The 57014-nt window shown below is 72.7% G+C and carries 48 protein-coding genes and 2 pseudogenes (1 of these 50 running past the window's edge); 36 read left to right on the top strand and 14 right to left on the bottom strand.

All coding sequences use genetic code 11. The annotated features are described in order from the left end of the window. The 3 genes in view from ABZ312_RS27855 to ABZ312_RS27845 are tightly spaced (each overlapping or abutting the next) and all read left to right on the top strand, a layout consistent with a single transcriptional unit that may run on beyond the window. On the top strand, positions 1-2328 hold the 3' portion of the coding sequence (locus ABZ312_RS27855) for a cation-translocating P-type ATPase (RefSeq protein WP_500438996.1). Its footprint begins 501 nt before the window's first position; only the last 2328 of its 2829 coding nucleotides appear in the window; the start codon falls outside the window, past its left edge; it ends in the stop codon at positions 2326-2328. Then, on the top strand, positions 2325-2984 hold the full coding sequence (locus ABZ312_RS27850) for an NAD-binding protein (RefSeq protein WP_500438995.1): 660 nt from the start codon (positions 2325-2327) through the stop codon (positions 2982-2984). Before ABZ312_RS27855 ends, ABZ312_RS27850 begins: the two co-directional genes overlap by 4 nt. Continuing rightward, complete coding sequence (locus ABZ312_RS27845) at positions 2981-3637, top strand: potassium channel family protein (protein ID WP_500438994.1); 657 nt, start codon at positions 2981-2983, stop codon at positions 3635-3637. Before ABZ312_RS27850 ends, ABZ312_RS27845 begins: the two co-directional genes overlap by 4 nt. Before the next feature lie 28 nt (positions 3638-3665). Here ABZ312_RS27845 and ABZ312_RS27840 read toward each other — a convergent pair whose 3' ends face one another. Together ABZ312_RS27840 and ABZ312_RS27835 are read right to left on the bottom strand one after the other, a co-directional pair. Then, the gene (locus tag ABZ312_RS27840) at positions 3666-5099 is read right to left on the bottom strand and encodes a sensor histidine kinase (protein ID WP_500438993.1); all 1434 of its coding nucleotides are present in this window, start codon (positions 5097-5099) and stop codon (positions 3666-3668) included. After that, positions 5096-5833, bottom strand: a complete 738-nt coding sequence (locus tag ABZ312_RS27835; RefSeq protein WP_500438992.1) for a response regulator transcription factor — start codon at positions 5831-5833, stop codon at positions 5096-5098. Before ABZ312_RS27835 ends, ABZ312_RS27840 begins: the two co-directional genes overlap by 4 nt. 156 nt (positions 5834-5989) lie before the next feature. On the opposite strand from ABZ312_RS27835, the gene ABZ312_RS27830 reads away from it, so the two are divergent. From ABZ312_RS27830 to ABZ312_RS27790, 9 genes are all read left to right on the top strand, one after another. After that, positions 5990-7351 (top strand): ferredoxin reductase family protein, encoded by a 1362-nt coding sequence (locus tag ABZ312_RS27830; RefSeq protein ID WP_500357989.1) that lies wholly within the window; start codon positions 5990-5992, stop codon positions 7349-7351. Positions 7352-7364: 13 nt separating this feature from the next. Then, positions 7365-7808 (top strand): FMN-binding protein, encoded by a 444-nt coding sequence (locus ABZ312_RS27825; protein WP_499508988.1) that lies wholly within the window; start codon positions 7365-7367, stop codon positions 7806-7808. 34 nt (positions 7809-7842) lie between these two features. Further along, positions 7843-8568 carry an FAD:protein FMN transferase gene (locus tag ABZ312_RS27820; protein ID WP_500327691.1) on the top strand — a complete coding sequence of 242 codons (726 nt, stop codon included), beginning with the start codon at positions 7843-7845 and terminating at the stop codon, positions 8566-8568. A 150-nt stretch (positions 8569-8718) separates the two neighbouring features. Further along, positions 8719-9360 carry a CBS domain-containing protein gene (locus tag ABZ312_RS27815; protein ID WP_500327475.1) on the top strand — a complete coding sequence of 214 codons (642 nt, stop codon included), beginning with the start codon at positions 8719-8721 and terminating at the stop codon, positions 9358-9360. Between the two features lie 115 nt (positions 9361-9475). Next, positions 9476-10543 (top strand): zinc-dependent alcohol dehydrogenase family protein, encoded by a 1068-nt coding sequence (locus ABZ312_RS27810; RefSeq protein ID WP_500357987.1) that lies wholly within the window; start codon positions 9476-9478, stop codon positions 10541-10543. 24 nt (positions 10544-10567) lie between these two features. Next, positions 10568-11230, top strand: a complete 663-nt coding sequence (locus ABZ312_RS27805) for a helix-turn-helix domain-containing protein (protein WP_500327479.1) — start codon at positions 10568-10570, stop codon at positions 11228-11230. Between the two features lie 24 nt (positions 11231-11254). Further along, positions 11255-12175: a universal stress protein gene (locus ABZ312_RS27800; protein WP_500357985.1), complete on the top strand. Its 921-nt coding sequence runs from the start codon at positions 11255-11257 to the stop codon at positions 12173-12175. Between the two features lie 195 nt (positions 12176-12370). Continuing rightward, positions 12371-12835: a Crp/Fnr family transcriptional regulator gene (locus ABZ312_RS27795; RefSeq protein ID WP_500327693.1), complete on the top strand. Its 465-nt coding sequence runs from the start codon at positions 12371-12373 to the stop codon at positions 12833-12835. A gap of 32 nt (positions 12836-12867) precedes the next feature. Next, positions 12868-13500 (top strand): CBS domain-containing protein, encoded by a 633-nt coding sequence (locus ABZ312_RS27790; RefSeq protein WP_500357984.1) that lies wholly within the window; start codon positions 12868-12870, stop codon positions 13498-13500. Positions 13501-13534: 34 nt separating this feature from the next. Here ABZ312_RS27790 and ABZ312_RS27785 read toward each other — a convergent pair whose 3' ends face one another. Beyond that, a complete protein-coding gene (locus tag ABZ312_RS27785; protein ID WP_500357982.1) occupies positions 13535-14107 on the bottom strand; it encodes an Rv1733c family protein in 573 nt (190 codons plus the stop codon). A 220-nt stretch (positions 14108-14327) separates the two neighbouring features. Here ABZ312_RS27785 and ABZ312_RS27780 point away from each other — a divergent pair, with 220 nt between their 5' ends. The 3 genes from ABZ312_RS27780 (at position 14328) to ABZ312_RS27770 (ending at position 16962) form a co-directional block, all read left to right on the top strand. Continuing rightward, positions 14328-14996, top strand: coding sequence for a helix-turn-helix domain-containing protein (locus tag ABZ312_RS27780; protein ID WP_500327487.1), 669 nt, complete (start codon positions 14328-14330; stop codon positions 14994-14996). 112 nt (positions 14997-15108) lie between these two features. Further along, positions 15109-15813 (top strand): response regulator, encoded by a 705-nt coding sequence (locus ABZ312_RS27775; RefSeq protein WP_500327489.1) that lies wholly within the window; start codon positions 15109-15111, stop codon positions 15811-15813. Positions 15814-15915: 102 nt separating this feature from the next. After that, entirely contained in the window at positions 15916-16962 is a 1047-nt protein-coding gene (locus tag ABZ312_RS27770) for an Acg family FMN-binding oxidoreductase (RefSeq protein ID WP_500438991.1), read from the top strand. Here ABZ312_RS27770 and ABZ312_RS27765 read toward each other — a convergent pair. Then, entirely contained in the window at positions 16874-18607 is a 1734-nt protein-coding gene (locus tag ABZ312_RS27765; protein WP_500438990.1) for a sensor histidine kinase, read from the bottom strand. The two genes, ABZ312_RS27770 and ABZ312_RS27765, sit on opposite strands and share 89 nt — an antisense overlap. 530 nt (positions 18608-19137) lie before the next feature. Between ABZ312_RS27765 and ABZ312_RS27760 the strand changes: the two genes are divergently transcribed. Beyond that, positions 19138-19773 carry a hypothetical protein gene (locus ABZ312_RS27760; RefSeq protein ID WP_500438989.1) on the top strand — a complete coding sequence of 212 codons (636 nt, stop codon included), beginning with the start codon at positions 19138-19140 and terminating at the stop codon, positions 19771-19773. Positions 19774-20190: 417 nt separating this feature from the next. Further along, positions 20191-21090: a universal stress protein gene (locus tag ABZ312_RS27755; protein ID WP_500438988.1), complete on the top strand. Its 900-nt coding sequence runs from the start codon at positions 20191-20193 to the stop codon at positions 21088-21090. A gap of 15 nt (positions 21091-21105) precedes the next feature. Here the strand turns inward: ABZ312_RS27755 and ABZ312_RS27750 are convergent, their stop codons facing one another. Next, positions 21106-21897, bottom strand: coding sequence for an SAM-dependent methyltransferase (locus ABZ312_RS27750; RefSeq protein WP_500327504.1), 792 nt, complete (start codon positions 21895-21897; stop codon positions 21106-21108). A gap of 641 nt (positions 21898-22538) precedes the next feature. Here ABZ312_RS27750 and ABZ312_RS27745 point away from each other — a divergent pair. Beyond that, a complete protein-coding gene (locus tag ABZ312_RS27745) occupies positions 22539-26117 on the top strand; it encodes a S8 family serine peptidase (RefSeq protein ID WP_500438987.1) in 3579 nt (1192 codons plus the stop codon). A gap of 465 nt (positions 26118-26582) precedes the next feature. Continuing rightward, positions 26583-30014 (top strand): CARDB domain-containing protein, encoded by a 3432-nt coding sequence (locus ABZ312_RS27740; protein ID WP_500438986.1) that lies wholly within the window; start codon positions 26583-26585, stop codon positions 30012-30014. A 48-nt stretch (positions 30015-30062) separates the two neighbouring features. Here the strand turns inward: ABZ312_RS27740 and ABZ312_RS27735 are convergent, their stop codons facing one another. Then, complete coding sequence (locus ABZ312_RS27735) at positions 30063-30785, bottom strand: class I SAM-dependent methyltransferase (RefSeq protein WP_500327508.1); 723 nt, start codon at positions 30783-30785, stop codon at positions 30063-30065. A 221-nt stretch (positions 30786-31006) separates the two neighbouring features. Here ABZ312_RS27735 and ABZ312_RS27730 point away from each other — a divergent pair, with 221 nt between their 5' ends. Then, positions 31007-32221 (top strand): lycopene cyclase family protein, encoded by a 1215-nt coding sequence (locus tag ABZ312_RS27730; protein ID WP_500357972.1) that lies wholly within the window; start codon positions 31007-31009, stop codon positions 32219-32221. Beyond that, on the top strand, positions 32212-33780 hold the full coding sequence (locus tag ABZ312_RS27725) for an FAD-dependent oxidoreductase (RefSeq protein ID WP_500438985.1): 1569 nt from the start codon (positions 32212-32214) through the stop codon (positions 33778-33780). Before ABZ312_RS27730 ends, ABZ312_RS27725 begins: the two co-directional genes overlap by 10 nt. Positions 33781-33851: 71 nt before the next feature. On the opposite strand, the gene ABZ312_RS27720 is transcribed toward ABZ312_RS27725, so the two are convergent. The 5 genes from ABZ312_RS27720 to ABZ312_RS27700 all read right to left on the bottom strand — a co-directional run bounded on the left by ABZ312_RS27720 (position 33852) and on the right by ABZ312_RS27700 (position 40427). Beyond that, entirely contained in the window at positions 33852-34868 is a 1017-nt protein-coding gene (locus tag ABZ312_RS27720) for a Rieske (2Fe-2S) protein (protein WP_500438984.1), read from the bottom strand. Then, positions 34865-35866, bottom strand: coding sequence for a phytoene/squalene synthase family protein (locus tag ABZ312_RS27715; protein ID WP_500327513.1), 1002 nt, complete (start codon positions 35864-35866; stop codon positions 34865-34867). The genes ABZ312_RS27720 and ABZ312_RS27715 overlap by 4 nt, the downstream gene beginning before the upstream one ends. After that, the gene (crtI, locus tag ABZ312_RS27710) at positions 35863-37380 is read right to left on the bottom strand and encodes a phytoene desaturase family protein (RefSeq protein ID WP_500327515.1); all 1518 of its coding nucleotides are present in this window, start codon (positions 37378-37380) and stop codon (positions 35863-35865) included. Before crtI ends, ABZ312_RS27715 begins: the two co-directional genes overlap by 4 nt. 42 nt (positions 37381-37422) lie before the next feature. Then, positions 37423-38523, bottom strand: coding sequence for a polyprenyl synthetase family protein (locus ABZ312_RS27705; protein ID WP_500327516.1), 1101 nt, complete (start codon positions 38521-38523; stop codon positions 37423-37425). 449 nt (positions 38524-38972) lie between these two features. Next, the gene (locus ABZ312_RS27700; protein ID WP_500327518.1) at positions 38973-40427 is read right to left on the bottom strand and encodes an MFS transporter; all 1455 of its coding nucleotides are present in this window, start codon (positions 40425-40427) and stop codon (positions 38973-38975) included. 165 nt (positions 40428-40592) lie between these two features. On the opposite strand from ABZ312_RS27700, the gene ABZ312_RS27695 reads away from it, so the two are divergent. From ABZ312_RS27695 to ABZ312_RS27640, 12 genes and pseudogenes are all read left to right on the top strand, one after another. Next, complete coding sequence (locus ABZ312_RS27695) at positions 40593-41033, top strand: MarR family winged helix-turn-helix transcriptional regulator (protein ID WP_499509010.1); 441 nt, start codon at positions 40593-40595, stop codon at positions 41031-41033. 166 nt (positions 41034-41199) lie between these two features. Next, a complete protein-coding gene (locus tag ABZ312_RS27690; protein ID WP_500327519.1) occupies positions 41200-41952 on the top strand; it encodes an SDR family NAD(P)-dependent oxidoreductase in 753 nt (250 codons plus the stop codon). Between the two features lie 206 nt (positions 41953-42158). Further along, entirely contained in the window at positions 42159-42857 is a 699-nt protein-coding gene (locus tag ABZ312_RS27685) for an SDR family oxidoreductase (protein ID WP_500327520.1), read from the top strand. A 169-nt stretch (positions 42858-43026) separates the two neighbouring features. Next, positions 43027-43398, top strand: a complete 372-nt coding sequence (locus ABZ312_RS27680; RefSeq protein ID WP_500327522.1) for a ClpX C4-type zinc finger protein — start codon at positions 43027-43029, stop codon at positions 43396-43398. Between the two features lie 146 nt (positions 43399-43544). Next, positions 43545-44053: pseudogene (locus tag ABZ312_RS27675) on the top strand (cation:proton antiporter regulatory subunit). A 2-nt stretch (positions 44054-44055) separates the two neighbouring features. Then, positions 44056-45294, top strand: coding sequence for a cation:proton antiporter (locus ABZ312_RS27670; protein ID WP_500327526.1), 1239 nt, complete (start codon positions 44056-44058; stop codon positions 45292-45294). A 171-nt stretch (positions 45295-45465) separates the two neighbouring features. Beyond that, the gene (locus ABZ312_RS27665) at positions 45466-46719 is read left to right on the top strand and encodes an MFS transporter (protein WP_500327527.1); all 1254 of its coding nucleotides are present in this window, start codon (positions 45466-45468) and stop codon (positions 46717-46719) included. Between the two features lie 183 nt (positions 46720-46902). After that, positions 46903-47901 carry an RNA polymerase subunit sigma-70 gene (locus tag ABZ312_RS27660; protein WP_500438983.1) on the top strand — a complete coding sequence of 333 codons (999 nt, stop codon included), beginning with the start codon at positions 46903-46905 and terminating at the stop codon, positions 47899-47901. A gap of 220 nt (positions 47902-48121) precedes the next feature. Then, on the top strand, positions 48122-48577 hold the full coding sequence (locus ABZ312_RS27655) for a DUF6069 family protein (protein ID WP_500438982.1): 456 nt from the start codon (positions 48122-48124) through the stop codon (positions 48575-48577). A gap of 126 nt (positions 48578-48703) precedes the next feature. After that, the gene (locus ABZ312_RS27650; protein WP_499509019.1) at positions 48704-49240 is read left to right on the top strand and encodes an NUDIX hydrolase family protein; all 537 of its coding nucleotides are present in this window, start codon (positions 48704-48706) and stop codon (positions 49238-49240) included. A gap of 190 nt (positions 49241-49430) precedes the next feature. Continuing rightward, positions 49431-50456: a baeRF2 domain-containing protein gene (locus tag ABZ312_RS27645; protein WP_500438981.1), complete on the top strand. Its 1026-nt coding sequence runs from the start codon at positions 49431-49433 to the stop codon at positions 50454-50456. Positions 50457-50523: 67 nt separating this feature from the next. Then, positions 50524-50961, top strand: coding sequence for an ATP-binding protein (locus ABZ312_RS27640; protein WP_500438980.1), 438 nt, complete (start codon positions 50524-50526; stop codon positions 50959-50961). Positions 50962-51042: 81 nt separating this feature from the next. Here ABZ312_RS27640 and ABZ312_RS27635 read toward each other — a convergent pair whose 3' ends face one another. After that, entirely contained in the window at positions 51043-51774 is a 732-nt protein-coding gene (locus tag ABZ312_RS27635) for an SDR family oxidoreductase (RefSeq protein ID WP_500438979.1), read from the bottom strand. A 179-nt stretch (positions 51775-51953) separates the two neighbouring features. Here ABZ312_RS27635 and ABZ312_RS27630 point away from each other — a divergent pair, with 179 nt between their 5' ends. After that, positions 51954-52784, top strand: coding sequence for a helix-turn-helix transcriptional regulator (locus ABZ312_RS27630; protein ID WP_500438978.1), 831 nt, complete (start codon positions 51954-51956; stop codon positions 52782-52784). Between the two features lie 90 nt (positions 52785-52874). On the opposite strand, the gene ABZ312_RS27625 is transcribed toward ABZ312_RS27630, so the two are convergent. Beyond that, entirely contained in the window at positions 52875-55355 is a 2481-nt protein-coding gene (locus tag ABZ312_RS27625; RefSeq protein ID WP_500438977.1) for a helix-turn-helix domain-containing protein, read from the bottom strand. Positions 55356-55533: 178 nt separating this feature from the next. Here ABZ312_RS27625 and ABZ312_RS27620 point away from each other — a divergent pair, with 178 nt between their 5' ends. Both ABZ312_RS27620 and ABZ312_RS27615 read left to right on the top strand, forming a co-directional pair. Next, the gene (locus ABZ312_RS27620) at positions 55534-55989 is read left to right on the top strand and encodes a carboxymuconolactone decarboxylase family protein (protein ID WP_500327697.1); all 456 of its coding nucleotides are present in this window, start codon (positions 55534-55536) and stop codon (positions 55987-55989) included. A gap of 528 nt (positions 55990-56517) precedes the next feature. Beyond that, positions 56518-56865, top strand: a complete 348-nt coding sequence (locus ABZ312_RS27615) for a hypothetical protein (protein WP_500327545.1) — start codon at positions 56518-56520, stop codon at positions 56863-56865. Between the two features lie 55 nt (positions 56866-56920). Here ABZ312_RS27615 and ABZ312_RS27610 read toward each other — a convergent pair. Further along, a pseudogene (locus tag ABZ312_RS27610) lies at positions 56921-57013 on the bottom strand (ATP-binding protein); the annotation flags it as partial. Position 57014 lies beyond the last annotated feature (1 nt).

The raw sequence follows: 57014 nt of genomic DNA, 5'->3' as shown, positions 1-57014 counted from the left end.
CTGGTCCTGGAGGCGGGCGATGCGGTGCCCGCCGACTGCCGGCTCGTCGAGGCACGGGCGGTCGAGCTGAACAACGCCGCACTCACCGGGGAGAGCGAGCCCGTGCGGCGGACCGCGGAGGCGGTACCGGCCGGCCCGCTGCTGCAGGCGCGTGACTGCCTGTTCATGGGTACCGACGTGGTGGCCGGCTCGGGCAAGGCCGTTGTCTTGGCGACCGGCGCGGCGACCGAGTTCGGCCGGATCTTCCGGCTGACGGCACGGGCGCCCCGTCAGCGGACCCCGTTGCAGGTACAGGTCGCGGCGATGGCCCGGCGGGTCGCGCTGGCGGCCCTGGTCATCGGAGCCCTGCTGTTCGCGATCCGGATCCCGTCGGGGCAGCCGGTGGTGGCCTCGTTCGTCTTCGCGCTCGGCGTCATGGTCGCCCTGGTCCCGGAGGGACTCCCGGCGACCTTGTCGGTGTCGCTGGCCATCGGCGTGCGGAGGATGGCCCGGCGCAACGCGCTGGTGAAGAAGCTGCTGGCGGTGGAGGCGCTCGGGTCGACGACGGTGATCTGCACCGACAAGACCGGCACCCTCACCCAGGCCGAGATGACCGTGACCCGGCTGTGGGCACGCGGGGCCTGGCACGAGGTGTCCGGTGTCGGATACGAGCCCGTCGGCACGCTCACCGATCCCGGCCCGGTACGGGAACTCCTGCGGGTGGCCGCCCTGTGCTGCGACGCACGCCTGTTGCCCCCGAGTGAGCGGGGCGGTACGCGCATCCTGGGCGACACCACGGAAGGCGCCCTGCTGGTGGCGGCCGCCAAGGCCGGAGTGGACACCGCCGGCGAGGAGCAGCGCACACCGCGGGTGACGGAGTTCCCCTTCGACTCCGACCGAAAAGTCATGAGCACGGTGAACGCGCTCCCGGACGGCGGCAGCCAGATCTGCGTGAAGGGTGCGGCGCAGGAACTGCTCGCGCGCTGCACGCATGCCGTCGGCGAGTCGGGGCCCGAGCCGCTGACCGCCCGGGCACGGGAAGCGATCACCGAGGCGAACGACGCGATGGCCGCGCAAGGACTGCGGGTACTGGGCGTGGCACAGCGGACGCTGCCGCCCGGGCAGCCGTCAGGATCACAGGAGGAAGCCGAGTCCCACCTGGTGTTCCTGGGGCTGGCCGGAATGCAGGATCCGCCGCGCCCGGAGGTCACCGACGCCGTCACGGCTTGCCGTCGGGCGGGGATCCGCATCGTGATGGTCACCGGCGACCATCCGCTGACCGCCGAGGCGGTCGCGCGGCGGGTGGGGATCGTCCGCGGGGCGGCACCCTTGGTGATGACGGGCGCGGACCTGGACTCCATGGACAGCGAGGCACTGCGCGAACTGCTGGGGCGCCCTGCCGAGCTGCTGCTGTGCCGGGTCAGCCCCGAGCACAAGATGCGGGCTGTCGCAGCCCTGCAGGGGACCGGCCACGTGGTGGCGGTCACCGGGGACGGCGCCAACGACGCTCCCGCGCTCAAACACGCCGACATCGGGGTGGCCATGGGAGCCGGGGGCACCGACGTGGCCCGCGAGGCCGCCGAGATGGTACTGCTGGACGACTCCTTCGCGTCGATCGCGGCGGCCGTCCGTCTGGGCCGCTCGGTCTACCGCAACATCCGCAAGTTCCTGGTCTACCTGTTCAGCCACAACGTCGCCGAGCTGGTCCCGATCCTCGTCGCGACCTTCGTGGGGTTCCCACTCGTGCCGATCACCGCCGTGCAGATCCTCGCCATCGACCTGGGATCGGACGTGCTGCCCGCGCTCGCGCTCGGCGCCGAGCCCCCCGAGCCCGATGTGATGGACCGACCGCCGCGTTCCCGGCGCGAACCGCTGTTCTCCGCGGCAGTGGTCCGCCGCTTCCTGTTCCTCGGCAGCATCCAGGCGCTGGGGGTGTGCGCGGTCTTCTTCTGGCACGTCAACTCCGCGGGCGTCCCCTACGCGGACTTCACCGCCGGCAACCCCGTCTACCGGGAGGCGATCACCATGGTCCAGGCGGGCATCGTCGTCAGCCAGTTCTTCAACGCCCAGGCGGTACGCACCGACCGCGAGAGCGTCTTCCGCATCGGCCTGTGGTCCAACCCCGCGCTCATCGCCGCGGGCTTGCTGGGGGTCGCCATCATGGCGGCGATCTCCTATCTGCCCTTCCTGCAGGCCGTGTTCCACACCGCGCCGCTGGACGCCGCCGACTGGGCCGTGCTCGCCGCGTTCGGCGCACTGCCGCTGGCCGCCGAGGAACTGCGCAAGTGGTGGCTGCGGCGTTTCCGGCCACTGCCCGGCGCGGGGCGACGGGAAGGGGCGGGGGCATGAAGGTGATCATCGTGGGCTGCGGGCGGGTGGGTTCCGCGCTGGCCCTGCGCCTCACCGCCGAGGGCCACGACATCTGGGTGGTCGACCGTCGTCCGCAGGCCCGGAAAGCCCTTCGTGAAGGTTTCGCCGGGCACTTCCTCGAGGGCAACGGCTACAGCCGCGCGGTGCTGGACGCGGCGGGCGTCGGACACGCCGACGCGCTGCTGGCGGTGACCGGCCGGGACAACGGCAACATCGTCACCGCGCGAGTGGCGAGGCAGACGTACCGGGTGCCTGTCGTCCTTGCCAGGGTCGACGACCCGCGCAGGGCCGAGGTCCACCGGGGCCTGGGCATCCGCACCATCAGCAGCGTCAGCTGGACCGTCGACCGGCTGCACCGCCTTCTGCTGCACCGGCACCTCGCGCCGGAACTGGGGTTCGGCGACGGCGAGACACTGCTCGTCCGTTCCAGCCTGCCCGACTACCTCACCGGCCGCCCACTGTCGGTGTTCGAGGTCGACGGCGAGATCCGTGTCGCGGAGGTCACCCGCGGCGGGCACTCGCTCGTTCCCTCGCGCCACACGCTGGCCGAGCCCGGGGACGTGGTCACCTTCACCGTCGCCACCACGGCCCTCGGTCGCCTGCGCGGTTTCCTCGGCAAGGAGCTCGGGACATGAGAGCGATCGTCGCGGGCGCCGGACGGCTCGGCGCCCAGGTGGCCCAAGTGCTCGCCGCCGCACGGTACGACGTGACCGTCCTCGAACGGGACGAGGCACGCGCCGCCGAACTCGGCCCGCGACTCGCCGTCCGGATGCTGACCGGCGACGCGTGCGACCCGGACCTGCTCGAACACGCGGGCGCGCTCAACACCGATCTGGTCATCGCCACCACCGGGGAGGACGAGGACAACCTGATCGTCAGCCTCCTGGCCAAACGCCACTTCGGCGTCCCGCGCGTGGCCGCCCGCGTCAACGACGAGGAGAACGCCTGGCTGTTCGACGGCACGTGGGGGGTGGACAGCGCGGTACCCGCCGCCACGCCGCTGATCTCGCTGATCGAGGAGGCGACGGGAGCCACCGACACCGTGGCCCTGCTGCGGCTGAGCAAGGCAGGGGTCAACGTCATCGAGACCGCCATCAGTGCCGCGTCCCGGGCCGCCGGCCGCCCGCTGGCCGAGGTGGTCCTGCCGGAGGGCAGCGTGATCGCCACCGTGGTCCGCGAGGGCCGGCCCAACGTGCCGACGCCGCAGATGGTGCTGCGGCCCGGCGACGAACTGCTCGTGGTCTCCCACTCCGCGACCGAACAGGAGATCCACGCGGCCGTCCAGTGAGACGGGCGGCTCGTCGGCCGGCACGTGGTCAGCCGGAGCGAGCGGGGAGCGACACCCGGAACTCGGTGTGCCCGGGGCGGCTGGTGACCTCGACGGCGCCGTGGTGGGCGGTGACGATCGCGTGGACGATCGCAAGTCCGAGGCCGGTACTGCCCGTACTGCGCGAACGGGCCTGGTCGGCACGGACGAAGCGGGTGAAGACCTCGGGCTGGAGTTCCGCCGGGATCCCGGGCCCGTCGTCGCTGACGGTGAGCCGTGCGCCGTCCGCGTCCGAGGAGAGGGCGACCGTCACTTCCGTACCGGCCGGGGTGTGCGTGCGGGCGTTGGCCATGAGGTTCCCGAGGGCCTGCTGTAGACGTTGGCCGTCTCCGGACACCACGACGGGCTCCTCGGGAAGGTCCAGGAACCAGCGGTGGCCCGGTCCCGCGGCGCGGGCGTCGTCGACGGCGTCGAGGACGAGCCGGGTCAGGTCGACCTCCTCGTGCTCGAGCGGGCGACCCGCATCGAGACGGGCCAGGAGCAGGAGGTCGTCGACGAGGTGCGTCATGCGCTGCGACTCGGACTGGATGCGATCGAGGGCGTGGCGGATCTCGGCGGGGACAGGGCCCCGGTGGCGAAGGGCGAGTTCGGCGTGGCCCCTGATGTTCGCGACGGGGGTCCGCAGTTCGTGGCTGGCGTCGGCGGCGAAGTGCCGGAGTCGCTCCTCGCCGGCCTGACGCCGGACCAGGGCGTCCTCCACGTGCCCGAGCATGTGGTTGAGCGCGGCGGCGACCTGGCCGACCTCGGTGCGGGGGTCGGTGTCCGGCAGGGGCCGCGGCATGGCGACCTCGCCGGTGGCCAGGGGCAGGCGTGCGACACCGGACGCGTGCTCGGTGACCTGGTGCAGGGGTCGCAGGCTCACCCGCACCCACAGCGTCCCCGCGACTCCGGTGGCGAGGAGGGCCGCGCCGAAGACCACGGCCTCCACGGCTTCGAGGCGGTGCAGCGTCGCTTCGACGGGGTGCAGCGGAAGTCCGGTGAGCAGGACGTCGCCGTCGTCGCCGCGGACCGCCGTGACGCGGTAGGCGCCGAGCGAGGCGATGCGGATGCTGTGCCCCCTCCCGTCGACCGGGACACCTCCCAGGGCGCGTCGGTCTCCGGCGGAGAGCGCCAGGGGGCGGTCGGCCGCGTCGTCGACCACGGCGGCGTGGGTGACGTCGCCGCCCAGCAGTCGGGCGCCGAAGGTCGCGTCGGCCTGCCCCCTGGTGTCGGGGCGGTTGTCCGCGTCGGGCGTCCTCTCGTGCTCCAGACTGGCCGCGAAGCGCCCCCCGGTCGCCGTCAACTGCTCGTCCAGTCGTCCCAGCAGGAATCCCTTGAGCGCGAGGACGGTGGTGACGCCCACGGCCGCGCAGGCCACCGCCAGCAGGACGAGGAGGCCGGCGGTGAGCTGACCCCGCAGGGTGCGGGGAGGGAGTCGTCTCATGGGGCCTCGGACCTCAGGACGTATCCGACGCCGCGGACCGTGTGGATCATCGGGGAACGTCCCGCGTCGATCTTCTTGCGGAGATAACTGATGTAGAGCTCGACGACATGGGCCTGGCCGCCGAAGTCGTACGCCCAGACCCGGTCGAGGATCTGGCTCTTGGACAGCACCCGGCGCGGGTTGCGCATGAGGAACCGCAGCAGCTCGAACTCCGTCCGGGACAGCTCGATCAGGGTCCCGGCACGGCGGACCTCCCGGGCCTCCTCGTCCATCGTGAGGTCGCCGACGACCAGCCGGTCCACGTCGGTGGCGGCGGTCATCCCGGCCCTGCGGAGCAGACCGCGCAGCCGCGCGATGACCTCCTCCAGGCTGTACGGCTTGGTCACGTAGTCGTCGCCGCCCGCCGTGATGCCGGCGACGCGGTCCTCGACCGCGTCGCGAGCCGTCAGGAACAGCACGCACACGCGGTCGGCGTCGCGCCGCAGCTCGCGCAGGACGTGCAGGCCGTCGACGTCGGGCAGCATCCAGTCCAGGACGACCGCGTCGGGGCGGAAGTCGCGGGCGGTCGCGAGCGCGGACGCCCCGTCTGCGGCCGTCCGTACCCGGCAGCCCTCTCCGACCAGGGCGGCGGAGAGCACGTCGGTGACATCGGGCTCGTCGTCGACGACCAGGATGCGCACCGGGCTCCCGTCGGGACGGTGCATGCCGGGGGATGGTGTGCGGCTCTCTTCCATGGTGAGTACAGCATCCCTCGCACACGTCCCCACGGCGGCCCCGGAAACCTCTGCGTTTCCTCTGAGTTCCCGCTGGGCTGCCCGGATCAGAGGAAACGCAGAGGTTCGATGCCGATGCTGGGGGCGCCCGACGACGATCACGCTCCTGGGAGCCTCATGGCCGCCACCTCCACCACCGCCCACGCCGGTCGCGGACTGCGCCACCGGCGGCCGCGCCGCAGCCTCGTCCCGGTGCTCGCGCCGCTCGCGATCTGGGCGGGCGCCGCGGGAGTGCTGGCGTTGTGGTGGTCTGACACCACCTCCGTCGTCGGTCCGGCGGGGTGGCTGACCGGTGCGGGCCGCATCACGGGCCTCCTCGCCGGATACGCCTGCGCGGTCCTGCTCGTGCTGATGGCTCGCGTGCCCCTCCTCGACCACAGTGTCGGAACCGACCGGCTCGCCCGCTGGCACGCCTGGGGCGGGCGCTGCACCGTCTCCCTGGCCCTGGCCCACACGCTGCTGATCATCTGGGGTTACGCCGCCGCCTCGCACGCCTCCTTCGTGGGACAGACCACGACACTCGTCCTGGACTATCCGGACCTCCTCAAGGGCACCGCCGGATTCCTGCTGTTCGTCGCCACGGGTGCGGTCTCCGCGCGTGCGGCCCGCCGGAAGATGAGCTACGAGACCTGGCACTACCTGCACTTCGCCACCTACCTCGCGGTCTTCCTCGCCTTCGGGCACCAGCTGTCCAACGGAGCGGACTTCGTCGGGAACCGGGCAGCCCAGACCGCCTGGTACGCCCTCTACCTCGGCGCCGCCGTCCTGGTCGCCTGGTACCGATTCGCCGTCCCGCTCCGGCGCGGCCTCCGCCACGGGCTCACGGTCGTCGCCGTCCACCCGGAGGCACCCGGGATCGTGTCCGTCCACCTCACCGGTGAGCACCTGGACGAGCTGGCGGGTGCGCCGGGACAGTTCCTGCGCTGGCGCTTCCTCACCCGCGGGCTGTGGTGGACCGCCAACCCATACTCCCTGTCCGCCCCGGCCCACCCTCGGCACCTGCGCATCACCGTGAAGTCCGCGGGCGGCCACAGCGGCGCCCTGGCCCGGCTGACCCCGGGCACCCGCGTGTGGGCGGAAGGCCCCTACGGCGCGTTCACCGCGGACCGACGCACCGCGTCGAAGGTCCTCCTGCTGGCGGGCGGTGTCGGCATCACCCCGCTGCGGACTCTCTTCGAGACCCTGCCCGGCCCGGTGACCCTCGTCTACCGGGCACGCCGTCCGGAAGACCTCGCCCTGCGCGGCGAACTCGACGCGATAGCGCACAGGCGCGGCGCCACGGTCCACTACGTGGTGGACGACCCCGCTCGCCACCACTCCCCCCTGACCGCGCAGGCACTGTCCGCCCTCGTCCCCGGGCTGGCCGGTCACGACGTCTACCTCTGCGGCCCGCCGCCCATGACGGAAGCCGCGGTGCGGGCCTTGCGCGAGGCGGGAGTGCCCGCCCGCCGCATCCACCACGAGTCGTTCGCGTTCTGAGGAGAACCACCGCATGCGTCGCGCCGTGCTCACCACCACCGGGACCAGTGCCCTCATCGCCGGGATGCTCTTCCTCAAACCCCACCAGCCGTCCGTCGTGGCGGGCGGTCCGGATCCCTCGGCTGCCTCGCCCACGCCCCAACGGTCGGAGCAGGCGTCCCCAGGCGGCCACGGCGCCGCCAACGGCACCTTCACCGGTGCGCCCGTCGACACTCCCTACGGGACGGTGCAGGTGGCGGCCACGCTCGCCGACGGAAGGATCACCGCCGTCCGGGTCCTCCAGGCGCCGGACGAGAACGGCAGGGACCGGCAGATCGCCGCCTACGCCCTGCCCCGCCTGACGCAGGAGGCCCTCGGCGCCCAGAGCGCCCGCATCGACGCCGTGTCCGGGGCGAGCTACACCAGCCAGGGGTACGTCCGGTCCCTGCAGAGCGCTCTGGACCAGGCCCGTGCGTGACCCCGCCCGCGGGCTGCACCACGTCGAACACGTGATGGGCACCGTCTTCTCCTTCGACGTCCGGGACCGGGCCACCTGCGCCGTCCGCGATGCCCTCGACCGTGCCGTCCGCCATCTGCACACCGTGGACGCCGTGTTCTCCACGTACCGTCCCGACAGCGCCGTCAGCAGGCTCGGCCGCGGCGAGATCGGCCTCGCCGACTGTCCGGGCGAGGTGCGCGACGTGCTGGAGCTGTGCGCCCGGGCGAGCCACGAGACGGACGGCTGGTTCAGCATCACGGCCGGCGGCACCCTCGACCCCTCGGGTCTCGTCAAAGGGTGGGCCACCGAGAACGCCTCCCGGATGCTCCACGAGGCCGGGGCACACCACACCTGCGTGAACGGGGGCGGCGACGTCCGCCTCCGGGGCCAGGCGGCCCCGGGCACACCTTGGCGCATCGGCATCGCCGACCCGCTTCTCCCTGGAGCGCCGGCCGCCGTCGTGTCCGCGAGCGGCGACCTGGCCATCGCGACCTCGGGCACCGCGGAACGCGGCGCCCACATCCTCGACCCGCACGGCGGCACCCCCGCCGCCGCCCTGGCGTCCGTCACCGTCATCGGGCCGGCCCTGACGATGACCGACGCCTACGCCACCGCGGCCTTCGCACGTGGCAACGGATCCCGCGCCTGGCTGGAGGCGCTGGACGGGTACGAGGCGCTGGCCATCCTGCCCGACGGCCGCACGTGGCGAACGTCCGGATTCGGCAACCACGTCCCCTGAGCGGCGACCGCGCTGATCCACGCGCCAGATGGCCGGGAGGCGGGGGGCTTTGGGCCCGTCCACGGGGCCGGGTGGCCCAATGGCGGCGGTTACCGGCGGGTCCCAGACTGGGTGCGGGAGGTTTTCCGTCCCTCGTCGAAGGAGGCGGCCATGAACGCCAACCTGCAACCGGCGACGGTGAGCGACGTGATGACACGCAAGGTCGTCGCGGTGGCCCTGGGCACGTCCTTCAAGGAGATCGTGCGGACCCTGGAACAGTGGAAGGTCAGCGCGCTGCCCGTGGTGGCCGACGGCACCCGGGTCGTCGGCGTGGTCTCCGAGGCGGATCTGCTGCGCAAGGAGGAACACCGCGAGGACGTCGCCCCGCCGATCGGCGCGGGCCCGGACAAGGCGGCCGCGGTCACCTCCGAGCAGCTGATGACGGCCCCGGCGGTCACCGTGCGCGAGGACGCCCCCCTGGCGCAGGCGGCACGGACGATGGCGCTGCACCACGTGAAACGGCTGCCCGTGGTCGACGCCGACGGAACGCTGCGCGGCGTGGTGAGCCGCGGCGACCTGCTCAAGGTGTTCCTCCGGACGGACGAGTACATCGCCCGTGACGTGCGGGACGTCCTCGCGGGCGAAGTCCTGCCGGGCGCGTGGCAGTTGGTGGACGTCGAAGTCACCGACGGAATCGTGACGGTGAGCGGCCTGCTCGCCGACCGGTCGCTGGTCCCGGTCGTGGCACGGATGGTGCGCTCCGTCGAGGGTGTCGTGGACGTGCGCTTCGACCTCACGCCGAGCCGCGTGTGAGGCCCCTAAGGCGACCGGTCGGCCCCTTCGACGGGCCCGGCCGGCCCAAGCGGACGCCTGGCGCCGCACAACACCCTGACGGCAGGACACGACTCCGTCCGAAGGAGGGAAGGCCGTGAAGGCGTGGGTTTTCCAGGGGTCCGGGCAGGCCCGCTGGCAGGAGGTGCCGGATCCGCAGGTCAAGGACCCCGGCGACGCGATCGTGCGCGTCGGCGCGGTCACCGTCTGCGGAACCGATCCGCACATCCTCAAGGGTGACGTGCCCGACGTGCGCCCCGGCACCGTCTTGGGTCACGAAGCGGTGGGCGAAGTCGTCGAAACCGGTTCCGCCGTCACGACGGTGCGTCCCGGCGACCGGGTGCTGATCTCCTGCATCTGCGGGTGCGGCCGGTGCCGCTTCTGCCGCGAGGGCGCCTACGGGCAGTGCGTCGGCGGCGGAGGCTGGGTACTGGGGCACCTGATCGACGGGACCCAGGCCGAGTACGTGCGCGTGCCGTTCGCCGACGTCTGCCTGCACCCGCTGCCCGCCTCGGTGAGCAGTCAGGACGCGGTGCTGCTCGCCGACATCTTCCCCACGGCCTACGAGGTGGGCGTCCTCAACGGCCGCGTCCGGCCCGGCGACACGGTCGCCGTCGTCGGCAGCGGGCCGATCGGACTGGCCGCGATCGCCACGGCGCGCCTGTACTCCCCCGACCGGATCATCGCTGTCGACCTGGCGGAGACCCGTCTGGACGCGGCCAAGCGCCTGGGCGCGGAGGCGGTCGCCAACGCCGGTGAGCAGCCCGAGCGGCTGGTCCTCGACCTGACCGAGGGACTCGGCGCCGACGTGGTGATCGAGGCGGTGGGTGTTCCCGAGAGCTTCGAACTGTGCGCGCACATCGTCCGGCCGGGCGGCCATCTGGCCAACGTCGGCGTCCACGGCGCGCCGGCCACCCTTCACCTGGAGGACCTGTGGAGGAGGAACGTGACCATCACCACGGGGCTGGTGGACACGTACTCGACCCCGGTGCTGTTGCGCATGATGGCTTCCGGACGCCTTCCGGCCGCTTCCCTCGTCACCCACACGTTCGAACTCGACGACATGGAGGAGGCCTACGGCGTGTTCGGCCGGGCGGCCGACACCGCGGCGCTCAAGGTCGTGCTCGGCGGCCCGCACCACTCGGCGGTGGCGCTCACCGACTGAGCTCTGAGGAAAGGACCGACGGTCATGACGAAGCACTCCCCAGCCACCGCGCCCGGGGACATCGGCCGGCGCATCACGATGCGCCGTGAGGAATTGGGCCTGTCGCGGGAGGAAGTGGGGGCCCGTACGGGCATCGCCCCTGGCTACCTGCGGTACGTGGAGGAGGATTCCACCGCAGCTCCCGGCATCGCGACATTGCGTGGCCTGGCCATGGCGCTGGACACCAGCGTCTCCGCGCTCAGCGGAGGCGAGGCCGATCTGCCGCCGGGCCGCGGGCAGGCCGCAGGCCGCGCCGAACTGGTGGAACTGGGCGGTGAGGAGTGCTGGAGACTGCTGTCCTCTCACGGCGTGGGCAGGCTCGCCCTGTCCATGCCCGAGGGACTCACCGTCGTACCGGTCAACTACAGCGTCGACCAGGGCACGATCGCCTTCCGCACCTCGCCGGCCGCCACCCCCGCGGAGGCCTCCGACACCAAGTGCGCCTTCGAGGTCGACGAGGTGGACGACGCCCTGAGCCAGGGCTGGAGCGTCCTCGTCCGTGGGATGGCGCACACCGTCACCGACCCCGCGGGCGTCCGGCGGCTCAACGAACAGGCGTACACCGGGCCGTGGGCCGGCGGGGACCGCGACCTGTGGGTGCGCATCACACCGGCGAACGTGACGGGCCGCCGCATCGTGGTGGGCTGACATGACGACCAAGGGAGGCAGGGCATGACGGGCAGCGGATACGCAGCGGGGCCGCCCCGCGCACCGCACGGGGAGGTCGTCGTGGGGGTCGACGGATCGGACCCTGCCGTGCGCGCCCTGGACCGGGCGGCCGACGAGGCACACCGGCGGGACGCCGCCCTGCGGATCGTGCTCGGTCTGCCGTGGCCCGATCCGGGCGAGGTCGGATTCGGCCTGGAGGCCGATGGCGAGCGCCCGCCGGGCGAAGCGGCCCGTACGGTCCTGGACTTGGCCGCCAGACGCGTGGAGGACCGGCACCCGGGGCTGTCCGTCGCACTGGAGCAGGCCGCCGAGCCGGCGGCCTCGGCGCTGGTGCGCGTGGGCCGGACCGCGACCCTGACCGTGGTCGGCACCAGAGGCCGTGGCGGTTTCGCCGGCCTGCTCCTGGGCTCCGTCAGCCTGCGGGTGGCCGCCCACACCGCTGGTCCGCTGATGGTCGTCCGCGGCGAGGACGCGGCCGTCCGACGGGGGCTGCTGCACGACAAGGTGCTGCTGGGCCTGGAGGACGAAAGCGACGCCGAGGCCGCCCTGTTCGCGTTCGAGGAGGCCGAACGACGCGCCGCACGGCTGAGGGTCCTCCATGCCTGGACCCACCCGCACATCTCCATGGGAGAGTGGCCCACGTCCCACCGCCAGGACCTGGCCTCCCAGGCACGGCAGCACAGGGAACTGGCCCGGTTCGCCGTGTCAAAGCTGACCGAACGCTTTCCGGATGTCGCCGTGCGGGTGGACTCCGTTCCGGGACACGCCGCCGCCGCACTTGTGGAGGCGAGCCGCGCGGCGGACGTGGTGGTGGTCGGCGCCCATCGCCGCGAGGACCGCCCGCTCGGCATGCGCCTGGGACCGGTCACCCACGCGGTGCTCCAGCACGCGCACTGCCCCGTCGTCCTGGTCCCCATCGGCTGAGCGCCGGACCCCCTGGTCAGCGGTGGCCCTGACGTGCACCCGCCTTCGGTACCGGGCGGGCCAGGACAAGGGGCCGGTAGGCCCCTGCGGGCGGAGGGTGCCGGGGTGCAGGCTGAGGACGAGGGCCGCCGCCAGGGCCGCCCGGTCGTCCCCCGTCACATCGTGTGGACGGTCCTCAGGACGGAGGTGCCGGTGATGACCACCGCCACGACGAACGGCCTGCTCGACGTACTGCCGGCCCAGGCGCGACAGCGCCTGACGGAACTCGGCCGCGAGGTGTCCTTCCCGGCCGGGACCCGGATCTTCGAGGAGGGGCAACGAGCCGACAGGTTCTGGATCATCCACACCGGATCTGTCGCACTCGACCTCCACGTCCCCGGGCGGCGCCCCGCCGTGCTGGAGGCTCTCGGACACGGCGACCTTCTCGGCTGGTCGTGGCTGTTCCCTCCGTACAGCTGGCATCTGGGCGCCCAGGCGCAGAGCCCGGTGCGGGCGACGGAGTACGACGCCACGATCGTGCGGGCGCTGTGCGAGGCCGACCCTGCCTTCGGCCGGGCCGTGTCCCGCCGGGTGGCGGAGATCGTCGCCCACCGCCTGCTGCAGACCCGCACCCGTCTGCTGGACCTCTACGGTCCTGCCGGCAGCGGAACCGCGCACTGACCGGCTTCCGCCCGCCAGGAGGAGAGGGACCGATGCACGGCAGCCCGCACATCGTCAGCGACGTGATGACCCGTTCCGTCGTCGCCGTCGGCCGGGACGCCTCGTTCAAGGAGATCGTCACGACCATGGAGCGGTGGAAGGTCAGTGCACTCCCCGTGCTGGAGGGCGAGGGTCGGGTAGTCGGCCTGGTGTCCGAGGCCGACCTGCTGCCCAAGGAGGAGTACCGCGACAGCGCTCCCTCCCGCAACGAGCAGATGCGGCGCCTGCCGGATCTGTGCAAGGCCGGCGCCACCACCGCCGACGAGCTGATGAGCGCCCCCGCCGTGTGCGTGCACGCCGACGCCACACTGGCCCAGGCGGCGCGCGCCATGGCGTTCCGGAACGTCAAGCGGCTGCCGGTCATCGACGCCGAGGGCATGCTGTGCGGCATCGTCAGCCGTGGCGACCTGCTGAAGGTCTTCCTGCGTCCGGACGAGGAGATCGCCGAGGAGGTCAACCGCGAGATCGCCGGGTACCTCTTCCCCGGCGAGCCCTCACCGGTACGGGCACGCGTCGAGGGGGGCGTCGTCCACTTCTCCGGCGCGCCGGGAGACCCGTCGCTGGTCCCTGTGGCGTCACGGTTCGCCCGAGCCGTGGAGGGCGTCGTCGACGCCGTGTGGGACTGAAGCACACCGGAAGCACCCCGGGCGTTGGGGGTGATCATGCCCGCCGGTGGCCCCACGAGGGTTCCACTTCTGCCCACTCCCGCTCCCATGCCGCCGCCCGATGACGGTCGATCCGCAGCCGGACGGCCCAGCGTCCTGCCAGGACCAGCCCGCACGCGCCGGTGGCGGCGAAGACACCGAACACCTGGCCCTGCACCTGCGCCTGCACCGGTGTGAGCGGTGGTTCCCTGATCTCGTCGTGCCGGTCCACCCGGACGGGTGTGGTGGACCCCGTCCGGCTGTTCGGCTCCACGCGAGCGCTGCCGACGTGCGCGACACCGTCCGGTGCGGTCCACCGCACGGTGGCCCGCACCGTACCGGGGGACCCCGTGTAGGAGTTCTCCACCGCGTCCGCCGCGTCCTCGGTGAGGACTGCCGTCACCTGGCGCATGCCGTCACCTTGGTGCAGCGCGTCGTGCTCCACGGCGACCGCGGAGGCGACCCCCGCGGCGGGACCACCGACGGCCATCAGGACCGCCGCCGCCACTCCCGTCCACGCCTCCGCGACATCCGTTCCGCGTCGCATCGAATTGCGCCGCCACCGCCAGAACATCACCCGACCGCTCATGGCCACGCCCCTTTCCCTGCGGCGACGGTCGCACGGAGGCGGGGTTGAGGAGCAGGGGCCGAAGAGGCCGCCCGGGTGGGCCGGGCAGGCCGTTCTCACCGGCTGCCGGGTCCGTTCGGCCCTGTCTCAGGAGCCGCCGGTGGGCGACGATCGTAAGGGTCCGACCCGCACGCGGCAGTGCGCGGTCTCTCAGATCCTCGGGACCAAGGACGTGAGCAGCATGGCACCGAATCCGTATCCGGCCGCCCCTGGTGACATGGGGCGCCGTGTGGCGAAGCGGCGTGACGAGTTGGGTCTGACCCGTGAGGAAGTCGCGGCCCGGGCCGGCATGGCCACCAGTTACCTGCGGTTCATCGAGGAGCAGTCCACGGCCGCTCCCGGTCCGGGAACGCTGGGAACGCTCGCGGCCGCCCTGGACACCACGGTCGTGGCGCTCAACGGAGGGGAGGCCGACCTTCCGCCCGGCCGCCTCGGGCGCGCCTCATCGCACGCACGCCTGGTGGAGCTCTCCCCCGAGGAATGCTGGTCGCGCCTGGACGGCCACGGCGTGGGCCGGATCGCAGTGACCGCTCCCGGCCGCGAGGCCATCCTGCCCGTGAACTACAGCGTGGTCGACGGTTCCGTCGTCTTCAGGACCGCCCCCGGTTCCGGGCCGGCCGAGGTCACCGGAACGGAGGTCGTCTTCGAGGTGGACCACGTGGACGAGGCGCTCAGCCAGGGCTGGAGCGTCCTGGTACGGGGCCCGGCCAGGCGCGTCGAGGACCCGGAGGCCGTGCGGCACCTCGCCCGGCGGGCGTACAGCGGCCCGTGGCCGGGCGACGACGACCGCAGCGAGTGGGTGCGGATCGACGCGGCCGCGATCACCGGCCGGCGCATCGACGTCCCCTGACGGGCCCGCCCCGTTCCGATGGGTCCGTTCGGCCCTGGCGCGCCCGGCCCTGGTGGGTGAGGATCACCGGGACACGGGACGTCAGGGCAGCGACACACGGCAGGGGGCCGGCATGACCGGTGCAGAGGAGTTCTCACCGCGGGCGCCGATCAGGGTGTTCCTGGTCGACGACCACGAGGTGGTACGGCGGGGCGTGCACGACCTCCTCGACGCCGAACCCGACATCGAGGTCGTCGGGGAGGCCGGCACGGTCGGCCACGCACTGGCGCGGGGACCGGCCCTGCGGCCGGACGTGGCGATCCTCGACGTGCGTCTCCCGGACGGCGACGGCATCGGTGTCTGCCGGGAGCTGCGCTCGCGCATGCCGGAACTGGCCTGTCTGATGCTGACGTCCTTTGACGACGACGACGCCCTGCTGGACGCGATCATGGCGGGCGCCGCCGGCTACGTGTTGAAGCAGATCAAGGGCTCCGACCTGGTCTCCGCCGTCAGGACCGTGGCCTCGGGCCAGTCGATGCTCGACCCGGCGACCACCGCCCGGTTGATGAGCAGCCTGCGCCACCAGGAAGAACCGGCGAGTCCGCAGGACGAGACCCTCGCCACGCTCACTCCGCGCGAGCGGGAGATCCTGGAACTGATCGGCGAGGGCCTGACGAACCGGCAGATCGGCAAGCGGCTGTTCCTGTCGGAGAAGACGGTCAAGAACCACATCTCCCGGATGCTGGCCAAGCTCGGCGTCGAGCGCCGCATCCAGGCCGCCGTGCTCGCCACCCAGCACCAGACCGGGGGCGGCGGGGACGCCGAGTCACGACGCTGAGATGGTGCCGCGTGGCTCGTGCCTCAGGGACGAGCGGCCCCTCCCCCGCGAGCACGGCGGGGCGGAACCTGGAGCCAGGTTCCGGGCCGGGAGGAGACCACCATGATGCCGACGACCCTCGACGGCGCGACGTTGGAGAAGCTCATTTCCGCCGCCGTCGCCGCGCCGTCCTTCCACAACAGCCAGCCGTGGCGATTCCGCCTGGAGCCGGACACCGCCACGGTCCTGGTCCGTGCCGCGGGTGAGCGCGGGCTGCGTGAGGCCGACCCGCTGGGCCGGGCGCTGCACGTGTCCGTCGGTGCGGCGGTGTTCAACCTGCGGGTCGCGGTGGCCCACTTCGGCTGGGAGCCCGTCGTCAGGCTGCTGCCGGCCCCGGCGCAGCCGGACCTGCTGGCTTCGGTACGGCTGGCCGGACCGTCCCGCAGCGGTGGGGAGCACCGTGCGGACCTGTACCAGGCGTTGTGGCGCCGGCACAGCAGCCGCGCTCCCTTCTCGGCGCACCGGCCCCCGGGGCCGGTCCTCGCCGAACTGGCGGACGCCGCCCACTCGGAGGGGGCGAAACTGTACGTGCCGGACGCCGGCGAGACCCAGCGAATACTGCGGCTGACCTCGGAGGCGGAGCAGCGGGGTGTGACCGACCCCGCGCGCCGTACCGAGAGCCGGGGCTGGATCAGCGAAGGTGCTCGGGACGGCCTGACGCCGGTGGCCCTGGGCCCGCGGGACGCCGCAGGGCGGCTGCCGATGCGGGACTTCTCCGCGCTGGGTCCGCAGAATCAGCTGCCGGCCGCGGTATTCGAGCAGCAGCCGCTGATCGCGGTGCTGTCCACCGCCCACGACCGGCGTGCGGACTGGCTGCGGGCAGGCCAGGCGTTGGAGCACGTCCTTCTGGTGGCCACCGCGCACCGGGTGCGGGCGTCGCTGCTGCACCAGGCACTGGAGTGGCCCGACCTGCGTTGGGCGCTGCGCAGCGCGGAAAGCGGGCCGGGACACGTCCAGATGCTCGTCCGGCTCGGGTACGGCCCTCAGGACCCGGCAAGCCCGCGCATGTCGGCGACGGAGGTCATGGAGGGACATCACGCGCCGGCTCCGGGCCGAGCGGCACCTTCCACTCCAGGTGCGTCCCCCCGGACGGCCTCGTCCGGACGGTGAACGACCCGCCGAGCTTCTCGGCCCGCCTGGCGAGATTCGTCAGACCGCTGCGGCGGCCGCCTTCGGGCAGCCCCACCCCGTCGTCGGTCACGGCAAGTGCCAGGATGCCGGAGCCGACCACCAGGGCGACCTCAGCCGAACCGGCGTGTGCGTGCCGTGCCACATTCGACAGTGCCTCACCCAGCACCGCGACGACCTCGTCGGCCACTGGGGCCGGAACATCGGTGTCGATGAGGCCCTCCATCCGCAGTGCCGGGGTGAACCCGAGCGCGGGCACGGCCTCCTCGACCCCCTTCGCAGTGCGCACCCGCAGACCATGCCGGGTCGAGGTCGTTTCGTGGACACGGAGGCCGAAGATCGTCGAGCGGATGATCTTGATGGTTTCGTCCAGGTCGTCCACTGCGCGCAGCAGGCGCTCGCTCGCCTGGGGGTGGTCGACGAAACGCGCCGCGCTCTGCAGGGTCATGCCGGTGGCGAACAACCGCTGGATGGCCAGGTCGTGCAGGTCCCGGGCGATACGGTCGCGGTCCTCGAGCTGTGCCATCTGCTCTGCGGCACGGCGTCGCTCGGCCAGTTCCATGGCGAGGGCGGCCGATCCGGCGAACGCCAGCAGCAACTCCGTCTCGGTCTCGGTGAACACCGGCTGCCCTTCTGCGCGGGCCAGCAACAGCGCGCCGCGCACCCCCTGCGGGGCGCTCATCGGGACGGCCACCGCAGGGCCGAGCCCGGCGAACCGGGGCGGGCCGGCCGTGATGCGCGGATCGTGCTCCACGTCCGGGCTGGTGATCGGTTCGGTGGCCTCCATGGCGGCGCCCGCGAAGGACCCCTGCCGGGGGAGGGTGAGTCCACGGTGGAGGTCCGCGTCGGTGCCGGTGGCGATCGCCACCTCCACGTCCGTCGTGCCGTCGACCGGCAGCGCGACCACCCCGAGATCCGCGCCGGTGATGCTGCGTGCGCGCTCCACGATCAGCTCCAGGATGCGGGACTCGTCCACCCCCGACAGGAGACTGGCGGTGACCTCCGCGTTCGCCTCCAGCCACCGCTGCTTCGACCGGGCTTCCTGGTAGAGCCGTGCGTTGTCGACGGCGACGCCCGCGGCGACGGCGAGGGTGGACAACACGGTCTCGTCCTCGTCGTCGAACTCCTTGGCGCCGCGCTTCTCCGTCAGGTACAGGTTGCCGAACACTTCGTCACGGACGCGGATCGGCACCCCGAGGAACGAGTGCATCGGCGGGTGGTCGACCGGGAATCCGTACGAGGCCGGATGGTGGGAGAGCTCGCGCAGGCGCAGCGGTTCGGGGTGCCGGATCAGTTCGCCGAGGATGCCGTGGCCCGACGGCAGGGGACCGATCGCCTCGATCTGCTCGTCCGAGACCCCGACGGTCAGGAACTGCGCGAGCTTCGCGTCGTCGCCGATCACGCCCAGCGCCCCGTACTCGGCGTCCACCAGCACCACTGCCGCCTCCACGATCCGCCGCAGCACCTGCGGCAGGTCCAGCTCCCGCCCGACCGACAGCACCGCCTCCAGCAGGCTGTGCACGCGGTCCCGCGTCCCCCGGACCGCGTCGATGCGTGTCTGCAGTTCGTCCAGCAGCTCGTCGAGCCTCAGCCGGGGCAGGCGCTCCGCGCCCTCGCTGCCGTCCATCCCCACGGATCCTCCATCCGGCACAGCAGGCAGGTGACCAGCTTCAAGATAGCCGGATCGGGGCGACTTCGAACGTCCCTCCACCGGCGTTCCGCCGTTGCGACCGGCGCGGTGGCCGGGGGGCGTCGCCCACGGCCCCGGCTCCCGCAGGGGACCTGTCGCGCCCACTCGGTCCTCGACCGACGAGCCGGCCGCCGTCGACGGCTCGGCCGCCTCGCCGCGGGGCCCGGCACGTCAAGCGCGTGGGCGTGCTGCGCCTCCATGATCCGGGGGCGGCCAACACTGAGGCGCTCGGCATCCGTTTCCCGCTGCGCGGCATTCGCGCGCCGGCCCCGCCGCTGACTGCCCATGTCCGCGAACCGTTCAGCGCACACGGTCTGGTGCACCAACTGGTCGCTGCAGAAGGGACGTTCGGCCCCATGCCCACGGGCCTTCGGCCCACGGCGCCGCACCTCCGCCACGCAGGACAGTGAACACGCAACGAAATCCACCAGGTTCACGCTCCGCCCGGATCGGAAGGGATCAGCACCATGGCCATCCAAGGACACCCCCAGCGGCACACGGGGTTCCGCCTCCCCGCACGGCGCAGGACCGGCACAGGCACCGCCCCGTCCGGCGAGGCTGCTGCCACGTCGGCAACGTCCGCCACGTCCGCGCGCGTGTACGTCCTCGCCGGACTGCGCGTCCTGACCGGGTTCGTCTTCCTGTGGGCCTTCCTCGACAAGACCTTCGGTCTCGGCTACGCCACCGGCTCCGGCAAGGGCTGGATCGACGGCGGCTCGCCGACCAAGGGGTTCCTCAGCGGCGTCGCCGCGGGTCCCTTGCAGTCCACCTTCCACGCCTGGGCCGGCGCCGCCTGGGCGGACTGGCTGTTCATGCTGGGCCTGCTGGGCGTCGGCGTCGCGGTCATGAGCGGTGTGGCGCTGCGGATCTCCGCCGTGGCCGGCACCGCGATGATGGCCCTGATGTGGGTCGCCGAGTGGCCTCCGGCCCGGCACCTGGCCGACGGGTCGCCCAGCATGTCGACCAACCCCTTCGCCGACTACCACCTCGTGTACGCGGTCGTGCTGATCGCCCTTGCCGCCGCCTCCGCGGGCACCACCTGGGGCCTGGGCCGCGTCTGGGCCCGGCTGCCCGTCGTCCGCGACCACGCCTGGCTGCGCTGACGCCCGGCGCGACGCTCAGCACCGGCCCGGGGAGCTCGGCTCCCCGGGCCCCGACGGCTTGCGCGAGAGATCAGGAGAAGCGCCATGGCCGGACGCGCTGCGCGGCACCCTGGGCGTCAGCACCGCCCCGATCGTCCCGCGACGTCATCGGCGGGCCCCGCCTCCTGCATCGTCGACGCCCCTTCGACGCAGGTCCGCGGCGACCTGGTGAAGGTCCTCGGCCGGAACGACAACAAGTTGGGTCCACTGCAACCGACTGCCGACCTCACCGAATGCGTCGCCACCCGCCCGTGACCCACGGCCTCGCACTGTGGGCCGACCGGTCCCCCGCGGGGACCACCGGCCGGGCATCGCGGGGACGGTAGGAGCACAGGCCCAGCAGCAACCTCGTCCCTTTTGCGGCAAGGAGGTCACGTCATGGCGCGTTGTGTCATCGCAGGTGTGGACGGCTCCCCCGAGAGCCTGGCGGCCGCCGACTGGGCGGCCAGGGAGGCGGAAATGCGCGACCTGCCGCTGCGGCTGCTCCACGCCTGGGAGTGGCAGCCCTACGCCAACGCACCCCTGACCGGGCCGGTCGCCATGCGCTCCTGGGCCGCAGGCGTTCCCAGGGACGCGGCCCGGGCCCTGCGGGAGCGGTATCCGACGCTGGAGGTCATCTCCGAGGAGTCCGCCGGGCAGCCGGTGGCGGTCCTCGCGGCCGCCGCCGGTGAATCCGAGGTGCTCGTGCTCGGTTCCCGCGGCCTGCACGGCATCACCGGCTTCCTCGTCGGCTCTGTGGCGCTCGCGGTCATCGCCACGGTGCGCCGCCCCGTCGTCCTGGTCAGGGCCGCCAAGACGGTGGAGGACGAGCACCTTCCGGACGCCGACGGACTGGCATCGGCCGACACCCCGTACCGGGACGTCGTCCTCGGACTCGACCTGGACCGGCCCCACGACGACCTGCTCGCCTTCGCCTTCGAGGCCGCAGCCCGCCGGGCCGCGCCCCTGCGGGTCATCCACGGCTGGACCCTGCCGGCCAACATCCACGGCTCGGGCGTCGTGCTGCCCGACCTGATCAAGGCCTCGGCAGCCGAACGCGACACCGCGCTGACCGAGGCCCTACGTCCCTGGCAGTCGAAGTACCCGGAAGTGGACGTCCACGCCCACCAGGTCATCGGCCGGCCCGCCGACCACTTGGTGGACGCCTCCGGCCAAGCCTGCCTGGTCGTGGTCGGTCGCCGCATCCGCCGGTCCACGGTCGGCAGCCACATCGGCCCGGTCACCCACGCCGTCCTGCACCACAGCGCCGCGCCCGTGGCCGTCGTCGCCCACCCCTGACCCCGCGCTCGGACGTCACCGGACCCGCGCTACTCCTGCGTAGATCCCACTGTCCTCGGGGGACGGCGCCGGGGACGTTCTGAACCACTCCGGGGCCGTCACCAGGCCGGGGGCGACCAGGTCCAGGCCGTCGAAGAATCGGGCGACTTCCGGGTGCGAACGGAAGCCGAGGCGGATGCCGCCCTTGGCGTACTCGGCGGTGACCTGTTCGGCGAGCTCCGGGAAGAGATCGGACGCGGCGTGGGACAGGACGAGGTAACTGCCCGGCGGCAGCGCGGCCAGCAGGGGGCGCACGATGCCGTGGGCGTCCTGCTCGCCGGGGACGAAGTGCAGCAGGGCGATGAGCGAGAGCGCGACGGGGCGTGTGAAGTCCAGGACGCCCCGCGCGTGCTCGACGATCTCCTCCGGCCGCCGGACGTCGGCCTCAAAAAAGTCCGTGACGCCCTCGGGACGGCCCGCCAGCAGCGCCTGCGCGTGGTGCAGCACGAGGGGGTCGTTGTCCGTGTAGACGACCTTCGCCGCCGGTGTCACGCGCTGGACGATCTGGTGCAGGTTGGGTTCGGTGGGGATGCCCGAGCCGATGTCGAGGAACTGGTCGACGCCCTGGGCGGCGAGCCAGGCGGCGGCCCGTTGCATGAACTGCCGGTTCTGCCGGGCCGCGTCACGCGCCTCGGGCGGCAGCTTCTCGCCGACGGCCTCGTCGACGGGGTAGTTGTCCTTGCCGCCCAGCAGCCAGTCGTACACGCGCGCCGGGTGGGCCCTGCTGGTGTCGATCCGCGGTGAGTGGGGGGTGGTGCCGGTCGTCATGACGGACTCCATCGCCGAGGGGGGGTCGGACGTGCTGTCGATCACGGCAGTCTCGCACACCATGTCCCAGGCCAGCATGGGGAGTTGGCTGAGGTCACGGCCGCGTCCCCACGGCTTTGGTGTCACAAATGGCGACATCTTCGGGCGCTCCCGAATTCACGGCAAAACGGTGGGAGCATTCATTCCCGCCCTCGAAACTTTCGGGGAAAGCGGGGCCCCGGCCGCACCGCCGCTCGAGTTCTTTTGTTTCCGGTCGGTAAATTTCGCGGACCCTCCCCCGGGCTCTTAACCCGCAGGTCACCGGGGTCTCCTGAGGGCACCTCACCCGGCCGCCATGACCAGGTCCATCCGACCCGAAAACAGAGAACGCTACATTCCGATAGCCTCAGGTTCAAGCTCTTTACACGCCCTCTTCAGTGGTGATCGAATTCGTGCAATCATCCACGCTGGAGGGCAATGTGAGACCCCCTTCTACCCGAAGATATGCGGCGGCCGTGGCTGCTGCCGTTGTCGTCGCTCTCGTCACCCCTGGAGCGGCGAACAGCGTTCCTCCCTCCCCGTCGGCCCCGGCGACACCCGCAACCGCCGAGGCACAACGCACGTCCGCACGGGTCACGTTGGTCACCGGTGACAAGGTGACGGTGACCCAGGGGCCGAAAGGCACCGCGCCCGCGGTGGAGGTCGAGCGCGCGCCGGGGGCCACGGGCTCGGTGCGCGTCGCGACCGAGGGCGGGGACACCTACGTGTTCCCCGACGAGGCGGTGGCGTACATCGCGAAGGGGCTGCTCGACAAGCAACTCTTCAACGTCACGCAGCTGATCGCCCAGGGTTACGACGACGCGCACCTCAGCGCGCTCCCCCTGATCGTCACCCGCACCGAGGGCTCCGCCACCCTCACGTCCCGCTCCTCGGCGCTGCCGGGGGCCGAGACCACGCGCAGCCTTCCCTCGGTCCGCGGCGAGGCGGTCCGCACCCGGCGGTCGAAGACGGCGGCTTTCTGGTCGGCCCTCACCGGCACCGCGCGGGCCGACGCCGAACGGGCCGCGGCCGCACCGCGGTTCACCGCCGGCGTCGACAAGGTGTGGCTCGACGGCAAGGCGAAGGCGACGCTCGCCGACACCACGGCGCAGGTCGGGGCGCCCGCCGCCTGGGCCGCGGGAGGCACGGGAGCCGGGGTGCGGGTGGCCGTCCTCGACACCGGGGTGGACGCCACCCATCCGGACCTGGTGGACCGCGTCGTGGCGTCCCGCAGCTTCGTCCCGGACGGGAACGTCGTCGACCGGAACGGGCACGGCACCCACACGGCGTCCACCGTCGCCGGGACGGGCGCCGCCTCCGGCGGCAAGGAGCAGGGGGTCGCCCCCGGCGCCGACCTGTTGGTGGGCAAGGTCCTGGACGACACCGGATCCGGGACCATTTCGGGGATCATCGCCGGTATGGAGTGGGCGGCGCGGACCGAGCACGCCAAGGTGGTCAGCATGAGCCTGGGCGTCAGCGGCTGGCACACCCAGGACGATCCGCTGAGTCAGGCCGTCAACCGGCTGAGCGCCGAGACGGGTGCGCTCTTCGTCATCGCCGCGGGCAACGACGGGCCCGGCGCCTACAGCGTGGCAGCGCCCGGGACGGCGGACGCCGCGCTCACCGTCGGCGCGGTGGACGCGTCCGACCACGTCGCCGAGTTCTCCAGCGCGGGACCCCGGATGAACGACGACGCCATCAAGCCCGACATGACCGCCCCCGGCGTGGACGTGCTGGCGGCGCGCTCGCAGTACATGGAGTGGGGCGAGGGCTTCTACCGGGTCGACAGCGGCACTTCCATGGCCACGCCCCATGTGGCCGGGGCGGCGGTCCTCCTGGCGCAGAAGCACCCGCGGTGGACGGGCCGGCAGATCAAGGACGCCCTGATGGGCACCACCGTGCCGACCCCCGACTACAGCCCCTACCGGGCGGGCACCGGCCGGCTGAACGTGGCCGCCGCCTACAACCAGGACCAGGTCATCGCGACCGGATCGGTCGAGGCGGGGCTGGTGCGGTGGTCGCCCGGTGCGCCGCGGCAGCCGGTCAAGCGGCAGATCACCTACACCAACACCACCGACCGCCCGATCACCTTGCAGCTCTCCGTCGACCGCGGCGACTCCCCGGCGCAGGTGTTCGCGTTGTCCGGCGACCGGGTGACGGTTCCGGCGAACGGCACCGCCACCGCCGAGGTCGTGGTGAATCCGAAGGGCCTCGCGGCGGGCCAGTACGGCGCCCGGGTCACGGCACGCCACGCGGGCGGTGACGTCCACACGGCGGTCGGGGTCTCCGTGGAGTCCGAGAAGTACGACCTCACCATCCGCCTGAAGGACCGCTCGGGCCGGCCCGCGAGCGGCGAGGTCGAGGTCCGGAGCGCGGACGGCGGTTCCACCTACCTGTGGGTTCCCGACGGGTCGCTGACCAGCCGCTGGGCGCCCGGTTCCTACATGGTCGCGTCGCTGGCGGACGTGCAGGGACTCCACGGGCCCCACTCCCTCGGGCTCGCGGTGCTGACGGCACCCGAGATCGAGCTCACCGGCGACCGCTCCGTGGTGCTCGACGCCTCCCGGGCCCGCCAGGTCAAGGTGGCGACACCGCAGCCGACCAGCGTGGTGAGCAGCAGGATCGACCTGTACCGCTCCTTCACCTCCGGCACTCCGACCCCCGGCGACGGGAGCGCCCTGCGCGAGCGGATCTGGCCCTCGGCGACGTACGACAGCCTGTGGGCGCTGCCGACCAAGGACAAGGTGCGCAAGGGAAGCTTCGTCTTCACCACCAGGATCCGTGCCGAGCAGCGGCCCCTGGAGATCACCTACCGTGGCCACCGCCTCGACGACCCGCTCGTGCAGCCCGGTTCCCGGCCACTGCGGGACGGCACCTCGCGCCTGGACGCCGTCTTCGCCGGTACCGGCACGCGGGCCGCGTACGCCGGCGTGTCCGCCCGCGGCAGGGCCGTGGTGGTCCGCGACAGCGACGCCGTGACGCCGGCCGATCAGGCCGCGGCGGCGCGCGCCGCCGGTGCGGCACTGCTGCTGGTGGTCAACGACCGCGAGGGCCGCGGCAGCGACTGGTACGGCGACCCCGACAAGGTGACGACCGGGCAGCTCCCGGTCGCCTCGCTGTCCCTGGACGAAGGGGAGGCGCTGATCAAGGAGGCCACCGCGGCGGGCAGGAAGGGCGTGCGGCTGGCGGTCGAGGCGCATCCCGCGCCGACGTACCTGTACGACCTGGTCGACCAGCACCTCGGTGGGATTCCCGTGGATCCCTCCGCCAGGACGGACGCCCGCAGCCTCGCGCGCGTCGACGTCGACTTCACCCCGCCTCCCGGACGGCAGGTCACCGAGTCGCGGCTGGACTTCCCGTCGTACGACTATCCGCCGTACAACGGGTTCTCGCCCAACGCGCTCCCCGCCGAGGTGGTCGCCCCCGGGCGGCGCACCGACTGGGTCACCGCCGGCGTCACGTGGCAGCAGAACGCGGCGCTGGACGGCTGGGGCGGCTCGTCGACGGACCTGATGACCTACCGGGCGGGCAGTGTGCACAAGGACCGCTGGTTCGGGCCGATCACCCGGCCGCGCATGGTCACCTCCGACCTCCCCTACCGGGGCGAGAACGCGATGAGCGCCTACATCCAGGGGTTCGGCGACGCGGGGTCGGCGCACAGCGGCGGGTCGCGCATGTACCAGGCGATCTCCTTCTACCAGGGCGACCGGCAACTGACCCACATGGAGGGCTTCCCCTGGTTCGGCGTCGGTGACCTGGCGCCCGAGAAGCTCCCGTACCGGCTGGTCGTCGACACCAAGGGCGACACCGGGCTCAGCCCCTACTCCACCGCCACCCGCACCGAGTGGCGCTTCAGCTCCGGTGCCCCGGAGGGTGTGCAGGCCGTCCCGTTGGTGCAGTTGGACTACGGCACGGCACTGGACGCCGAGGGCCGGGCGCAGCGCAGGACGGAACTCTCGGTCTCTCCGGTGGTGCTCGGCAGCTCGGCCGCGGGGGACGCGGTCTCCTCGGTCCGGCTGGAGGTCTCCTACGACGACGGCGCGACCTGGCTGCGCCAGGGACTCAAGCAGAAGAAGGGCACCTGGCAGGCGGCTCTGAACGCGCCGCACCGGGCCGGCTACGTGTCGATCCGCGTCACCGCCGAGCAGCGCAACGGCGGCGGAGTCACCCAGACCGTCACCCGGGCCTTCGGCCTGAAGTGACACCGTGAGGGGCCGGTGCCCGGCACGACATCGTGCCGGGCACCGGCCCTTTCGCATGCCCGCCAGCGATCTTGCGTAGGGCACTCAATAAATTGCATCCCCTTCGAGCGCTCGCCACACCGACGCCGGCTCATCCGGACGCCGTTCGTAGGGCCTAACAGGGTCTATGCCGCCATGGCCCACAGACCCACGCGCGCAAACGATCCGCAAGTGACGCAAGCACGGCTCGGCCTCAACTACCCCTGAATTACAAGCTGTTGACAAACCCGAGACGTACGAGAAACCTAATGACGCAGTTTCCGCAAGAAGTTGACTGGCTGACTCAATTGGCGTGCATGGCCGGCTCTCACGTCGGGACGCTCCCCTTCGGTCCCCGCTTCTCCTGCTCCCCCTGCTCCCCCTGCTCCTCCTGGTTCCTCCTCGCCCGGCTGCCGCGCTCCCCGCCCCCACGGAATAGAGGACCCTATGCATTGGAGACCCCTCGGCCGACGGTCGCTGTCCGCCGCCGTCCTGGCCGGGCTCATGACGGTCGGGCTGTTACCCATCTCCGCCACCGCACAGGCAGCCCCCACGGCCTCGGACGCTGCCGCCGCCGACGTCAACCTCGCCCTCGGCCGCCCTGCCACCGCCGGCGGTTCCCTCGGCACGTACCCGGCCGGGAACACCACCGACGGCGCCCAGGCCTCCTACTGGGAGGGCCCGGCCGGCTCCTTCCCCCAGTGGGTGCAGGTCGACCTCGGCGCCACCCGTGCCGTCGACCGGATCGTGCTCAAACTGCCCTCCGGCTGGGAGACCCGGACCGAGACGCTCTCCCTGCAGAGCAGCACCGACGGATCCTCGTTCACCACGCTCTCCGCCTCCGCCGGCCGGGTGTTCAACCCGGCCCAGGCCAACACCGTCGCCGTGGACCTGAGCTCGCCCGTCAACGGCCGGTACGTCCGCGTCAACGTCACCGGCAACACCGGCTGGAACGCCGCGCAGCTGTCCGAACTGGAGGTGTACGGAGAGGACGGCGGCAGCACCGACCCGCCGCCCACCGGCACCAACCTGGCGCGCAACAAGCCGGTCGAGGCCACGTCGTCGACGCAGACCTACGTCGCCGCAAACGCCACCGACGACTCCACCTCCACCTACTGGGAGGCGGCCGGCCACCCGGCGGACCTCACCGTGAAGCTCGGCTCCGCCGCGGACGTCACCGCCGTGGTGGTCAAGCTCAACCCGGACCCGGTGTGGGGCGCCAGGACCCAGGGCATCCAGGTGCTGGGCCGCGGGGCGTCCGACACCGGCTTCACCTCGCTGCGCGACCGCGCGGACTACGCCTTCAGCCCGGGAACGGGCAACGCGGTGACCATCCCGGTCAGCGGCCGCTGGGCCGACGTGCGCCTGCGGTTCTTCTCCAACACCGGCGCGCCCGGCGGGCAGGTCGCCGAGTTCCAGGTCGTCGGCACCGCGGCGCCCGCGCCCGACCTCACCGTCACCGGCCTGACCTGGTCACCGGCCGCCCCGTCGGAGCGGGACGCGGTCACCGTGAACGCCGGGGTGCGCAACGCCGGCACCGCGCGCTCGGCCGCGACGACCGTGGACGTCAGCGTGGAGGGCACGGTCGCCGGCAGCGCCGACGTGCCCGCCCTCGACCCGGGTGCGTCCGCCACCGTCGCCGTCTCCACCGGCACCCGCGCGGCCGGCAGCTACGCCGTCTCCGCGGTGGTCGACCCGCGCAACACGGTCGCCGAGCTGGACGACACCAACAACAGCCGGAACGCCGCGGACCGGCTGGTCGTCAGCCAGGCCCCCGGCCCCGACCTCGAGGTGACCTCCATCGCCACGAACCCGGCGAATCCGGCCGTGGGCGCGTCCGTCTCCTTCACCGTCGCCGTGCACAACCGCGGCATCACCGCCGCCGCGGCGGGTTCGGTGACCCGGCTCCAGGCCGGCACCACCACGCTGAACGGCACGACCGGTCAGGTCGCGGCCGGTGCCACGGTCAACGTGGCGATCGGCGGGACCTGGACGGCGACCGCCGGCGGGGCCACGCTCACCGCCACCGCGGACGCCACCGGGGTCGTCACCGAGACCAACGAGAACAACAACGTGCTCACCAAGTCCCTCGTCGTCGGACGCGGCGCCGCCCTGCCGTACACCGAGTACGAGGCCGAGGACGGCCGTTACCAGGGCACCCTGCTCACCGCCGACGCCAAGCGGACCTTCGGGCACACGAACTTCGCCACCGAGTCCTCGGGCCGCAAGTCCGTCCGCCTCGACTCCGGCGGTCAGTACGTCGAGTTCACCTCCACCACGTCCACCAACTCCATCGTGGTGCGCAACTCCATCCCCGACGCCTCCGCCGGCGGCGGAGCCGACGCCACCATCAGCCTGTACGCCGACGGCACGTTCGTGCAGAAGCTGAACCTCTCCTCCAAGCACAGCTGGCTGTACGGCAGCACCGACGACCCGGAGGGGCTGACCAACCGGCCGGGCGGCGACGCGCGGCGGCTGTTCGACGAGGCGCACGCGCTGCTGTCGCGCACGTACCCGCAGGGCACCACGTTCCGTCTGCAGCGCGACGCGGGCGACTCGGCGGCCTACTACGTCATCGACCTGATCGACCTGGAGCAGGTGGCTCCCGCGCTGAGCAAGCCGGCCAACTGCACCTCGATCACCGAGTACGGGGCCGTCCCCGGCGACGGGCTCGACGACACCGACGCCATCCAGCGGGCGGTCACCGCCGACCAGAACGGCCAGATCTCCTGCGTGTGGATCCCGGCCGGGCAGTGGCGGCAGGAGCAGAAGATCCTCACCGACGACCCGCTCAACCGCGGCCAGTACAACCAGGTGGGCATCAAGGACGTCACCATCCGCGGCGCGGGCATGTGGCACTCCCAGCTCTACACCCTGACCCCGCCGCAGAACGCCGGCGGCATCAACCACCCGCACGAGGGCAACTTCGGCTTCGACATCGACGGCAACACCCAGATCTCCGACATCGCCATCTTCGGCTCGGGCACCATCCGCGGCGGCGACGGCAACGCCGAGGGCGGTGTCGGCCTCAACGGGCGCTTCGGCAAGGACACGAAGATCACCAACGTGTGGATCGAGCACGCCAACGTCGGCGTCTGGGTGGGCCGTGACTACTCCAACATCCCCGAGCTGTGGGGCCCCGGCGACGGGCTGGAGTTCACCGGCGTCCGGATCCGCGACACCTACGCCGACGGCATCAACTTCGCCAACGGCACCCGCAACTCCACCGTCTACAACTCCTCGTTCCGCAACACCGGCGACGACGCGCTGGCGGTGTGGGCCAGCAAGTACGTCAAGGACACCTCCGTCGACGTCGGCCACGACAACCACTTCCGCAACAACACCATCCAGCTGCCCTGGCGGGCCAACGGCATCGCGGTCTACGGCGGCTACGGCAACACCATCGAGAACAACATCGTCTCCGACACGATGAACTACCCGGGCATCATGCTCGCCACCGACCACGACCCGATCCCCTTCTCCGGTCAGACCACCATCTCGGGCAACGCCCTGTACCGGACGGGCGGCGCGTTCTGGGGCGAGGCGCAGGAGTTCGGCGCCATCACGCTCTTCGCCCAGGGCACGGACATCCCGGGCGTGACCATCCGGGACACCGAGATCCACGACTCGACCTACGACGGCATCCAGTTCAAGACGGGCGGCGGCTCCATGCCCGGCGTCAAGGTCACCGACGTCCGCATCGACAACTCCGTCAACGGCTCCGGCATCCTCGCGATGAGCGGCGCCCGCGGCAGTGCCACCCTGACCAACGTCACGATCACGAACTCGGCCCAGGGCAACGTACTGATCGAGCCCGGCTCCCAGTTCACCATCACCGGATCGCCGAACGGCGCATCCGCAGCGCGCAGGTCCGTCTGAAACCGGCGGGGTCCCCGGCTCACCGCGAGCCGGGGACCCCGCACGGTGTCACGTCCGGCCGCCGACCGGCGCTCGTGCCACGAAGGTGTGCGCGACGCCGGTCTGCCAGCCGGGCAAGGGCAGGACCCGCACCTGCCGGAAGCCCGCCCGTCGCATCCGTGCGGCGAAGACGTCGGCGGTGTCGAACGCGAGGACGCTGCGCCACAAATGCTCGTACAGGGGGCGGTCCCCGGTCAGGCGCGCGACGGGCAGGAGCAGTCCCCGGCACACCGCGGTCCATACCGCGCGATGGCGAGGCCGCCCGCTGAGGGTGTACTCGTGGACCGCGATGCGCCCGCCGGGGGCCATCGTGTCCAGCACCCGGGCGAGGACCAGATCAGGGTCGGCCACGTTGCGGAAGAGGTAGGCGGCGAACACCGCGTCGAACGGTCCGGCCGCCCCCGCTTCGGCAAGGCCCTCGGCCGGGGCGTGGTGGAAGGTGACACCAGGGCCCCATCGCTTGCCGGCCGCGACATGGAGCATGCCCTCGGAGGAGTCGACCGCGGTGATCCGCGCACGCGGGGCCGCCGTGAGCAGGGCGACGGTGGACGCACCGGTGCCGCACCCCAGGTCCAGCAGCCGCATGCCCGAACCACCGGCAGGCAGCCGCAGCCGCCGTGCCGACCGTCGCAGATGGGCGTGGTAGCCCGGATTGACGGCGACCATCCGGTCGTACAGCGTGGCGGCGTGGTCGAACGCGGACGCGAGTTCGCCACCGTGCATCAGGGTCATGCCGTGCTCCTCTGCCGCCGGAAAGGTACGGGGACGGCGAACGCCGGCCATGTCCGGCCAGTGCCCATCCCACCCTCGGTCCCGTCGAGGCGCACCTCGGCGGGCACGTCCACGGACGGATCAAGAAGCGCGTGTCCGGGTCGACCGTGGTCCCTCCCGGCCGCGGAAGCGGCGATCATCGCCACAACCGCTCCGCACGCGTCACCGTTCGGGAGGATCCGTTGACCGAGGCCGACCACCTGGATGCCGTCGACGTCGTGATCGTCGGGGCGGGCGCCGCCGGGCTGTCGCTGGCCCACCGTCTGACAGCCTCGCCGGGTCCGCGCGGCCTGCCCGCATCGGTCGTGCTCGTCGAGCCCCCGGCGGGGTCGCCCCTCCGCTCCCCCGCCCGGACATGGTGCTCCTGGGAGCACGAGCAGGACGAGTACGACAGCCTGGTGGCCGCCCGCTGGCACCGGATGCGGATCACGGCCAGGGACGGCCGCCACATCTCGTTCACGTCCCCTCGCGCCTACCGGATGATCCGCTCGGCCGACTTCCTCCACGGAGTCGGTGCCGTGCTCGAGCGCCGGCCCGGAGTACGAAGGGTCGCGGCGACCGTGACCCAGGTGCGCGACGTGCCGGGAGGCGCCGAAGTGACCGGCCACGACGTGGCAGGACGTGCGATCCGGCTGAACGCCCGCTGGGTCTTCGACTCACGGCCCCCGAGCGACCTGCCGGCCGCCCGCACCACGCTCCTGCAGCACTTCCGGGGCTGGTTCGTCACCACCCGGGACGACCGCTTCGACCCCGAAGTCGCCGACCTGATGGACTTCCGCACCCGCCAGCCCGAACACGGCCTGTCCTTCGCCTACGTGCTGCCCTTCACCCCTCGCGAGGCACTGGTCGAGTACACGGAGTTCTCCGCCGAACCGATGACGGGGTCCGCTTACGACGCGGCACTGGAGGAGTACGTCCGCGGGAGGCGCATCTCGCACTACTCCGTGACAGCTGTCGAACAGGGGGTCATCCCCATGACGGACGGGCGCTTCCCCCGTCGCGCGGGGCACAGCGTGTTCCGGATCGGCGTGGCAGGGGGCGCCACCCGCCCGTCGACGGGGTACTCCTTCGCCGGGATCCAGCGGCAGTCGGCCGCGGTGGCCGCCGCCTGGCAGGCCGGCCGGACCCCCCGGCCACCCGTACCGCACGCCGCACGTCACCGCTTCATGGACGCCGTCATGCTGCGTGCGCTGGCGACCGGCCGGGCCGGTGGGGCGGGCTTCTTCGAAGCTCTGTTCAGCCGCAACCCCCCGGACCGGATCCTGCGTTTCCTCGACGGCACGTCAACCCTGCACGAGGAGTGGGCGATCGGTCTCACCACACCGGTGCCGGCCATGCTGCGCTCATTGCTGGAGCTCCCTCTGGTTCCACGACGAAAGGCCACCGCATGCCCGTGAATCCCCCCTTCCGGCCGGTCCGTCCCGGCCGCGATCGCAGGGCCGGCCTGTGGCCGGCGCGGGACGGCGCCGATCGTGTTCCGGCACCTGGGCCCCGCGTCGCCGTGGTGGGTGGAGGCATCGCCGGGATCGCCGCGACCGCCGCACTCGCCGAGCGCGGCGTCCGGGTCGACCTGCTGGAGCGGGAGGAGGTGCTCGGCGGCAGGGCCGCCGGATGGCGGACCACTCTGGCCGACGGCCGCCCGGTCACGATGAGCCGGGGTTTCCACGCCTTCTTCCGCCAGTACTACAACCTGCGCGCACTGTTCCGTCGGGTCGACCCTGGTCTCGACTCGCTGCGACCGCTGGCCGACTACCCGCTCCAGCGCGGCACCGGCGCCCGTGACAGCTTCCGCAACGTGCCGCGCACACCGCCGTGGAGCGTGCTGGGCTTCGTCGCGCTCAGCCCCAGCTTCCGCTGGTCGAGCCTGGCCCGGATGAACCCGCGGGCCGCCCTGCCGCTGCTGGACGTGCGCGTCCCTGAGGTGTACGAGCGGCTCGACGGGATCAGCGCGAGCGCCTTCCTGGACGACATCCGTTTCCCGGAAGAGGCCCGGGACCTGGCCTTCGAGGTGTTCTCGCGCAGCTTCTTCGCCGACCCGAAGGAGCTGTCCGCCGCCGAGCTGGTGCTGATGTTCCACATCTACTTCCTCGGTTCGTCGGAGGGGCTGCTGTTCGACGTTCCCCGCGAGCCGTATCCGCAGGCGTTGTGGGAGCCGCTGTCCGACCACCTGTCCGGGATGGGGACCGCCATCCGTACCGGTCGCACGGTGCTGGCCGTGCACCCCGACGGGGACGGCTTCCGGCTCACGGTCACCGCGACCGGTTCACCTCACGCGCCGCAGGAGCACGGGTACGACGCGGTGGTCCTCGCCCTCGACACGGCCGGGCTTCAGGCCGTGGTCGCGGCGTCACCCGGCCTGGAGAGGGGCGGTTGGCGCGCGGGCGTCGAACGCCTACGGCAGGCGCCGCCCTTCCTGGTCTCGCGCTGCTGGCTGGACCGGCCCGTGCGGCCCGACCGGCCCGGCTTCCTGGGGACCAGCGGCTTCGGCCCGGTGGACAACGTCAGTGTCCTGAGCCACTGGGAGGGAGAGGCGGCCCGGTGGGCTCGGGAAACCGGGGGTTCGGTGGTGGAGCTTCACGCGTACGCCGTCGACCCAGCCGCCGACCGGACCGTCGTCGCGGACTCGATGCTGCGCGAACTGCACCGGATCTACCCCGAGTGCGCCGGGGCGACCCTGGTCGACAGCCGCCACGAGTGGCGGCAGGACTGCCCGCTCTTCTCCGTCGGCGGCTACCAGGACCGGCCCGGCGTGCTCACCTCCCACCCCCACCTGGTGCTCGCCGGAGACCTGGTGCGCACCGCGCTGCCGGTGGCCTTGATGGAGCGCGCGGCGACCACGGGCATGCAGGCGGCGAACGCGCTCCTGGCGACCTGGGGCGTACGCGGCCACCCGTTGTGGTCGGTCCCTCTGGGTGGGCGGAACCACGTCATGCGCGCCCTGTCCCGGTGCGGCTGAATCCGCCGAGGCCCTACGGCACCCCGTCGAACGGGGCCGCTCCCCACGGCCGCTCACCGCACGGCAGGGCGTCAGCCGGGGAACCGGCCCTGGCTGCGCAGGGCGTAGCGGCGCTCGGCGTAGGCGAGGTCCTCGCGCCACAGCCGGCCGGCACCGCGCCGCATCAGCGACCGCATCAGCGGCGCCGCCCGGCGCGCGAGGGTGAAGCCCCGGCGCGGCGAGTGGGCGACGACGGCTTCGATCACGGCGGTGCGCGGTCGTCCGTCGCTGCCGGGGCCGAGGGGTGTGGCGTGGGTTTCCACAACACTGGTGGCGCCCTCCCCGGAGACGATCCGCATCACCACGGTGCGCGGCCCGGGCGCGGTGAACTCCGCCCGCACCGGAACGCCGAGGCGCCCACGGACGCGGAAGGAGACGTCGACCAGGAACCGGTCCACGGCGACGTCTGCCGGACCCGAGTCATGGGCGGCAGGGGCCTCGGCGACACTCAGGTCGGCGAAGGAGTGAGGGTGGAACCAGGCGCCATGCCAGGGGTCGAGCCGGTTGGCGACGACGTCCTCGGGTTCGCAACGTCCGGCGACGGTCATGACGGCCGTCAGTGACGAAGCGAGGGCGGGCCGCGTGGGGACGGGCGGCGCCGCCGAGGGCTCCTCACCGCCGACGGCGTCCAGACGCGCCCACACCAAGAGGCCGTCGTCGTGGGCGGGGTAGGGCTCCCAGCCGGGAAACCCCGAGGGCTTCAGCGCGAGGCCGTGCCAGTGGCAGACGATCGTGCCGTCCCGCACGAAGCTTTCGCACAGCGGAGCGCCCAGGTGGGGGCAGGCGCCGGGGGCGGCCCGGACTCGCCCCTGACGGTCCCGCCACAGCACCAGTTCGACGCCGGCCACGCACCTCCCGGTGATGCGCCCGCTGCCGACCTCCGAGCTGGCCGCCACCACGTACCAGTTCCCGGACGGCCGGGCCTGGGCGCGCTTCAGCGCGGCCGCGACGAGGGCCGGTTTGGCCTCGTGCCAGGTGGGCGGCTGGTCCTGCCACTTGCCACCGCTGAGCAGGGCCAGCGGATGGAACGGACGGCGGGAGCGGCTCATACCGGCGACCCCTCGGGAGTGTCGGATGCGGCACCGGACGGCGCCGGGCGCGGGCAGGCCCGATGGACGGCGCGGCTCGAGGCGACGGCGATCAGACCACGGGCGGCTTCGCGCGCACGGCGGTGGCGGGGCACGGCCACGCGGCGGTGGAGCACCGGGTAGCCGGCGGCCTCGATCTCGTCGAGGATGCCCCGGTAGAGCACCAGTGCCGTTCGGACGCAGGGGCGCGAGACAGGTGCGAGCAGGCCGATGCCGGTGGCGGCCCGCCGGTACACACCGCGGGTGAGAGCGGCGGTCTCGTGAAGGGCGGCGCGGACCCGTGGGTCGGTGGTGCCCCGCTGCCGGCACCACGTCAGGAGGGCCTGGTCGGCCCCGTGGGCGCCCAGGATGTCGCCGGGGATGTAGACGCGACCGCGGTCGAGATCCTCCCCGACGTCGCGCAGGAAATTGGTGAGCTGGAAGGCGACGCCGAGTGCGGCCGCCGCAGGAGCGGCCTCCTCACGCGACGTCACGGTGCCGAGGACCGGCAGGACCTGGAGGCCGATCACCGCGGCCGAACCGTGCATGTAGCCGGCCAGGTCGCCGTAGGTGGGGTAGGCGGTGACCGTCAGGTCCATCTGCATCGAGGCCATGAAGTCGGTGAACAGCGTGTGGTCGAGTCGGTGCCGGCGGACGGTGTCGGCGAGCGCGGTGACCACGGGATGGTCCGCGTGGCCCGTGCGCAGTCCGTCCAGCAGCACCGTCTCCAACTCGGCGAGCGCCTGCTTCCGGGCGGCGGAGGTGACACCGCTGCCGTCGTGGCAGTCGTCGACGATGTCGTCGGCCCACCGGGCGAAGCCGTAGAGGGCGTGGACGAAGGGGCGGCGGTCCGGGGTGAGCAACCGGGTGGCCAGGAAGTAGGTCTTGCCGTGCCGTGCGTTCAGCGCCCGGCAGCGGCTGTAGGCTGCCCGCGTCCGGGGCTCGGTGATCCCCGCGGCGTCGAGTTCACGGGCGGTCACGGGACGCTCCTGCGCGGCCGGTGCCGGGCCACCGCACGGTCCCCGGCGATGCGGGCGGCCGCTAGCTTCCCGGAGATCAGCACGGTGGGCACTCCGACACCCGGTACGGTGCCGCAACCGGCCAGCACGACGTTCTCGGCACCGTGGACGAGGTTGCGGGCGCGGAAGGGGCCGGTCTGGGCGAAGGTGTGAGCGGCGGAGAAGGGTGTGCCCGCGGCGTGCCCTTCGGCCGCCCAGTCGGCAGGTGAGACGGTCCGCGAGGTCTCGACGGACGCCTCGAACCCCTCCAGCCCGCGCTTTTCCAGTTCTTCCACCAGGCGCTCCCGGTAGGTGGGGCCCAGCTGGGCCCAGTCGGCGGGGCCGGTGGAGAGGTTGGGGCACGGGGCGAGGACGTAGTGCAGGTGCCGGCCTTCGGGGGCGAGGGAGGGGTCGGTGGTGGTGGGGCGGGTGATGAGCAGGGAGGGGTCGCTCATGAGCCGTCCGAGGCGGGTCAGTTCGTCGAAGGTGCGGGTCCAGGCGCCGCCGAAGGAAAGGGTGTGGTGTGCCAGCTGCGGCCACGTCCGGCGGGTTCCGGCGTGCAGCACGAACGCGGAGGGCGACCAGCGCAGCCGTACCGGCCGCCGGGGGACGCGACCGAGGAGCCGGTACGCCACCGGCAGGTCGGGGGTGAGGACCACGGCGTCACAGGCGAACCGTTCACCCTCGGCGGTGCGTACGGCCGTGACCCTGCCGCCCGTGCTGCGCTCCAGGACGGCCACCTCGCTGTGGTAGCGGAGGTCGGCCCCCGCGCCGGCGGCCTCGGCGGCGAGCGCACGGGCCACGGCGTGCATGCCGCCTCGTGGGAAGTACACACCGGCGACCGTGTCCATATAGGCGATCACGGCGTACGCGGCAAGCGCCCGGGCGGGTGGCACTCCGGCGTACAGGGCCTGGAACGAGAAGACGCGCTGCAAACGCTCGTCCTTGACGAAGCGCGCGATGCGCGGCTGGAGCCGGCCGAATCCGCCGAGCGCCGCCAGCCGGGCGAGGTCGGGGGTGAGCAGCGACAGGGGCGAGTCGAAGTTGACGTCGATGAAGCCGCGCATCTGCACCCGGTACAGCTCGCTCAGCCAGCGCCGCAGCCGCCGGTACCCCAGTGCCTCCCGCCCGCCTGCGAACCGGGCGACCTCGGCCTCCATCACGGCAGGGTCGGAATGCACGTCGAGGGCGGAGCCGTCGGCGAACTGCGCGCGGTAGGCGGGGTGCAGCGGCTGTAGCTCCACCCGCGAGGCCAGGGTGCCGCCGGTGGCCGCGAACGCTTCCTCGAGGAGATCGGGCATGGTCAGTACCGTCGGCCCGGTATCGATGCGGTAACCCCCGAGCTCGAGCAGACCGGCGCGGCCCCCGGGTCCACCGGCCCGCTCGAGAACGGTCACCCGGCGACCCGCGCCCAGCAGGTGCAGTGCAGTGGCCAGCCCGGACAGCCCTGCGCCGACGACGACCACGTGATCGGTGGGGCCCTGAACGGACCTCATCAGCAGTCCTCCTGCGACTCGGGGCGGGTGGAACCGGCGGCGTCATACGACGGCGACCGCACCTATACGGCGGGCCAGCCGGGCCAGGGAACGGACGCCCTGCGGTTCGAGGAGCCCGGTTGTGAGGAGACCGGCGGCCTCGTCGGCCAAGGCGGCGATCCGGGTCTCCACCGCCTGCACCGCACCCAGGTCCCGCAACAGCCCGCGGAGGCCGTCGAGCGCCGTCTCGTCCGCATCGGGGTTGCCGAGCGTCGCGCGGATGCGGGCTTCGGCTGCGGGCGAGCCGGACCGCCGGGCCAGTTGCAGCGCCACGGCCGTCAGGTACGTGAGCTTTCCCGAGCGGATGTCGTCGCCTGACGGTTTGCCCGTTTCTGCCGGGTCCCCGTAGACGCCCAGCAAGTCGTCACGGAGCTGGAAGGCCAGGCCGATCCGGCGGCCGAACTCGTGCAGGACCTCGGTCGTGCGGTCGTCCGCACCGGCGGCGACCGCGCCCACTGCCAGCGGGCGGGCGACGCTGTAGAGGGCGGACTTCAGTTCGGCGGTACGCAGGGCCGCCCTGGGGTCGTCCGAGCGTTCCGCCTGCAGGCGCAGGTCGAGGTGCTGGCCCGCCACCATCTCGGAGCGCATGGCCTGCCACAGCCCTTCGACCTGACGGCGCACCACGTCGCCCAGCGGCACGGTCCTGAGGAGGTCTTCCGCCCACACCAAGGCCAGGTCGCCGGCCAGCACCGCTTGCGCGAATCCATAGGCCGCCGCGTCCCCGGACCAGCCCGCCCGCAGGTGCGCCTCGGTGAACTGCGCGTGCACCGCCGGCCCGCCCCGGCGTGTGTCCGAGCGGTCCATCACGTCGTCGTGGATCAGCGCGCAGGCCTGCAACAGCTCCAGCGCCGCCCCCAGCCGTACCGGGGTCACGACCTCGTCCCGGGCGACCGGCCCACCCGCCGCGAGCCAGCCCCACCACAGGCAGCGTGCGCGCAGCCGGGCGCCACCACGCGACACGAACTCCGTGAGGGTGCCGGCCAAGGTGGCGTCCGCGGGCAGGACACCCGATCCGGTGAGGCGCCGTTCCGCCATGTAGGCGGACAGTTCAGCCTCGACCGCTTCCACCACCTCGGTGTCCGCTCCCGTCTCCGAGCTTCCCACGGCGGCCTCTCGGTCGATGCCCCGGGCGGCCGCGTCCCGCGCGGAGGCGGCTCCCTCTGACGACCGCTCCCCACCTCCGCGGCCTCGGAGCCTCGCGGGGTGATCACGGTCGTTCCCGACTCTGGCACCGGCTCGGCCACCGCGCATCTGCAGCCGTCCGTCCGAACCCGCCAGGGGAGGCGATCAGCCCTCGGCGCCGGTCGGGGCGGGTGGCGTCCCGTCGACCGCGAGGGCCTGTACAGGGCGGTCAGGCGATGGCAGAAGGTGATCAGCCGGAGGAGACGCTGCCGGCCACACCGACGGCCCTGAGCCTCGTATGCCCCGGCCTTCTCCGGTACGACGCGGAACAGGGACGCGTACGGCCGCACGCCCGTCATGCGGGAGTGCGGCCGCTGCCCCGCGTCTCGTCGACCGATCGCCCGGGGGAACCGTGGGGTTCGTGAGGCGGATCAGTTCTCCAGGGCCGCCTGCTTGGCCACCGGGGCCGGCGCGGCCTCGGCGTCGCCCGACGCGGCGCGGGCGGCCGGGATGGCCATGGCGACGAGCGCGGCGACCAGCGCGATGCCGCAGCCGATCACCAGGCCGGTACGGAAGCCGTTCTCGGAGGTGAAGGTGTAGCCGCCCACGGTCGTGGTCATCTGGGAGAGGACGACACCGATCACGGCGGCGCCCACCGAGGTGCCCAGCGAACGCATCAGGGCGTTGAAGCCGTTGGCGGCGGCGGTCTCCGACAACGGGACCGAACCCATGATCAGGGCGGGCATCGATCCGTACGCGAGTCCCACGCCGCTGTTGACGACCATGACCGCCAGCATCAGACCCCAGGCGGAGCCCGTCAGCACCAGCGACAGGCCGTACCCGGCGGCGAGGACCAGGGCGCCGCACATCAGGGTGAACTTGGGGCCGCGGGCATTGGTCAGCTTGCCGCCCAGGGGAGAGACGATCATCATCATGATGCCGCCCGGCAGGAGCCACAGGCCCGCCGCGAGCATGGACTGGCCGAGGCCGTAGCCGGTCGCCTTGGGGAACTGCAGCAACTGCGGGACGACCAGCATCCCGGCGTACATGCCGAAGCCCACGAAGACCGAGGCCAGGTTGGTGATCAGCACCCGGGGCCGGGCCGTGGTCCGCAGGTCGACCAGCGGGTCGCGGGTGCGCAGTTCCCACCAGCCCCAGCCGGCCAGCACGACGACGGCGGCACCGAACAGGCCGAGCGTGGTCGCCGAACCCCAGCCCCAGTCGGCTCCCTTGGAGACGGCGAGCAGCAGGCAGACCAGTCCGACGCCCAGTCCGAGCGCGCCGGGCACGTCGAAGCGCTGGCCCTTGGCGCCGGCGGGAACCTCGGGGATGAAGAACCAGATCAGCACCGCGACGACGGCGGCCAGGCCCGCGGAGCCCCAGAAGAGCACGCGCCAGTCGGCGTACTGGGCGATCGCGGCGGCGATCGGCAGGCCCAGACCGCCGCCGATGCCCATGGAGGCGCTGACCAGGGCGATGGAGGAGCTGAGCTTCTCCGCGGGCACCACGTCACGGAGCAGGGCGATGCCGAGCGGCACCATGCCCATGCCCATGCCCTGCAGACCCCGTCCGACGATCATCGGCGTGACGGAGGACGACAGGGCGCACACCACCGAGCCCGCCACGAGCGGCACCGAGCAGACCACCAGCATGCGCCGCTTGCCCACCAGGTCGCCGAGGCGCCCGAAGACGGGCACGCACACGGCCGCCACCAGAAGGGTGGCGGTGATCACCCAGGCGGCGTTCGAGGACGAGGTGTGCAGGATCTGCGGCAGCTCCGTCAGCAGCGGGGTGACGAGCGTCTGCATGATCGCGGCGGTGATGCCGGCGAGGGCCAGCGTGGCGACCACGCCCCCTGCACGGGCTGTGGGTTGTGGGGCGTTCATGACGGCACTCCTCGCCTGACGGTCCTGCGTTCGGGATCGATGTGCATCGTACATAGGAAGTGCATCACGCACATGATGTGGCTGGTGCACGCGCTGTGCGAGGATGACAGCGGGCGCCGCACACGCACACCGGCGGCCCGGCGGACGGCAGGAGGCGGAAGAGCTATGGGCAGGTCTACCCACGAGGTCGAGTACGAGCAGATGCTCCTCAGCCGCCACGAACTGCTGCGCCACAGGTCCGGCGCCCTGGACCGCAGCGCGTACATCCTCCTCAGCCGCATCCGGGTCCAGGGGCCCATGTCGATCGGCGAGCTGAGCGAGGCCTTCGCGCTCGACGCCTCGACCCTCAACCGGCAGACCGCCGCGGCCATGCGCGCCGGGCTCGTGGAACGCATCCCCGACCCGGAGGGCGGCATGGCGCGCAAGTTCCGCATCACGCCCCAGGGCGCCCGCATGCTGGACGAGGAGCGCGACGCCATCATCGGCGGCCTGGACAAGGTCATGGCCGACTGGCCGGACCAGGACATCGCCGCCTTCGCCTCCTACCTCAGGCGCTTCAACACCGACATCGAACGCCTCGCCGGACGGCCCTGGCCCCGCCCCTGAACCGCCGGGCGCCCGGCCCGCGGGCCGCCAACCCACCTCGTCGGCAGGATATTTGACGGGGCAAGCACTCCTCGATTTACTTGACGTAGCAATCACTTCTGCGACCGGTCCGGCTCGCCCGCGCCGTCACGCGCGGAAGTACCCGTCATTCCTTGGAGGTTGTGCAATGGGACGTCTACTGGGCCGCGCCGCGCTCGTCACCGGTTCGACGAGCGGCATCGGACGTGCGGTCGCGGAAGCCCTGGCACTTGAGGGTGCCACCGTCGTGGTCACCGGGCGCAGCGCGGAGCGCGGTGCCGGGGTCGTCGAGGGGATCACGGCACAGGGGGGCCGGGCGCACTTCGTCCAGGCCGATCTGGCGGCGGGCGGTGCGGAGGTCCGGCGGCTGGCGCAGGAGGCGTCGGCGCTCGCGGGCGGGCCGATCGACATCCTGGTGAACAACGCCGCCTACCTGGTCCCGCCGCAGTCGATGACGGAGGCGACCGAGGAGCAGATCGACGAGGCGCTGGCGGTCAACGTCAAGGTCCCGTTCCTGCTCGCGGCCGCGCTGGTGCCCGCCATGGTGGAGCGCGGCGCCGGATCGGTGATCAACGTGGGGTCGATCAACGGTGTCGTCGGCATGGACTTCGCGGCGCTCTACGGGGCCACCAAGGCCGGTCTGCACTCGCTGACGAAGTCCTGGGCGGTCGAGCTGGCCTCCAAGGGGGTGCGGGTCAACACCGTCGCTCCCGGCCCGACCGTCACCGAGGCCAACGAGGTCTACCGCACCCTGCTGGAGAAGCTCGCCCAGAACTACCCCGCCAAGCGGCCGGGCACCGCCAAGGAGGTCGCCGCCGCGGTGGTCTTCCTCGCCGGCGAGGACGCCGCGCACATCCACGGCGCCACGCTCCCGATCGACGGCGGCGCCCTCGCCCTCTGAGGCGGACACCCAGGCCCCGCCTCCGGCCCGTTCTCCGGCCCCACCTGCGGTTTCGCGCGTGGGGCCGCGTCGTCGCCACAACCTGACGAGCTCTGACTTTCATTATTAAATCCAGATGCTAGCCTGGAACCGCGGACCCCGAAGGGCCGCGTGCTCGAGCCGTGTCCGGTGCCCTGCCGAGAGGGCGTGTCGCAAAGGAAAGCCGTATGGACATCAAGGGATCCGTCGCCCTCGTGACGGGAGCCAACCGAGGGATCGGGCGCGCGTTCGCCCGGGCGCTCCTGGAGCAGGGCGCGGCCAAGGTCTACGCCGGCGTCCGCGACCCGAAGAGCGTGACCGATCCGGACCTCGTCCCGCTGCGGCTGGACGTGACGGACGAGGCGCAGACAGCCGCGGCCGCCGAGGCGGCGGGCGACGTCTCCATCCTGGTCAACAACGCCGGTATCGGAGGCGCGACCACCGGGCTGCTGTCGGGCGGCCTCGACGGCGCACGGCAGGCGATGGAGGTCAACTACTTCGGCACCTGGGCGGTGTCCCGGGCCTTCGCCCCGGTGCTGGCCCGCAACGGCGGCGGGGCGCTGGTGAACATGCTGTCACTGGCCTCCTGGGCCGGGCAGCCGCAGTTCCCCGGCTACGCCGCGTCCAAGGCCGCGCAGTGGTCGCTGACGGACGCCCTGCGCAAGGGCCTGCACGACCAGGGCACCCTGGTCGTCGGTGTGCACTGCGGATTCGTGGACACCGACCTGAGCGCATGGACGGACGCGCCGAAGATCAGCGCCGCCAGCGTTGCGGAACTGACCATGGAGGCCCTGACCCACGACCGGTTCGAGGTCCTCGCCGACGAGCAGACGCGAAGCGTCAAGGCCGCCCTGTCCCAGCCCCCGACGGTGGGGCCCGCAGCCTGATCCGGCCGGCCCCGGTCCCGCCGCGCGGCAGGACCGGGGCCGCATCGGCCAAGCTGACACCTCCTCACCTGGCCGGTTCCGGCGACGAGATGACGCACGCGAACGGCTTGTCAGGGATTCCCTGACGCTCTAGCTTGTCAGGGAATCCCTGACAACCAAGGAGTGAGCCGTGCCCCCCTCTGGCATCCAGGACGCATTCACCCGGTGCTCCTTCTGCGGCAAGCCGGACCGCGAGGTCGAGAAGCTGGTCGCGGGCGCCGGCGTGCAGATCTGCAACGAATGCGTGGCGCTGTCCGCATCGATCATCGACGGAAGCCTGGGCACCCCGCCGGGAGCTCCCCTGCCGCTCTGGGCATCGCTGACCGACGCGGAGATGCTGGGCCACATCCCGCGCGTCGCCGCGCACATCGACCGGGCCGAGGCCGATCTGCGCTCATGGGTGCAGGAACTGCGGCGCCGCGGTGTCACCTGGACCCGGATCGGCGAAGCCCTCGGGATCGCCCGGCAGTCCGCGTGGGAACGGTTCTCCGGCGAGGAGTGACCGGCGCCGCCCCCTCCTGCCCGACCACGCGACGACCGGCGCGTTCGGAATAGAACGCTCCGGATGAACGTAATAAGGATGTAAAAGTCGCTGGTCAAGAGCACGCCGTCCGCAGGGGTGGGGTGCAGGTCGCCTGGGAGGCAGGAGTGGGCATACGGCGGACGACCCTTCCGGGCATCGGCACGCAGTACGACGTGACCACGCGCACCGGGCGGAACCTGTCGGTGGTGGTCCACCAGGACGGCCGGAGGTTCCTCGGCTTCTACGAGGCCGACGATCCCGACGCGTGCGGGATGTCGGTCCCACTGGAAGCCGACGAGGCCGCCGGGCTGGCACGGTTGCTGGACCCGACACCGCTGGAGGCGGTGCGGACGGAGGGCATCGGGCTGGTCACCGAACAGATCCCGGTGGACTCCAGGTCGCCGTACGCGGGGCGCCCGTTGGGTGACACCGCGCCCGGACGCTGACCGGGGCCTCCGTCGTGGCCGTGATGCGCCGGACCACCGCGCACCCCTCCGTCGTGGCCGTGATGCGCCGGACCACCGCGCACCCCTCCCCCGGGCCGGACTTCCGGCTGGCGATCGGGGACACGCTCGTGGTGGTCGGCACGCGTGAGGGCGTGGACGCACTGGCCGCGATCGTGGCGGGGCGGTGACGATGCACGACACCACCGCGCTGCTCATCGAGCTCGGCGCCGTCATCCTCGGGCTGGGCCTCATCGGGCGCTTCGCCGGCCGGATGGGGCTGTCGCCCGTGCCGCTCTACCTGCTGGCCGGACTGGCCTTCGGGCACGGCGGCATCGTGCCGCTGTCGGCGAGCGAGGACTTCATCTCCGTGGGGGCCGAGATCGGCGTGGTCCTGCTGCTCCTGCTGCTCGGCCTGGAGTACAGCGCGTCGGAACTGGTCACCAATCTGCGCGCGCAGTACCCGTCGGGGGTCGTGGACTTCGTCCTCAACGCGGTACCCGGCGCGGTGGCGGCGCTGTTGCTGGGATGGGGGCCGGTGGCCGCCGTCGCGCTGGCCGGGGTCACCTGGATCTCCTCGTCCGGTGTCATCGCGAAGGTGCTCACCGACCTCGGCCGGCTCGGCAACCGCGAGACGCCCGTGGTGCTCGGCGTCCTCGTCATCGAGGACCTGGCCATGGCGGTCTACCTGCCGCTGCTGACCACCCTGCTGGCGGGCCTGGGCCTGGCTGCCGGAGGCGTGACGCTGGCGATCGCCCTCGGCACCGTGGGCACGGTGCTGTACCTGGCGCTGCGCCACGGCCGGCTGCTCAGCAAGGCGGTCTCCTCCGACAACCCCGAGATGCTCCTGCTGGTCGTGCTCGGCCTGGCGCTGGTGGTGGCGGGCATCACCCAGAAACTGCAGGTGTCGGCGGCCGTCGGGGCGTTCCTGGTGGGCATCGCCCTGTCCGGTGAGGTTGCGGCGGGAGCGGGACGTCTGCTGACGCCGTTGCGCGATCTGTTCGCCGCCGTCTTCTTCGTGTTCTTCGGGCTGTCCACCGATCCGGCGGCGATCCCGCCCGTGCTGCTCCCGGCGCTGGCCCTGGCGCTGGTCACCACGGGAACCAAGATCGTCACCGGTTGGTACGCCGCCCGGCGGGCGGGCATCCACGCGCGGGGCAGGCTGCGGGCGGGTGGCGCGCTCGTCGCACGCGGGGAGTTCTCCATCGTCATCGCGGGCCTCGCCGTCGCCACGCAGCCCCGTATCGGCCCCCTGGCCACCGCGTACGTCCTGATCCTGGTCGTCGTCGGGCCCCTGGCGGCCCGCTACACCGAACCCGCGGTCACCGCGCTCGGCCGGCGGCTGCGGCGTGACGCCTTCGCGCAGCCGCTGCCGGGGGCCGTCGAGGCGTTCGAGGTGACGCCCCCCGAGGACTCCCCCGCCCGGCGGTGACGGCGGTCATCTCCGTCGGAGATGACGGATATCGTGATGCATCTTCCTCACCGGGGAAGCAATCCTCCGGTGCGGGCGCTGCAGCATTCGTCCGAGCGGCGCGAGGGGTTGCTCGGTCGCCACTCCACCCGCCCGAACCGCACCACCGGTTCCCGACACGAGGAGGTCCTCGTGTCCGCTCCCCGCACGACCAGGTCCGTGCGTCGTCCGGCGCCCGCCGGGGCCGCCCACGGCGTTCCGGGATGGCTGGTCGGGCTGCTGGCCGTCGCCTCCGGGTTGACCGTCGCCAACCTCTACTACGCCCAGCCGCTCCTGGCGTCGCTGAGCACGATCTTCCACCTCGGTCCGGCAGCGGCCGGCACTTTGATCACGGTGACGCAGGTCGGCTACGTGGTCGGCATGGTCTTCCTGGTCCCGCTCGGCGACCGGCTGGAGAAGCGCCGGCTGGTCACCGCGCTGCTGACCGTCACCACGGTCTCCTTGGTGGTGGCGGGTTTCGCCACGAGCTTCCCGATGCTGCTCGTCGCGTCCCTGGTCAGCGGTGCCACCTCCGTCGTCGCGCAGATCCTGGTGCCGTTCGCGGCGGGCCTCGCGCCCGACCGCGCCCGCGGCCGCATCGTCGGGCGGGTGATGAGCGGACTGCTCGCCGGGATCCTGTTGTCCCGCACCGTCAGCAGCCTGGTCTCCGACCTCGCGGGCTGGCGCTACGTCTACCTCGGCTCCGCGGTCCTGATGGCGCTCCTGGCCCTGGCGCTGCGCGCCGCCCTGCCACAGCACGCCCCGACGACCTCCCTGTCGTACGGGCGGGTCCTGCGTTCGACGGTGCAGTTGGTGCGGACACATCCTGCGTTGCGACGCCGGGGGCTGTACCAGGCGGCCATGTTCGGCGCGTTCAGCGTCTTCTGGACCCCCGTCTCCTTCCTCCTCACCGGCCCGTTCCACTACTCGCCGATCGGTGTCGCGGTCTTCGCGCTCGTGGGCGCGGCGGGTGCCGCGGTGGCACCGCTGGCGGGCCGCTGGGCGGACCGCGGCCTCGTCCGCCCGGTCACGGGGACCGCCCTCGGCGTCGCCGCCGTGGCCTTCGCCGTCGCGGGCTTCGGGCAGCACAGCATCATCCTGATCGCCTTCGCCGCGGTCCTCATCGACATGGCCGTGCAGACCTCGCTCATCCTCGGGCAGCACACGATCTACCAGCTCGACGCCGCCGCGCGGTCGCGGCTGAACAGCGCCTTCATCGCGATCTTCTTCGTGGGAGGCGCGCTCGGTTCGCAACTCGGGGCACTGGCCTACCACGCGGACGGCTGGAGGGCGGTCAGCGTCCTCGGGGCCGCTCTGCCCCTGATCGGCCTCGGCTACTGGGCGACGGAGCGTCGCGCCGCCCGCAAGAGCGCGGAGGCCGCGACCGCGCAGGCCCCCTCCCGGTAACGGGTCCGGCAGACTCCACGAGATGACCAATCGTCAGGCGGGGCCTACGGGTCCTTGGTTCGCAGTCACGAAGCTGCGGAGTTCCCTGCGTGTCCGTGCCATGCCGGCCGACCCTGGTGATGAGTTGTCGCGCCCGCACCCGTCACATCTACGTGGGACACGACGAGACCGAAGGATGACGTGATGAGTGCGGACACGCGGTTGGAGGAGCTGGGCGGGAGCGGTCTCGGCGAGGTCGACGGGCCGGCGTTCTCGGGGCTGGCGGAGCGGCACCGGCGGGAGCTGCACGTGCACTGCTACCGGATGCTCGGCTCGTTCGAGGACGCCGAGGACACCGTGCAGGAGACGCTCCTCCGTGCCTGGCGGCGGCGGGAGACCTTCGAGGGGCGGTCGACGTTCCGCGCCTGGCTGTACCGGATCGCCACCAACGCCTGCCTGGACCTGCTCGCCAAGCGCCGCCCGGAGCCCGCGACCGGCGGCGAGGTGCTGTGGTTGCAGCCCTACCCGGACCGGCTGCTCGACGAGTTGCCCGCGGCCGACGCCGACGAGCCGGAGAGCGTCGCCGTCGCGCGGGAGACGATCGAGCTGGCGTACCTCGTCGCCGTCCAGCACCTCGCGCCGCGCCCGCGCGCCGTACTCATCCTGCGCGACGTGCTCGGCTGGCCGGCGAAGGACGTCGCGGAACTCCTCGGCGACTCCGTCAACTCCGTCAACAGCGCGCTGCAACGGGCCCGCGCCGGCATGCGGGAGCACCTGCCCGCCGAGCGGCAGGACTGGAGCGGCGGCGCTGAGGACTCCGGGACGCGCGAGCTGGTACGTCGCTTCACCGACGCCAGCGTGGCCACGGACGTCGACCGGCTCGCCGGCATGCTGCGTGACGACGTCCGCTGCTCGATGCCGCCGACGCCGGGCCTGTCCCTGGGCCGCGACGCGGTGGTGACCGGCTGGGTCGCGGACGGCTTCGAAGGCATGCAGGGTCTGCGCGGCGTCCCCACGTCGGTGAACCGGCAACCCGCCGTCGCCTTCTACCTCTGGAACGAGCGCGAGGGCGCCTACCTGCCGTTGACGCTCGACGTCCTGCGCTTCACCGGCGGGGTGATCACCGAGATCGTCGTCTTCCACGCCGACCGGTTCCCGCGGCTCGGGCTTCCGGAGCGCCTGCCGGCGGACGGCACGGAGTAGCCCCGGTGCGGACGCTCGCGCTGCGCGGTGGCGCTCGTGTCACGGTGGTCGCCGCGCAATGGTGCGACGCCGGGTTCTGGCTTCGCGGCACCGGCGTCCGCTCCCTGCGCGACCCCGGCCGTCGCACGGCGAGGGTGCGCAGCGTCACCCCCAAGGCCAGGACCGTCACATGCCGGTCACCACACCCCGTACGCCCGTTACCGGATGACGGAGGAACGACATGAACACCATGAAGGGCACCGGGGTCGTCGCAGGCCCGGCATCGGGCCGGACCAGCCACACCCACCGACTCCGCAGGCTCGCCGGCACCGGCTTCATCGCCACGCTCGCAGCGATGGTGGCCACCACCCTCGCCGCTGCGCTTGCCCAGGCCGCCGGCGTCGGCTTCGAGGTCCCCGATGGTGGCGAGACGATCCCGTTGCCCGGGTTCGCCGTGGTGACCGGCCTCTTCTCGGTCGTGGGCGTCGTCATTGCCGTCGCTCTTCTTCGCTGGAGCGCTCACCCCGCCAGGCGATTCGTGTGGACGGCGGTGTCGCTGACCGCGATCTCGCTGGTCCCGCCCCTCCTGTCCGGGGCGGACACGGCCACCACCACCGCCCTCATCGGGCTGCACCTCGTCCCTGCGACGGTGATGATCCCCACCCTGGTGCGGAGCCTCCGTACCCGGACCGATTGACGATTCCGCAACCGAGCGACGCGCTGCGCCAGGGCGTGCGCGAGCGCACCAAGGTGGGTCGAACAGGTTCACGGCGCACCCCGGCGATCACCCCCACGTGGCCTGCTCTCCGCGTACGATCACTCGATGGCCGACATGACCGAAACCACGCCCGGCTGGCTGTCTCCGGACGACCTGGAGCTGACCCGCGCACGCATGCCGATCCTGTACGTCGACGCCGTGCCCGTGCGGGTCGACGACAGCGGGGAGGTGACACACATCGGTCTGCTCCTGCGCATCGGACCGGACGGGAACGTCAGCCGCGCCCTCGTCTCCGGGCGGGTGCTCCACCACGAGCGTGTCCGCGAGGCGCTCATCCGCCACCTGGAGAAGGACCTCGGGCCCATGGCCCTGCCCCGCATCCCGGTCTCGCCGCAGCCCTTCACCATCGCCGAGTACTTCCCGACACAGGGTGTGACGCCCTTCCACGACCCCCGGCAGCACGCGGTGTCCCTGGCCTACGTCGTCCCCGTGGCGGGCGACTGCCACCCCCGGCAGGACGCCCTCGACCTGGTGTGGTTCACCCCGCAGGAGGCGTCCTCGCCGCAGTTGCAGCAGGAGATGCAGGGCGGGCAGGGCGTCCTGCTCCGGCAGGCCCTCGCCCACGTCGGCTGCCTCACCTGAGCTCTGTGGCGGCCCGGGCGGTCCACTGCCCGCGCCGCCACACGCACGAGGGACCACCGCGCGGGTACGGGCACGCTCCAGCGGGTACGGGCACGCTCAAGGGGGGCCGGCACCGGTTGCCGGCACACACCGATCCGCGCGGGCCCCGGCCGCCGCCCGGCCACAGGAGCCCCGTCCGGGAGGCACCCTGATGAAGCTGTCGTTCCTGCAACCGCTGTTCGACCGGCCGGGCCCGTGGGCGAGCGCCTACCTGGACACCTCCCGGGACGTCGCGGATCCCGACCGCGTCATCGCACGGCGCTGGCGGCACCTGCGTGACGACCTCACCGCCCACGGCGCCGACCCGGCCACCGTCCACGCCCTGCACGCCGCTGTGGGCATGGACGACAACCTGCCCGGTCGGCACGGCCAGGCCCTGTTCGCCACCCGTGGGGAACTCGTCCTCGCCGCGGAGCTGCCCGAACCGCCCGTGCACGACACCGCCGACCTCGACGACCTGCCCGACGCCCTGCCCCTGGTGGTGCAGCGCGCCCCGGACCTTCCCTACCTGGCCGTGTTCGTCGGCCGCACCGAGGACGGCGGCGGCATCCAGGTCGCCGCCCAGACCGAGCGCTGGCCGGCTGGACGTATCGACACGGATCCGGCCGTCCGGCAGACCGTCCCGGCGGAGGACTGGCAGCGCACCGCCCCCCGTCTCGCCGGGGACCTGACCGACCTCGCCGACCGCGGCGCCGCCGAGGTGCTCGTGCTGGGCCGGGATCCCGGTGATCCCCGGACCGCCGGTGTCCTGGTCGACCACATGCCGGAACGCCTGGGGAACGCCCTCGTCACGGTCGGCACCGGCAACCCCGGCGGCGCTCCCGACCGGGCCCTGCTGGAGGAGCACCTCGCCCGCGAGCTCGGCGGCCGCCTCAACGCCGCCGACCAGGCCCGCCTCGAGGCGTATCTGATGCAGCGCGCCCAGAACCGCACCGCCTGCGAGGGCACCGGAGCCGTCGTCGCGGCGCTGGGGCGCGCGGACGCCGAGGCCGTCCTGGTCAACGATCCCCCGCCGCTCCCCGGGCACCTGCCGGCAGGGCCCGGCGAACCCGCCGGAGCGGCCCTGCTGCGTGCCGCGGCGTGCACCGGTGCCGAGCTGGTGGTCGTGCCCCGCGGCACCCTCGCCCTGGACGACGGGGTCGGTGTCCTGCTACGCCGACGCGCCCCCGGCGCGTAGCCCCCGGCCTGCGGAATCGTCGGTGACCCGCCCGTGTTGTACCTGCAGGTACAACGAGAGGGATGGGATGGATACCGTCGACGCAGGGCAGCGGCCGGGCCGGCAGTCCCTGCCGGCCCAAACAGAAAGCTGGGCGCTCACCTACCGGCCCGAAGCCCCCGCAGAAGCCCGCAAACTCACCAAGGAAGCCCTGCACCGCTGGCAGGTGCCGGCAGCCACTGCGGACGAGATCCTGCTGGTCGTCTCGGAACTCGTCACCAACGCCTTCGAATACGCCCGGCCGCCCGTCGTGCTCCACCTGGACCGCGACCGCAGCACCGGGCAGGTCCGCGTGGAGGTCACCGACGGCGGACCGGCCGCCTCCGTCGGGGAATGGGCCGCCAGCTGCGGCGACTGCGAACACGGCCGGGGCCTGACCATCGTGGACCAGGTGGCCTCGGCGCACGGCGACCGCTGGGAGACCGGCCGCGCCGTCCACTGGGCCGAACTCGCTCCCGCCGCCTGACGCGGCGGCGTCGTACGGCGCGGGGTCCGGCCGGAGCCCGCGCCCGCGTACGCAGGAGGCGACCGCCCCGGTACCGGGCCCTCAGCCCTGCGCGGTGGGGCGTACGACGAGTTCGTTCACGTCGACGTCCGCGGGCCGGTCGATGGCGAAGGCGATGGCGTCGGCGATGGCGGACGCCGGGATCGCCAACTGCTCGGCGGCCGCGTGGGCGGCGGCCCGGGCCTCCTCGGAGCCGCCGCGCCCGGTCAGCTCGCTCCGGGTGAAGCCGGGGCTGACGACCGTGACACGGACGTCCCTGCTCTCCTGGCGCAGCCCCTCGGAGAGCGCGGCGACGGCGAACTTGGTGGCGCTGTAGACCGCCGCCGTCGGGTCGACCCGGTGGCCGGACACGGACGAGACGTTGACGATGTGCCCGCCGCCCTGCCTGCGCATGACGGGGAGTACGGCCGCGATGCCGTAGAGCACCCCCCGCAGGTTGACGTCGATCATCTGCTCCCACTCCTCGACGCGCAGGTCGGCGACCGGCGACAGCGGCATCACCCCGGCGTTGTTGACCAGCACGTCGATGCGGCCGTACTCCTCCATCGCCGCGGCGGCGAAGTCGCGCACCGAGTCGCGGCTGGTGACGTCCAGCTCGCGGTACGCGACCGATGCGCCTGCGGCACGCAGTTCCCCGGCGAGCGCGGCCAGCCGCCCGGTGCGCCGGGCCCCGAGGAGCACAGCGTGCCCCTGCGCCGCCAGCCGGCGGGCGGTCGCCTCGCCGATGCCGCTGCTGGCTCCGGTGATCAGGACGGTCTTGGGATTCGTGGACATGGTCGTTCTCGCTTCGCAAAGGTGTCGGGGCGGCGCCTCGCCGCGTGCTCCATCCGACAGCCCGCGCGACGGAGGAGGAAGGGTGCGTGTACCTGGGTGCCGCACACCCAGGCAGTGCAGGCCGCCGGCCCGTACGCCCGGACCGGTGGCCGCCCGCGGGCACCGTTAGCATCGGTGGCATGAAGCCCCCGCGCGAGAACGAGCTCGGCGCGTTCCTGCGCGCGAGCCGGGCGCGCGTGGAACCGGCCGAGGCCGGGCTGGCCGCCGGAGGCTCCGGGCGGCGCGTCCGCGGGCTGCGGCGTGAAGAGGTCGCGGTGCTCTCCGGGGTGAGCGCGGACTACTACGCCCGCCTCGAGCAGGGCCGCGAGCGCAACCCTTCCGCACAGGTCGTCGACGCCATCGGCAGGGCGCTGCGGCTCACCCCGGATGCCCGCGGGCACCTCCACCAGCTGGCAGGACTGGCTCCCCGGCTCACGGCGGACCGCCCGAGCGAGCAGGTGCACCCCTCCCTCCTGCAACTGCTCGGGGCGTTCCCGCGCGCCGCGGCCTACGTGCTCGGCCCGGCCTTCGACGTCCTCGCCGCGAACCCGGTCGCCGACGCGCTGCTCTCGCCGTTCGGGGACGAACGGAACATGCCCCGCATCCTGTTCACCCACCCCCGCGGCGGGGAGGTGTTCACGGACCGGGAGCTGCTGCGGCGCAGCACCGTGTACGCGCTGCGCCTCAACGCCGGGCGGTTCCCGGCAGACCCGGACATCGCCGGCCTGGTCGCGGAACTGGCCGGGACCTCGCCGGAGTTCCGCGCGCTGTGGGACGACCACACGGTGGGCAGCCTGCCCCGGGCCTTCAAGGTGTTCGTCCACCCGGTGCTGGGGCGTGTCGAGCTCACGTACCAGACCTTCGACGTGGTCGACGCCCCGGGACAGCTCCTGCACGTGGGGACCCCTGAGCCGGGGAGCCCGAGCGAGGCGGCGCTGGCCTCCCTCGGGCCGCCCGGCGAGCCCGGCTGACCGGCCGCGCTCCCGCCCGGTTGCCGGGGCATCGCACCGCTCGCTGGGTGGAAGGGGCCGGCCGTCCCCTCCGCCACCTGACGCCCCGCGTCAGGCGCCCGGGACCAGCTCGCGCAGGATCGCCTGTCCGGCCCCGCGGTGCTGGGCGGCGGCGGACGGATCCGTGGCGTCGAGCACCGCGGCGATCCCCTCGTGGGCCAGCGCCTCCTCGTACCGGTACCCCACCCGCGGGGCGAGGTCGAGCGCCTGCCGGTGCAGCCGCAGGGCCTCCTCCGGCAGACCGGCCAACCGGCAGGTCTCGGCGTAGCCGTTGAGGAAGTGGATCTTCCACTGCTCCTCGAAGAGCTCGTCGAGCAGCGCGAAGGCCTCGCGATGGCTGGCCAGCGCCTCCTCGTAGCGGCCCATCCGTCGCAGGGCGACACCCAGGCAGTTCAGGCACCAGGCCTCGTTGTGCCGGTGCCCGTCCTCACGGGCCAGCGCGAGGGCGTGGTGCAGATGGCCGCAGGCGCGTCCGGGTTCCTCGCGCGCGATGGCCACCCCGAGGGTGATGAGCGCGGTGAGCGCCGGCGGCCACGCGGGGTCGGCGTGCGGGATCTCCAGCGCCTCGCGGGCCAGTCGCGCCGCTTCCTCGCCATGCCCCAGCTGCAGCATGGCCCAGGCCTCGTAGGCGGTGGCGTGGGCCGTGCCCATCGGGCAGTCGGCGTCCGCGTACAGCTTCCCCGCCAGCCGGAACAACTCCAGCGGCTCCTCGACGTACCCCTGGTCCCACCTCAGGTAGCCGCGCCGCATCGCCAGTTCGGCCTCGGCCCGGACGTCCCCCGCCTCCCCCACCAGGGCGGTGGCCGCCTCATACGCGGCACCGGCCTCCGCCATCCGGCCCGCGTTGTGGCGTGCGAAGCCCAGATCGCTGTGCGCCTCCCCGAGTTGCCGCGGGTCGCCCAGCCGCCGGGCGGCGGCCAGCGAGCCCTCGAAGAGGGAGTTGAGCTGTGTGGTGCCGCAGCGCCGGGCGAAGTACGACCTCATGAAGCGCGGCAGTTCGCACACATGGGCGTCGGCACCGGCGGCGAGGGCCGCCTCGAAGGCGGCCAGCAGATTGGTGTACTCGGCGCCGAACCAGGCGAGGGCGGCGTACTTGTCGGTGAACCGCGGCAGCTCCGCAGGGGCCGGGCCCGCACAGGCCTCCCGGCTGCGGGAGAGGAAGGGCATGGTGGCGTCGGCGGCGGCCGCCGCGTGCACGTAGTAGTCGAGCACCCGGCCCCGTGCCCGCTCCCGCTCGGCCGCCGGGTCCTGCTCGGTCGTGGCCCGCAGTGCGTGCCGGTGCACCAGGTCGTGCAGCCGGTAGCGGCCGGGGGCGGGCTGCTGGACCAGGTGGGCGTCGAGTAGGTCCTCGAGCATCACCCGGGTGTCGCGCAGCGGCACGTCCGCGAGGGCGGCCGCGACGTACTCGTCGAAGGTCGAGCCCGGCAGCAGGCTCAGCAGGCGGAACAGGCGGCGCTGGGCACGGTCCAACTGGTTCACCGACATGGCGAACGCGGTGTCGAACTCGCTCGGGCCCTCCGCCATCCGCTCGACGAGGATGCCCACCGTCCAGCCCGGCCGGTGCCTGAGCCGGGCCGCGGCCAGCCGCAGGGCCAGCGGCAGGTTGCCGCACAGCCGCAGCACCTCGGCCGCCGCTTGCGGTTCGCGGGCCAGCCGCCCGTCGGACCCGCCGGGCTCGCCGCTGGCGCGGGCGAGCAGTTCGGTGCTCTCCTGCGGGGTCAGCACGTCCAGCGAGACCGGTGGCACCTCCTCCAGGCCCAGCAGCCGGTTGCGGCTGGTGACCAGGGCGACGGAGGGGCCCGCGCCGGGCAGCAGCGGACGGACCTGGGCGGCGTCCGCGGCGTTGTCCAGGACCACGACGGCGCGCCGGTGCGCCAGTTCCGAGCGCCAGCAGGCGGCCAGTTGCTCGACGCCTTCCTGCGGGATCCTCTCGGAGGGCACGTCGAGCGCCGCGAGGAGCGCCCGCAGCGCGGGGTCGGGGTCGAGCGGCCGCCGGCCCTCGGTGAACCCGTGCAGGTCCAGGTAGAGCTGGGCGTCGGGGTAGTCGGCGGCCAGGCGGTGTGCGGCGTGCACCGCCAGGCAGGTCTTGCCGACACCCGCCATGCCGTCGACGGCGACCACCCTGCTGCTGCCGACCGCAGCGAGCACGGCGGCGAGTTCGTCCGTGCGTCCGGTGAAGTCGGGGGCGTCACGCGGCAGATCGTTGCGGGGCGGCCGCGGGGCCGACGCGAGCGGCGTCGGGGGGTGGACCTGGCGGCTGGTCCTCGGGGGCGCGGGCAGCGGGTTGGAGGCCCGTTCCCACAGGGGCCGCAGCGGGCGCGGGTCGCGTGCGACGAGGCGGCAGAGCGCCACGACGGCGGGCCAGGGCGGCACGGTCCGGCCGGTGAGGTAGCGCGACAGTGACGACGAGCTCAGGCCCGTGTCCCGCGCCAGGGCCCGTACGCCCCGTCCGGACAGCTCCTGGAGCATGAGGAGCCGGGCGGCCAGCTCCTCCGGTGGGTCGGCCTCCGCCGTCCGTTGCTGCGCAACCACCCGTCCCCCGCCTTCCTGTCCCGCCCCCGAAGAACGCCTCCGGGCCGCATCGCCGCTGTACAAGGCCGTTCCGGCTGTCCCACGGTGTCCCACCGCCGTCGTCATGGCAAGTCCGAAGGGCTGTCATGGAGTCACGCCCCGGGGAGCGGGGAACCGAAGCGGAAGAGGGAGAACCATGATGCAGTCCCGTATGCAGAACCCGGCCGCCGTCCTGCCCGGCGCGATGCAGCCCATCCAGGAGCTGATCAAGGCCGTGCACTCCGGTGGGGTGGACGGGCAGACGCTGGAGCTGGTGCATCTGCGGGTCAGTCAGATCAACGGCTGCAGCGCCTGCGTCGACGGCGGCGCGAAGACGGCCCGCAAGGCCGGGGTGAGCGACGAGCGCCTGGCGACGGTCGCCGCATGGCGGGAAGCCCCGTACTTCAGCGAGGAGGAGCGGGCGGCGCTGGCGCTGGCCGAGGCCGCCACACGGCTGGCCGACCGGCCCGAGGCCGTCGGTGACGAGGTGTGGGACGCGGCCGCCACCTACTTCGACGAGAAGCAGCTCGCCGCGATCGTCCTGATGATCGGCGTGACCAACCTGTTCAACCGGCTCAACGCCACGACCCGGCAGATCGCCGGCGCCTGGGGATGAGGCGCGCGCCGTCCGGTCCCGGGCCGCGTCCACGACGCGCCGCCCGGGACCTGCGTGCCCGGCCGCCTGGGCCGTGCCGTCCACGGCGGCAGGGGCCTGAGCCGGGTCCCTCGGGCGGCCGGACCCTGTCACAGCGGCGGGGGCTGTCCGGTCAGGAGGGAGATGGCTCAACTTCTTCCCGCGTCCCACCCGGGCACGACCGATGATTGAACCCTCCCCCTACTGAAGCAGGGGGATTCCTGGCTCAGGAAGCCCCGCAGGTCAGCGACCCGCAAGGTCTTACTCCCTCAACACCAGCCGGGACGGAACCGCCCGGTTGTGTACGGCAAAGCTGAGGTGGCTCGTGCTTGGTTCTCGCAACGCACCGTCGCGCTGGCCTGGTTCTCGCTCAGCACGACACACACACCACCCGCCGGTCTTTCGCCCTGGGGGCGAAACCCTCCTTCCTGCCCTGCTCCGCAGGTGTCCGATTCCTCCCCGGCCTGAAGGCCGGGGCATCCTCGGAGGAACCTGGTGAGGAGGCGCGCCATGCTGCAGATCACCAGGGCCGTGTCGGCGATCGGGGGCACGCGTGGACACGACCAGGAGTACGCCCTCACGCCACGGTGCCCGCACGCGACCGCGTGTCGCGCCACCTCGGCGGACAAGTGGCTGGTGGGGTTCAGGGTCCGCACCCGTGGTCCCGCGGCCACCTGGCTCTACTACGTGGTGGACCATGCGGACGACGCGATCGCCGCGAAGGAGGCGGCCATCACCATGGCCGGTGACGAGATCGACGTCCCGTGCCTGCACGGGCTCGACGGCGTCGGGAGGACGGAGATCCGGCTCATCCACGACGACGGGATCGGACCGCGGCGGCTGCTGCGCTGCCCTTGACCGGGCTCCCGTGGCGGCGGTGTCCTCCGGTGCCGGGAACGCGGCTGCCGGATCCACCGGCCTGGGTCATCGTCTCCTCGGTGGACAGCGGCCGGATCTCACTGACCGATCCGACCAGGGTCGTCTTGCCGACCCCGAAGCCCCCCACG

Source organism: Streptomyces sp. NPDC006207, assembly GCF_040613835.1.
In the GTDB taxonomy this organism is placed as follows: Bacteria; Actinomycetota; Actinomycetes; order Streptomycetales; family Streptomycetaceae; genus Actinacidiphila.
Note: the sequence above shows the minus strand (reverse complement) of the source record. Positions and strands in the feature narration are given on the sequence as shown.

Excerpts from the sequence above, each read along its gene's own strand:
- ABZ312_RS27695 (WP_499509010.1), top strand. The coding sequence starts at position 40,593 with ATGGGCAGGTCTACCCACGAGGTCGAGTACGAGCAGATGCTCCTCAGC.
- ABZ312_RS27660 (WP_500438983.1), top strand. The coding sequence starts at position 46,903 with ATGAGTGCGGACACGCGGTTGGAGGAGCTGGGCGGGAGCGGTCTCGGC.
- ABZ312_RS27775 (WP_500327489.1), top strand. The coding sequence starts at position 15,109 with ATGACCGGTGCAGAGGAGTTCTCACCGCGGGCGCCGATCAGGGTGTTC.
- ABZ312_RS27740 (WP_500438986.1), top strand. The coding sequence starts at position 26,583 with ATGCATTGGAGACCCCTCGGCCGACGGTCGCTGTCCGCCGCCGTCCTG.
- ABZ312_RS27735 (WP_500327508.1), bottom strand. The coding sequence starts at position 30,785 with ATGACCCTGATGCACGGTGGCGAACTCGCGTCCGCGTTCGACCACGCC.
- ABZ312_RS27780 (WP_500327487.1), top strand. The coding sequence starts at position 14,328 with ATGGCACCGAATCCGTATCCGGCCGCCCCTGGTGACATGGGGCGCCGT.
- ABZ312_RS27770 (WP_500438991.1), top strand. The coding sequence starts at position 15,916 with ATGATGCCGACGACCCTCGACGGCGCGACGTTGGAGAAGCTCATTTCC.
- ABZ312_RS27720 (WP_500438984.1), bottom strand. The coding sequence starts at position 34,868 with ATGAGCCGCTCCCGCCGTCCGTTCCATCCGCTGGCCCTGCTCAGCGGT.
- ABZ312_RS27750 (WP_500327504.1), bottom strand. The coding sequence starts at position 21,897 with ATGACGACCGGCACCACCCCCCACTCACCGCGGATCGACACCAGCAGG.
- ABZ312_RS27790 (WP_500357984.1), top strand. The coding sequence starts at position 12,868 with ATGCACGGCAGCCCGCACATCGTCAGCGACGTGATGACCCGTTCCGTC.
- ABZ312_RS27690 (WP_500327519.1), top strand. The coding sequence starts at position 41,200 with ATGGGACGTCTACTGGGCCGCGCCGCGCTCGTCACCGGTTCGACGAGC.
- ABZ312_RS27830 (WP_500357989.1), top strand. The coding sequence starts at position 5,990 with ATGGCCGCCACCTCCACCACCGCCCACGCCGGTCGCGGACTGCGCCAC.
- ABZ312_RS27805 (WP_500327479.1), top strand. The coding sequence starts at position 10,568 with ATGACGAAGCACTCCCCAGCCACCGCGCCCGGGGACATCGGCCGGCGC.
- ABZ312_RS27765 (WP_500438990.1), bottom strand. The coding sequence starts at position 18,607 with ATGGACGGCAGCGAGGGCGCGGAGCGCCTGCCCCGGCTGAGGCTCGAC.
- ABZ312_RS27620 (WP_500327697.1), top strand. The coding sequence starts at position 55,534 with ATGCAGTCCCGTATGCAGAACCCGGCCGCCGTCCTGCCCGGCGCGATG.
- ABZ312_RS27800 (WP_500357985.1), top strand. The coding sequence starts at position 11,255 with ATGACGGGCAGCGGATACGCAGCGGGGCCGCCCCGCGCACCGCACGGG.
- ABZ312_RS27645 (WP_500438981.1), top strand. The coding sequence starts at position 49,431 with ATGAAGCTGTCGTTCCTGCAACCGCTGTTCGACCGGCCGGGCCCGTGG.
- ABZ312_RS27785 (WP_500357982.1), bottom strand. The coding sequence starts at position 14,107 with ATGAGCGGTCGGGTGATGTTCTGGCGGTGGCGGCGCAATTCGATGCGA.
- ABZ312_RS27820 (WP_500327691.1), top strand. The coding sequence starts at position 7,843 with ATGGGCACCGTCTTCTCCTTCGACGTCCGGGACCGGGCCACCTGCGCC.
- ABZ312_RS27850 (WP_500438995.1), top strand. The coding sequence starts at position 2,325 with ATGAAGGTGATCATCGTGGGCTGCGGGCGGGTGGGTTCCGCGCTGGCC.
- ABZ312_RS27840 (WP_500438993.1), bottom strand. The coding sequence starts at position 5,099 with ATGAGACGACTCCCTCCCCGCACCCTGCGGGGTCAGCTCACCGCCGGC.
- ABZ312_RS27640 (WP_500438980.1), top strand. The coding sequence starts at position 50,524 with ATGGATACCGTCGACGCAGGGCAGCGGCCGGGCCGGCAGTCCCTGCCG.
- ABZ312_RS27615 (WP_500327545.1), top strand. The coding sequence starts at position 56,518 with ATGCTGCAGATCACCAGGGCCGTGTCGGCGATCGGGGGCACGCGTGGA.
- ABZ312_RS27655 (WP_500438982.1), top strand. The coding sequence starts at position 48,122 with ATGAACACCATGAAGGGCACCGGGGTCGTCGCAGGCCCGGCATCGGGC.
- ABZ312_RS27700 (WP_500327518.1), bottom strand. The coding sequence starts at position 40,427 with ATGAACGCCCCACAACCCACAGCCCGTGCAGGGGGCGTGGTCGCCACG.
- ABZ312_RS27650 (WP_499509019.1), top strand. The coding sequence starts at position 48,704 with ATGGCCGACATGACCGAAACCACGCCCGGCTGGCTGTCTCCGGACGAC.
- ABZ312_RS27725 (WP_500438985.1), top strand. The coding sequence starts at position 32,212 with ATGCCCGTGAATCCCCCCTTCCGGCCGGTCCGTCCCGGCCGCGATCGC.
- ABZ312_RS27815 (WP_500327475.1), top strand. The coding sequence starts at position 8,719 with ATGAACGCCAACCTGCAACCGGCGACGGTGAGCGACGTGATGACACGC.
- ABZ312_RS27755 (WP_500438988.1), top strand. The coding sequence starts at position 20,191 with ATGGCGCGTTGTGTCATCGCAGGTGTGGACGGCTCCCCCGAGAGCCTG.
- ABZ312_RS27825 (WP_499508988.1), top strand. The coding sequence starts at position 7,365 with ATGCGTCGCGCCGTGCTCACCACCACCGGGACCAGTGCCCTCATCGCC.
- ABZ312_RS27670 (WP_500327526.1), top strand. The coding sequence starts at position 44,056 with ATGCACGACACCACCGCGCTGCTCATCGAGCTCGGCGCCGTCATCCTC.
- ABZ312_RS27630 (WP_500438978.1), top strand. The coding sequence starts at position 51,954 with ATGAAGCCCCCGCGCGAGAACGAGCTCGGCGCGTTCCTGCGCGCGAGC.
- crtI (WP_500327515.1), bottom strand. The coding sequence starts at position 37,380 with ATGAGGTCCGTTCAGGGCCCCACCGATCACGTGGTCGTCGTCGGCGCA.
- ABZ312_RS27760 (WP_500438989.1), top strand. The coding sequence starts at position 19,138 with ATGGCCATCCAAGGACACCCCCAGCGGCACACGGGGTTCCGCCTCCCC.
- ABZ312_RS27635 (WP_500438979.1), bottom strand. The coding sequence starts at position 51,774 with ATGTCCACGAATCCCAAGACCGTCCTGATCACCGGAGCCAGCAGCGGC.
- ABZ312_RS27795 (WP_500327693.1), top strand. The coding sequence starts at position 12,371 with ATGACCACCGCCACGACGAACGGCCTGCTCGACGTACTGCCGGCCCAG.
- ABZ312_RS27845 (WP_500438994.1), top strand. The coding sequence starts at position 2,981 with ATGAGAGCGATCGTCGCGGGCGCCGGACGGCTCGGCGCCCAGGTGGCC.
- ABZ312_RS27685 (WP_500327520.1), top strand. The coding sequence starts at position 42,159 with ATGGACATCAAGGGATCCGTCGCCCTCGTGACGGGAGCCAACCGAGGG.
- ABZ312_RS27835 (WP_500438992.1), bottom strand. The coding sequence starts at position 5,833 with ATGGAAGAGAGCCGCACACCATCCCCCGGCATGCACCGTCCCGACGGG.